We start from the raw sequence: 57487 nt of genomic DNA, 5'->3' as shown, positions 1-57487 counted from the left end.
CTGCGTGAGTCCGGCGTTGAGGTCGTTATCGGTCTGCGCGACGGCTCCAAGTCCGCAGTGAAGGCCAAGGAGGCTGGTTTCGAGGTTAAGTCCAATGCTGACGCCGCCGCCTGGGCAGACGTCATCATGATGCTGGTGCCGGACACCACTCAGGCAAAGGTTTACAAGGAGGACATCGAGCCGAACCTGAAGGACGGCGACGCACTGTTCTTCGGCCACGGCCTGAACATCCACTTCGACCTGATTGAGCCGGCTGACAACATCACCGTTGGCATGGTTGCCCCGAAGGGCCCGGGTCACCTGGTCCGTCGTCAGTTCGTCGATGGCAAGGGCGTTCCTTGCCTGATCGCCGTTGACCAGGATCCGAAGGGCGAGGGCCGCGACTTGGCTCTGTCCTACGCCGCAGCTATCGGTGGCGCTCGCGCCGGCGTTATCCCGACCACCTTCGAGGCTGAGACCGTCACCGACCTGTTCGGTGAGCAGGCAGTTCTGTGCGGTGGCACCGAGGAACTGGTCAAGACCGGCTTTGAGGTTCTGGTTGAGGCTGGCTACGAGCCGGAGATGGCATACTTTGAGTGCTTCCACGAACTCAAGCTGATTGTTGACCTGATGTTCGAGGGCGGTCTGGCCAACATGAACTACTCGGTCTCCGACACCGCTGAGTTCGGTGGTTACCTGTCGGGCCCGCGCGTCATCACTTCTGAGACCAAGCAGCACATGCGTGAGATTCTGTCCGACATTCAGGACGGTTCCTTCACCAAGCGCCTGATTGCCAACGTTGAGGGCGGTAACAAGGAGCTCGAGGAGCTGCGCGCCGCTTCTAACGACCACCAGATTGAAGAGGTCGGCTCCAAGCTGCGCGATCTGATGAGCTGGGTCAAGGTTGACGCTCGCGCTGAGACTGCCTAAGTCGATTCTGCTTTAGTTCTAAGCAATCCCAGTGAGAGGGCTTCATCACAGTGGTCGCTGTGATGAAGCCCTCTTTTGTAATTTAACGACCTTTACACCTCGTATCGTGTGAAGGTTCGATAGTCTGATTACCTAGGTCAATTCATATACGGAGGTAAATGTGCGAGTATCCGCAATGGCGCGACGCGTCACTGCCACAATCGCTCTGGTCACCAGTCTCGCGCTGGGGTCGAGCGCGCTGGTCGCGTGTGGCGGTCCCGACAATGGCGTAGCTGCGAAGTCCGTGCCCGCCGAATCGGAGGTGCTTGGCGACGATATCGCTGCGTCCGAGAAACTGCTCGACAGCTCGGAGGCCGTCATTGTCTCTTCGGCCGGTGCCACTGAGCAGCGTCGTGCAGCAGGCATTGCGGTAGCTGCAGGACTTCCGATGTTGGTGGTGGGCTCTGCCGATGAGGTAGAGGATGAGGCCGTCGCTAAGAGTCCGAAGAAGGATTCCCGCGGTCGCGATACCGGCGCTGATATCGCCGAGGTGGAAAAGGAAATTGACCGCCTGGGTGCCAAGACAGTACTCACCGTCGGCGCTGTGGACTTGACCGGGGGAGAGGACCTGCAGGTCGTATCCGATCCGGGAAATGCTGAAGGGCTGAAGAAGCTTCTCGATGTCGACTTCAAGATTCTGGACAAGCCAGAGTCGAAGCCGACCCGCGCCATCGCGGAGATGGATGCAGAAAAGCCGAGCATTGTCGATGCCAAGGTTCCGGGTGAGGGCACCGCTGACCAGGAGCGCCTGGACCGCGCCAATGATGGCCAGGATGACAAGGGACAGGAAGAGGTAACTCTGCCGAAGGGCACTCCAAAGGAGGAGTCCGATGCCTTGGCGCTGGCCGCTCCCGGCACGGGGCTGGCCTCTATCGCCACGGCACGTGCGGCTGGTCTGAAGGTCAGCTGGTTGCCGGTTGGCGATGCTCGCGCCACGTCTGAATCCATTGCAGCTGCACGCGACGGTAAGTCTCTGATTGCGCTCGGAAAGGTCTTCGGCGCCAAGGGCAAGTTCGACCAATCCATCAAACTCGCCAAGGACGACAAGGTGAAGGAGCTTCCCGGCGGCGGCACGCTGCTGTTCCCAGGTCGTCACTTGGTTGCCACCTATGGTCACCCGGGCGTTGCTCCGCTGGGTGTGATGGGTGAAGATGATCCGGAGGGCGCGGTCAAGCGCGTTCAGGACTACGTCAAGCAGTACGAAAAGCTTGCCGACGATTCGGTGCTGCCGGCATTCGAAATCATTGCTTCTGTCGCACAGGCCGATCCAGGCCCACGCGGTGACTACTCGGAGCCAGCACCGGTTGAAACGTTGAAGCCATATGTCGATGCGATGACCAAGGCCGGAGGCTACGTCATCATCGACCTGCAGCCGGGAAGTGCGGACTTCCTGGATCAGGCGCAGTTCTACGAAGAACTGCTGAAGATGCCGAATGTTGGTCTGGCACTCGACCCGGAGTGGAAGATGGAGCCGGGGCAGGTTCCGGCAACTGAGGTCGGCCACGTTCAGGCCGAGGAGGTCAACCGAGTCGCTGATTGGTTGGCCAAGCTGACCCGTGAGAACAATTTGCCGCAGAAGATGCTGATGCTGCACCAGTTCCAGCTGCAGATGATTCGTGACCGCGAAAAGCTCGATTTGTCTCACCCGGAGCTCGCTTACGTCCTGCATGCCGACGGCCATGGCACCCGCCAGGAAAAGTTTGAGACCTGGAATGTGATGCTCCAGGATCTTCAGCCGGAGATTTTCGAGGCGTGGAAGAACTTCATCGACGAGGACAACCCGATGTTTACCCCCGAGGAGACGATGAACATCGAGCCTCGTCCGTGGCTGGTGACTTACCAGTAATGCCGGCGACTCCTCGGTGACCCGGTATTTTCCGCTATTGCGATAGCGGGGGCAGCGGCGCTTACTCCCTAAACAAAGGGTGGTAAGCGCCGTTTTGTTTAGGTATGTCCCCCCGAGCCTCACCCCCAGAGTTTATGATGAGAGTTAATGCGCGTGTGCACGTTACAGAGACTGTTCCAGTGTCAGCGCAAATACTTAAAAATTACGAGACTAACCAGGAGATGCTTGTGAGCCAGAACGCTCGCCCCGTTGTCCTCATCGCCGACAAGCTGGCACAGTCCACTGTGGACGCATTGGGGGATTCCGTTGAGGTCCGTTGGGTAGATGGCCCGAACCGCCCTGAGCTCCTGGCGGCAGTTGGTGAGGCTGACGCATTGCTCGTCCGCTCTGCCACCACCGTGGACCAGGAAGTTCTTGAAGCCGCTCCGAACCTGAAGATTGTCGGTCGCGCCGGTGTCGGTCTGGATAACGTTGACATCGATACCGCTACCAAGCGCGGCGTCATGGTCGTTAACGCTCCGACCTCCAATATTCACTCTGCATGTGAGCACGCTATCGCTCTGCTGCTGGCTACTGCACGCCAGCTGCCGGCTGCTGATGCCTCGCTGCGTGAGGGGGAGTGGAAGCGCTCTTCCTTCAAGGGTGTGGAAATCTTCGGCAAGACCGTCGGCATTGTTGGCTTCGGCCACATTGGTCAGCTGTTCGCACAGCGCTTGGCCGCTTTTGAGACCAACATCATCGCATACGATCCGTACGCTAACCCGGCTCGTGCTGCTCAGCTCGGTGTCGAGCTGGTCGAGCTCGAGGACCTGATGGCCCGCGCGGACTTCGTTACCATCCACCTTCCGAAGACCAAGGAAACTGCTGGCATGTTCGATGCCGAGCTGCTGTCCAAGGCTAAGAAGGGTCAGATCATCATCAACGCCGCCCGCGGCGGTCTCGTCGACGAGCAGGCGCTTGCCGACGCGATCAAGGCTGGCAACATCCGTGGTGCTGGCTTCGACGTTTACGCTACCGAGCCGTGCACTGACTCTCCGCTGTTTGATCTTCCGCAGACCGTTTGCGCTCCGCACTTGGGTGCATCCACCGTGGAGGCCCAGGACCGCGCTGGTACCGACGTTGCTAAGTCCGTTCTACTGGCACTGGCCGGCGAGTTCGTTCCGGACGCTGTCAACGTCTCCGGTGGTGCTGTCGGTGAAGAGGTCGCTCTGTGGCTCGAGCTGGCTCGTGAGCTGGGTCTGGTTGCCGGTGGCCTGCTCGACGCTGCTCCGGCCGCTGTCGAGGTCACCGCTCGCGGTGAGCTGAGCACCGAGGACGTCGATGTCCTGGGTATGGCTGCTGTCCGCGGTCTGTTCTCCCAGATGGTTGAAGAGCCGGTTACTTTCGTCAACGCTCCGCGTATCGCTGAGGAGCGCGGCGTGACCTTCACTGTTGAGACCGAGCCGGAGTCCGTCTCCCACCGCTCCGTCCTGGAGGTTAAGGTCATCGGTGCAGATGGCTCCACCGCCACTGTCGTTGGTGCTCTCACTGGCCTTGCTCGCGTTGAGAAGATTGTCCGCATCAATGGTCGCGGCATCGACATGCGCGCTGAGGGCCGTAACCTGTTCCTGCTGTACAAGGATGTCCCAGGTGCTCTGGGGCGCGTTGCCACCACTCTGGGGCAGGCTGGCATCAACATCGAGGCCGCTGCACTGTCCCCGCAGGAAGCAGACAAGACCGCTATCCTGGTTCTGCGCGTGACCGAGGAGGTTCCGGAGGAGATCATCGAGAAGATCACCGAGGATATCTCCGCTTCCCACGCTCTGCAGCTGCAGCTGGATTAAGCCCGAAGATATTAAAAAATCCCCTCCGCCTGGAGGGGATTTTTTGTGCCTGTTAGCGGCTGAAAAGTTGCCTGAGGAAGGGACTAGCCCTTCATGGAGCCCTTTTCAATCATGTTGATGTGGAAGTCGAAGGCCGTGCGCAGGTCGTGCGGGGTGGCCATAGCCGGCGCGGTCTTCAGAGCGCGCTCGTAGTACTCCTCCAGCAGCGGCTGGTAGTCCGGGTGCGCAACGGAGATCATCTTGGCAACGCGGTCACGCGGAGCCAGGCCACGCAGGTCGGCGAAGCCGCGCTCGGTGATGATGACCATAGCGTCGTGCTCAGTGTGGTCGATGTGGGATGCGAACGGCACGATGGTCGAGATTGCGCCATCCTTAGCCAGCGACGGGGAGATGAAGGAAGAAACGAAAGCGTTACGGGTGAAGTCGCCCGAGCCACCGATGCCGTTCATCATGCGCGAGCCGTTGATGTGGGTGGAGTTGACATTGCCGTAGATGTCAGCCTCAATCATGCCGTTGGTAGCAATCAGGCCCACGCGGCGGACAACCTCTGGGTGATTCGAAATCTGCTGCGGGCGCAGGATGATGTTCTTGCGGTAACGAGCAGCCTCGTTGTTCATCTTCTCCGCAGCATCCGGGGACAGGGAGAAGGAGGTAGCCGACGCGACAGTCATTTTGCCGGCGTCAATCAGGTCGATCATGCCGTCCTGAATAACCTCGGTGTAGGCCTTGATGTTCTCGAACTTGGAATCCAGCAGACCTGCCATCACAGCATTCGGCACGTTACCGACACCGGACTGCATGATGTACTGGTCATATGCCAGGCGGCCAGCGCGAACCTCGCCCTCGAGGAAGTCGAGGAAGTGGCCGGCAATTGCCTTCGAGGTGTCATCCAGCGGCTTGAACGGGGAGTTGCGGTCAGGTGCGTTGGTCTCGACGACAGCAACGACCTTTTCCTTGTTGATGTCGATGTACGGGGTACCAATGCGGTCGCCCGGAGCGTTAATCGGCACCGGGGTGCGGTTCGGCAGATGCTGGATACGGTAGATATCGTGCATGCCCTCGAGCTCTTCGGACTGCCAGGAGTTGACCTCGAGGATGATCTTGTCGGCGTTGTCCATCCACTCGACGTTGTTGCCAACGCTTGACGACGGAACGAGGTGGCCATCTTCAGTAATACGGGTGACCTCAACAATTGCAACGTCAATAGGCAGGAAGCCCTGCTCGATGTACTGTGCCGACTGCGACAGGTGAATGTCCTGGTACTTTGCCTTACCAGCGTTGATGGACTTACGCAGAGCCGGGTCGCCCTGGTACGGCATGCGGTAGCGAATGATATCCGCTTCAGCCATCACACCGTCACAGTCCGGAGCGGTAGAAGCGCCGGTGTAGATATCGACTGCGAATTCCTCGCCCTTGGCGTGGAGCTCCTTGCCGCGGTTTGCCAGTGCGGTCGGCAGCGCCTTCGGGTAGCCAGCGCCAGTGAAGCCGGAAATGCCGATGGCATCACCGTGATTAACCAACTGAGCTGCTTCGTCGGCACTCATTACCTTGCTGCGCAGGCCTGCGTGTGCGATGCGATCAGACATGTCAACTCCTAGATAGACTGTTCGACACTTATTTTGTGGCCTAACGTAGCACGAGCTAACAGTGTGCTGCCACACACGCAGGTAGGCAAGTGATTTGGGCCACGATACAGCTCGAATAGTGTCTTTGTCGAGGGGAGTTACAGCAAAGCTCTGACTTCTTCGTCGGACAACATTGCGTCTTCAAAGGCCTGCAATGTTGCATCCGGGTCAAAGTTGACACCGATAAGTACTACTTCATTTGACGGCGGGACATCTGTCTGTGCCCACATGATTGCTGGAGTGATTTTTAGATTCGGGCCGGCCTGGCTCCAGACGTGCGCCACTTCCAGGCGGTCGGCAATCCAGCAGTGACCCTTGGAGCGGACGAGTCCCTTGGTTGCCCGCAGTGCCTTGATGAGGCGGTCGCGGTCGAACGGCCTTGAGCCACGGAATACTACAGAGGAGATGCCGTATTCCTCAGTCTCGGGCGTGTGTGGATTGGCAAGTTCTTCGGCGTAGCCGTGGAATGTGGCCGCAGTTCCTTCGTCGTAAAGCGCGGCATCGAGAATCGCGGCGGTGGCGATATCGCCGTTGGTGACCCGGACGATGCGGGCACGCGGATTCATGGCGCGGATGGTTTCTTCGGTGCCGCCAGTGAGTTTCTCGCCGGCGAGGTCAGATTTGGTGACGAGGATGAGGTCCGCGAATTCCACCTGGTCGACAAGGAGGTCGGCGACCGTGCGTTCGTCGTCAGGCAGCGCGCGTCCGTGACGGAGACTGTCGAGGAATGTGGAGGCGTCGACGAGTGTGACCATGGTGTCGATGGGAGCGATGTCGGCGAGACGGCGGCCGTCGTCGAATTCCCATTCAAAGGTGGCGGCGACGGGCATGGGCTCGGAGATGCCCGTGGATTCGATGACGATGTGCTCGAACTTGCCGCTGCGCGCGAGTTTGCCGACGTTTTCGACGAGGTCATCGCGAAGAGTACAGCAGATGCAACCGTTCGACATTTCGATGAAACGATCTTCGCCGCGTTCGAGGTAGCTGCCCTGTTCAATGAGGGCGGCATCGACGTTGACTTCGGAGAAGTCGTTGACGATGACCGCAATCTTGCGGCCCTGGGAATTGGCTAGCAGGTGGTTGAGGAGTGTGGTTTTGCCTGCGCCGAGGAATCCGGACAGAACGGTAACGGGAGTGGTTTGGGCGTGGTTGGTCTGTTGAGAAGTCACTCGACAAGAATAGCGAAATGAAAATGATTGTCAATAATATAAAGGCTTGTGGCGTGCGTTACATTGTGTTATGAAGTGTGTTCTAAAGCGCAGGTGTCGGGAGGGGTGAAAACGGTGTTGTCCTTGCCTTAAAACGGGGGAGAGAGTGGGCATCTGAATGAATGTGAATAACCACTTCGTTGATATGGTTGGGGTGTGCTTCGGTGTTCGTAGCGCCACCCCCAATAGCCGCTTTGGGGGTAAATAGAAAGGTGAATTGATGTCAGATCGTATTGCCCATGCGGGTCTCAAATCCAAGGTGATGACCGCGGAAGAAGCCGCGCAGTTCATCAATCATGGAGACATGGTGGGCTTTGCCGGTTTTACCGGTGCTGGTTACCCGAGGGTTGTGCCGCCGGCCCTGGCTGAGCGTATTGAAGCTGCTCATGAGCGTGGCGAAGAGTTCAAGATTAAGGTCTTGACCGGTGCTTCCACGGCCCCGGAGCTAGACGGCGCACTGGCTAAGGCCAATGGTGTCGAGTGGCGTATGCCGTACCAGTCTGACCCGGGTATGCGTAACCGCATTAACGCTGGCGACGCCTACTACAGCGATATTCACCTGTCGCATTCCGGCCCCATGACGGAGCAGGGCTTCTTTGGTCCGGTCAACGTTGCTGTCGTTGAGGCAGTGCGCATTAAGCCGGATGGTTCCCTGATTCTGTCTTCCTCGGTTGGCAACAGCGTCTCGTACCTGAAGGCTGCTGAGAAGATCATTATTGAGGTCAACTCCTGGCAGTCTGAGGATCTCGAAGGTATGCACGACATCTACAGCGTCGGCCTGCCGCCGAACCGCAAGGAGATTCCGATTCTGACTCCGGGTGACCGCATTGGTACCCCAAATGTTCCGATCGACGTCGACAAGGTTGTCGCTGTCGTCGAGACTAACGCCGAGGACCGTAACTCCCCGTTCAAGCCGCTGGATGATAACTCCAAGGCTATCGCTGGCTACCTGCTCGACTTCCTTGATGGTGAGGTAAAGGCCGGTCGCCTGCCGGAGAATCTGCTGCCGATGCAGTCCGGTGTCGGTAATATCCCGAACGCTGTTCTGGCTGGTCTTCTCGACTCCAAGTATGAGAACCTGATGTCGTTCACCGAGGTTATTCAGGATGGCATGATCGACCTGATGGATGCGGGCAAGCTGACCATGGCTTCCGGTACTGCATTCTCCCTGTCGCCGGAGTATGCAGCTCGCATGAATGAGAACGCTGCGGACTACCGTGAGAAGATTGTTCTGCGCCCGCAGGACATCTCCAACAACCCGGGCCTGACCCGCCGTATGGGTCTGATTACCACCAACGGCATGATTGAGGCCGACATCTACGGTAATGTCAACTCCACTCACGTGGCTGGTTCCCGCATGATGAACGGCATCGGTGGTTCGGGTGACTTCACTCGTAACGCCTACATTTCCACCTTCGTGTCTCCGTCCACCGCTAAGGGCGGCGACATCTCCGCCATCGTCCCGATGGTCTCGCATGTTGACCACACCGAGCATGATGTCATGGTCATTATCACCGAGCAGGGCCTTGCTGACCTGCGTGGTCTGGCTCCGCGTCAGCGCTCCCGCGTTGTCATTGAGAAGTGTGCTCACCCGATGTACAAGGAAGCTCTGCTTGAGTACGTCGAGCGCGCCGAAAAGGCTACCCCGTACATGCACACCCCGCATGACCTGGGTACTTCCTACGACTTCCACCGCCGTTTCCTCGAGAACGGTTCGATGAAGCCGGTCGACTAATCGTCGCGTTTTCCCGCTTTACGACGGTGCTTGCGTTGTAGGGCGGGATTTTTCTATCGCTTGGCTCGAATAAATGTTCGAATAACTGAGGGTTGATTCTCGAAATTGTATCCGGGGTTTGGCATAAGCTTTGGCTGACTTGAAAAGGCAACTGTTCGTAAGGGGACTCGTAAGGAGGAACAGTGCAATGTCAGGGACGGAACCAAACGGAGAATTTCGATTTAGTCATGAGGTGAGAGCGCATCCGCTCGCAGAGGCTGCGCGGGAGATAAACCGCTTGCATGTGGCTATTGCGCTACAGGTCGCACCGCCCGATGATGGGGATGTTGAAGCGCATCTGGCTTATTGGTCGGTGGTGTTGGGGCTTTCGCGCTCTGAAGTTAATAAGTATATGGAAATCGGTTACATGCTTGGGCGGATGCCGCAGTTGGCGGCGGAGTGTGCCGGGCGTGGTCACTTGTCTTTGCGGCATTTGGCAATGCTTGGCAGGCATACCCGGCCTGTGGCGGATGACAAGATTGACGCAGTGGAGCCGGGGCTTATGGCCGTCGTCAAGCCTCGTCGTGATGGGGAAGCGTTACGTGGTGTGCAGGCGCTGGCGGTGCGCGTGCAGCGGGTATTGGATGAGTGCGTGCCTGAGGTGCGCCCGCGTGACATCGATGTCGTCGGAGCTCAGGCCGATCAGGCCTTGGCGCAGAATGTGGATGCGACGGTGGATGCGGCTGTTGAGGTGCTGGCGGATGTGGCGGCATATGAGCTGGATGGGGCTGATGTTGCAGCTCCAATGGAGTCTCCGGAAGTCTGCGAAGTTCAGGCTGTGGCACTCGACTATTTCGGCGACCGAATGACGCCGCGGGAGTTTGTTGCTGTTGATGACCGCGATACCACGGGTGCGACAACGGTGACGGCGGTCTTGGAGCGGCACCACGCGGTGGAGGCGATGGCAATCGTCGATGCGGTGGCGGCAAAGCTGAAAGTCAATCGAGCTGAAGCTTTCATGCATGCGCTGCGTGGAACCTGTGACGTTGAGGTAAATCTTGAACTCTTTCGAGTTTTGACGCCAGGGACGGATGGTACGCCCGAAAATACTCCGGTATGGCTGTCGGGTGCGGGGTGGCTATCGCCGCTGGCTGCGGAGTCGTGGATGAATCGGGTCTCCACGTTGCGTGTGCTTGGAGATAGCGCGGTTGAGGGGTATCGGCCTTCTGAGTCGCAGCGGGCATTCGTTCGTGCTCGTGATGGCGTGTGCAGCTTTCCGGGGTGTGATGTTCCTGCGGAGAGGTGCGATATCGACCATATTGTGGAGTTCAATCACGATCTCGCTCCAGGTGAGCGTCTGCAGGAGGCCTCTACGCACACTGATAATCTGCACTGTCTTTGCCGGAGGCATCACAATCTAAAGACTGCTGGAATGTGGCGCGTGGTGCGCGGAGAAGGTGGAGTGGAGGAGTGGACTTTTCTTTCTTGTGATGAGGGACCATTTGCCAAGTCGGGTAAGGCGCACACCGGCCATGGTCGTTACACCTTCGCGTCTCAGACGGAAAAGAAAACAGCGGCGCTGGTGGAACATAATGAAAGGCGTCGCAAGTTGCACGATAAACTCCGCGAGTTGGTGGAAAAGGTGCAGCGGGAGGTGGGGAAAAACCAGAGTGCTGGAGAAAATCAATCGGATGGCTAGCGTCTGCTACACTCATGAGTGTCCATATAGTGAGAAGGGTATCTCAAAAATGACAGAGGAACGTAAGCTAAAGATTGCGGTCATCCCGGGTGATGGCATCGGCACGGAGGTGACGGCAGAGGCATTGAAGGTCCTTAAGGCCGCCATCGGTGACTTCGACACCACAGAGTACGACCTTGGATCGCGTCGCTACCTGCGCAATGGGGAGCTGCTTACTGATGCCGACTTGGATTCCCTGCGCGAGCATGATGCCATTTTGCTCGGCGCTATCGGTGACCCGGAAAACGTTCCTCCAGGAGTCCTGGAGCGTGGTCTGCTGCTGAAGATGCGCTTTGCTCTGGATCACCATGTCAATCTGCGCCCGTCGAAGCTCTTCCCAGGTGTGGAATCACCACTGAAGAACCCGGGCGAGATTGACTTTGTGGTTGTCCGTGAGGGCACGGAGGGTGCCTACACCGGTAACGGTGGTGCTATTCGTGTTGGCACTCCGCACGAGGTCGCTAACGAAACCTCCGTGAACACTCGTTTCGGTGCCGAGCGTGTCGTGCGCTATGCATTCGAGCTGGCGATGACTCGCCGCAAGAAGCTCACGCTGGTCCACAAGACCAATGTCCTGGTTCACGGCGGTGGCATGTGGCAGCGCACAGTCAACGAGGTCGCGAAGGAATACCCAGAGGTTGAGGTTGATTACTCGCACATCGACGCTGCGACGATTTACCTGGTCACCAACCCTTCGCGTTTCGACGTCATCGTTACCGACAACCTCTTCGGTGACATTCTGACTGACGAGGCCGGCGCAGTCTCCGGTGGCATTGGTCTGGCAGCATCCGGCAATATCGACGCTTCCAACACCAACCCGTCAATGTTTGAGCCGGTACACGGCTCTGCTCCAGATATTGCTGGTAAGGGCATCGCTGACCCAACCGCTGCAATCCTGTCTGGCGCTATGATGCTGCGTCACCTTGGCCGCGAGGAGGACGCTCAGCGCATCGAGGCCGCTGTGGAGGCAGACATGGCCAGCCGCGGTAATGGCCCAATCAAGACCACCGAGGTCGGCGATCGCATTGCAGCAGCGCTGAAGTAACTACTCGCCAGAACCAGCCTAAAAAACCACATTCCTGCCATCGACGGTTTCGATATGAGTCCTGCCGTCGGTGGCATGTTCAATATGGTCGGCTGAGTGACCGACCTGGCGTAGTACGTCAATCACAGTGTCAAGGGCCGAGTCTGTTGCTCCAGCTGCTCCAGATGCCGAGTCCGTACCCAGACCTGTGGCCAAGGCATCTCGAGTAATTTCGGCATGCCCAAGGTGTTGCGCAGCCTCGTGGAACACGTGGACAATAACGCCCTCGATAGACGCACACCACCAACGCTCCTTGTCAGTTGGAATCACAGCAGGAGCTTGTGAGCGATTCATACCCTGCAGTTCAGCCAGTGCAGACTCAATCGCGGCTCGGTCTCGGTGGTAAATTTCTAGTCTGTCCGCAACGCTGCAATTTGCAGAAAACTCGCCCTCGCGGTCACGAACATAATTACGGCCAAGGCATACAGCCTCGAGCCAGTACCTCGCGGATCCTGTTACATGTCGAAGTAATACTGCCAGACTATTGATGGCGGGAATGGGCAGGGTGGCATTGAACGTGCCGTCGTCAAGCGGTTCGACGAGTGCTGCGAGCTTGTCCATGCTTGCGAGGATGTGGGAGTCGAGTGGCCATTCGGGGTTGTTGGTACTAGTCATGGTTCCAAGTCTTCCAGCAAAGTGGTCGTATCAGCAGCAAAAATAGGGAACAATTGTCCTCATGACCGTCGAGCTTGCGGAGATCGCAAACTTCCTCAGCCACATTCGCCCCTTCTCGGAGCTTTCCCATGATGAGTGTGGGACCATTCCACCGCTTCTGACCATGCGTTATGTGCGTCGTGGTACCGAAATTATTCGCGCTGGCGCGGAAAATCGGAACTGTTTCATTATTCGTGCAGGGTTGGTGGACGTCTTCGACCCCGCCGGAACTTTGCTGGATAGGCGCGATGTGGGAGATCACTTCGGCTATTCGACGCTGCTTTCCGGTGACCCCTCGCTGTATACCATGACGGCGGTGGAAGACTGCGTCTTTCTGGTGATATCTCAGGAGGTATTTGACCAGCTAAACGCGCAGTTTGCGGAGGTGCGTCGCTACTATGGCGGTGAGAATGCGCGTATCCGCGCGGTTGCCTCTCAGCTGCGTAACACGGCTGCGTCGGAGTCTTTGCGCACGCGCGTGTCGGAGCTTATGGAGCCAAATCTCATTACCTGCGGCACGGAAGCAACAGTGCAGCAAGCCGCAGCCATTATGTCGGAGAAAAATGTTTCCAGCCTGCTGGTGATGGATGACTCCAGCAAGCTCGTGGGCATCATCACTGACCGCGATCTTCGTCGCCGAGTGTTGGCGCAGGCGAGACCTGCGAGTACGTCGGTAAGTGAAATAATGACGCGCAACCCCGAAACCGTGAGCCCGAGTCTTCTCGTGTTTGAGGCGATGCTGCTGATGGCTGAGCGCGGGTATCATCACCTACCAGTACACGACGGTGACCGTGTCGTGGGAATGATTGTCATCGGTGACCTGCTGCGCAGTCTGCATACTGATCCCGTCTACGCCACCGCGACACTTGCGCGTAAGCACGACATCAGCGAAATTGCAGAGATTGCAGCAAACGCGCGCAGGATTGTGGGGCGATTCGTCGAGAGGGGAGACTCCGCGGAGGAAGTCTCCAAGCTGCTCACCGCTGTCGCGGATGCCGTCACGCGTCGTATCGTGGCGCTGGCGGAGGAAAAACTAGGGGCCCCGCCGGTGTCGTACGCGTTTGCGGTTCTCGGCTCGCATGGCCGTGGCGAAATGGGGCTCGCCTCTGACCAGGACAACGCGCTGGTGCTCTCCGACGACTACGACGCGTCCGTGCACGGCGACTACTTCGCCTCGCTTAGCGACGAAATCTGCGCCAACCTTGACCGTGTTGGTTATCCGCTTTGCCCTGGCAACATGATGGCGAGTAACCCCGAGTGGCGCATGCCGCTGTCGCAGTGGCTGCACACTTTTCACAGCTGGATTACAGCGCCGGAAGCAGAGGCCCTTCTGCATGCGCAGGCTTTCTTCGATATGCGAGCCGTAGCAGGCGAGACGCAAATGGTAGATGACCTGCGTGCGTCGTTCCTACCGTTGGCGCAAAACTCGCTGCGCCTGCACGCGCATTTGGCGAAACTTGCAGCCCGGCGCGAGCCGCCATTGGGCTTCTTCCGTGGCTTTGTGCTGGAAAAGGGCGGGGAACATGCGGAGACCCTGGATATCAAGAAGGGCGGCGTGGCAGCAGTGGTACAGATGGCTCGGCTGTTTTCGGTGGCCGCGGGGCTGCCGCAGCTGTCGACGCGTGAACGGTTGGCCGCAAGCAGTGGTGCCGGCAGCGTCAGCCGCCTGGGAGCTCAAGATCTCGCGGACGCCTTTGAGTTCCTCTGTACGGTGCAATTGAGTCACCAGCAGTCGCAGGCGGATATGAAGAAGGAGCCGGATAATTACGTGTCTCCCAAGCAACTGTCGAGCCTGGAGCGAGAGCATCTGCGCGATGCTTTCGGAGTGATTCGCAAAATGCAGCAGGGGCTTGGGGCGAAGTACCCGATCAGGGCGATGTCGTGAGAGCGTTGTCATGAGGCTCTTTCTTCCCAACAGACTCAAAGCTACCGGTGCGCTCAAAGAGCTCTATGAGACGCCCGTGCGCCACGATGCCTGGCTTGCCGTCGATGTGGAAACCACCGGCCTCGACCCCGCCACAGACAAGCTGGTCTCCATTGGTTGGGTAGCGGTAGAGGGGAGCGATATCGTGCTGGCCGAGTCTGAGCATCTCATAGTCCGACCTGAGCAAAACACGGAGAGCGTGGGCGATTCAGCGACGCTCCATGGGCTTACCGACGACATCCTCGCAACCGGAGTACCGGCAGAAGTGGCCGTCGAAAAGCTGTTACACGCTCTGCGCGGGCGGACGTTGCTGGCGCATTACGCGCAGATGGAGATTGGCTTTCTAGATCCGCTGTGCCGAAAGTACTTCGGTGCGCGCTTTAAAGTGTCGGTGGCCGACACGATGCAACGCGAGTATGAAGCCATGTTGCGCGCTGGCAGACAGCCCGTGCGAGATGAGTTGCGGCTGTGGTCACTGTGCGATAAGTACGGTATCCCGCACATGAAAGCGCATCATGCGCTCAATGATGCGGTGGCGTGCGCGTTGGTGTGGCAGGCCCAGAATTCGGGGGCGATGCAAAAACCATAGAATGTGACGTGTAACCTATTTTTATGCGTATTGCTCGAATCGCCCACCCAGAGGGCATGTGCTTCGCGCTCGTTGAGGGCGAAGGCAATGAAGTTACTTTGCACGAGATCGAGGGACACCCCTTCGGTCAGATCAACAAGACCGGCCGTTCATGGCCGCTTGCCGACGTGCGTCTGCTCGCCCCGATGCTGCCGTCGAAGGTCATCGCCATCGGTCGTAACTACGCTGATCACGTCGCCGAGGTCTTCAAGAAGTCGGCCGAGAAGCTCCCGCCCACGATGTTCATCAAGCCGCCGACGGCCGTAGTTGGTCCGGAAGCGCCGATTCGTATCCCGGAGTTCGCCACGAATGTCGAGTTTGAGGGCGAGCTGGCGCTGATTATTGGCAAGCCGTGTAAGAACGTCAAGAAGGAACAGGCCCACGATGTGATCTTCGGATACACCATCGTCAACGATGTTTCTTCCCGTGACCTGCAGTTTGCCGACGGTCAGTGGGCACGCGCCAAGGGCATTGATACATTTTGCCCGCTGGGCCCGTGGATTCAGACTGAGCTGGATTACAACGAGCTGCCGATTAAGGCACACCTGACGCATGAGGGTGTCACCGAGACCAAGCAGGACTCCAACTCAAACCAGATGATTATGTCCATCCCGGAGATTATCGAGTTCATCACGGCCTCAATCACTCTGCTGCCGGGCGATGTGATCTGCACCGGTTCTCCGGCAGGTACCGCGCCGATGTTCCCGGGCGACCGCATTGAGGTTGAGATTCCGGGTATTGGCACGCTGGCCAATCCGGTGGAGCGAGCTTAAGCTTTAACTCCAAACGCGCGGAGCACGGTGCCCATCTTGGCGCTGGTCTCCGCGACTTCTTCTTCTGGGTCGGAGTGCGACACAATGCCGCCTCCGGCCCATAGTCGTGCCACGGTGCCACCGGTATCGACTTCGGCGCAGCGAATGGACACGACAAACTCGCCGTCACCATTTTCATCGCACCAGCCCACCGCGCCGGAGTAAAAACCGCGGTCGGTCTCGACGGCCTTAATCACTCCGAACGCCGACTCCATCGGCGTGCCGCAGATAGCTGGTGTGGGATGCACGACCAGCGCCAAGTCCAATGCCGACAGCGAGGCATCCTTCAGGCGTCCACGGATATGTGTCGCCAGATGCCACATCTCGGCAGTGCTCATCAGTTCAGGGCTCTCCGGCACTTCCAGCGAGCTGCACAGCGGCGCCAAATTCTCGGCGATGTCGTCCACGACAAAGGCGTGCTCATCGAGATTCTTGCGCGAATCCGCTAATCGACGGGCTGTTGCGCGGTCCACCTCTTTATTCCGCGACCTCGGCAGAGATCCAGCCAGCGGAAACGCTTCCACAATGTCGCCGGTGCGGCGCACTAGCATCTCCGGGGAGGAACCAATCAGCAGCTTGCCGTCGAATGCAGAGCCCGCGGGGGAGAGATCGACGACAAAGCCATCGCGGTTGGGGGACCCGTCGATAAGCCTGGCAGCGAGCAAAAGCGGATCAATCGGCGGATCAATTTCCAGCTCCACAGCGCGCGCGAGCACGACCTTTTCCAACCCGGAGTGGGCGATGGTGCGGATTGCGGCATCGACACGATCGCCGTGCTCTTCGGGGACGGGATCATAGGCGACAACGCGAGCCTTCGGCTGTGGTGCGTTCCAGCGGTAGTGAGCTGGTGGTTCCAGCGGTTGACTGGAGCGGATGACCTCGCGGGGAACGGTCAGCGCGGCCGGCGCGTCGAGGTCAAAGGGGAGAGCTCCGACGACCATCTTGTGCATACCGGCGTGTAGCTGCTCGGCGGCGAGCCACGGGTCGGAAATTTGCTCCTCTACACCCTTTGTGCGGATGGAACCGTGCGCGCGGGAGAGCAAAAAGTCGGGAGCGGTATCTGGGCGTGATTGGTCCCAGCGAGAGGAGCGCTGTGGCTGCTTCTTCTTCGGCGGTTCCTCGAAATTGCTGTCTCCGCCCAGCGAGGGATGATTGTTCATGGACATAGTCCCTTGGAAACCCTCCTCGCTCCAGTCGCTCCAGTCCACCGACTTCCCAATTACGCTCTAGTTTAAGGGGCGCGCTACCCCCTACCCAAAAAGGGCATACCCGCAGCGGTAATCGTCAGCTCATCAATGACGGCTTCACGTGGCAGATTCGCGGCATGCAGGAAGGTCTCCGCAGCGTGCCGCGCATCGAACATCGGCTCGCTGCCGGTAAACGTCCCCAGCAGATCAGTCTGCGCATTGCCGATATCAATGCGCGTCGCAGTGATGCCGTACTCGCGCCCGTCCAGGGCCAGCACTCGGGTCATTCCCGCAAGCGCGCTTTTCGACGTCGCGTAGGCGGCCGTATGCGCCCGCGGTACCTGCGCTGCGATGGAGCAGTTGACCAGGATTCGGCCGCCGCGATCCTTCATGCGGTTGAATGCTTCGCGCGCGCAGAGAAAGGAGCCAATCACATTGGTATCGATAACCGCGCGGAAGTCGGTGATATTGGTGTCGCCGAACTCAGCCGGAGTGCCGGGCAAACCTGCGTTCAAAACTACCGCGTCCAGTCGGCCAGTATGCGCCTGAGCCTGGGAAAACATCTCGACTACCTGAGCTTCATCGGTGATGTCGCACTGTGAGTAGGTGATGTTGTCGCTTTTAGCTGCGGTATCCGCAAGTGCGTCGACACGTCTGCCGCAGATATGCACGTGCCAGTCCGTGGCGGCAAAAGTCAGGGCAATTTCGCGACCAATCCCGCCTCCGCCGCCGGTTACTACTACCGTCTTATCCATGAGCACCATTATTAACTGCTCCACGGTCTACGCACATCTATCTGCCACAGATGCCGTGGCGGCCGCGCGTGCCGATGGCTACTCGACGGTCGAGTTCTGGTGGCCTTTTAACCGCCCCGTGCCGAGTCCCGAGGAGATTTCCGCCTTTTGCAATCTCTTCGATGACGGCGTGCAGCTCTACGCCATGAACTTGTGGGGCGGTGACATGGGCTCAGGTCAGCGGGGAGTGCTCCATGTTGAACCGCTGCCTGTGGGACACCTTGAGGTAGTTGAGCGGATTGCTGCCGAAACGGGGCTGCAGTGCTCAAATGTATTGCTCGGGCGCTCGGGTCAACTCACTGATGCCCAGGTCGAGCGGCTGGCCGAAATCACCGCGCAGCTTAAGACCGGTGGCGTGCGTGCCCTGATTGAGCCGCTGTCCGGGATGACGGACTACCCAATCACCAATCCATGGCAGGCCGATGAACTGGCCAAACGCACAGGAGCAGGAGTGCTCGCAGACTTCTACCACTTCGCGGCCAATGGAATAGACGTGGAAGAGTGGCTGGCAGATGTCAGCAGTGGAACTGTGAGCCTGCCCGAGCATGTTCAGATTGCCGACTTCCCGGGCCGCGGCGCGCCGGGCACGGGCTCCGCTCCGTTGACTGAGTGGATTAACCGACTGGCCGCCGCTGGATATTCCGGTCGCGTGGCAGGCGAGTGGACTAGTTAGCCCTATGCATGCCTGCAGGTGAGAGGGCGGGTATCGTGGGAAAGCATGTCAGATGTTCGCGTACGCTTTTGCCCGTCGCCAACCGGAACCCCGCACGTTGGCCTCATCCGCACAGCCCTGTTCAACTGGGCTTATGCCCGCCACACCGGCGGCAAGCTAATCTTCCGCATCGAAGATACCGATGCCGCTCGCGATTCCGAAGAGTCTTACCAGGCCATCATTGAGGCACTGAATTGGCTCGGAATCGACTGGGATGAGGGCATTGACGTCGGCGGTCCGCACGGCCCATACCGCCAGTCGCAGCGCAAGGACATCTACGCTGATGTGCTTCAGCGCCTGATTGATGCCGGTGAGGCCTACGAGGCGTTCTCCACCGCAGAAGAGGTCGAGGAACGCCACAAGGCCGCTGGTCGTGATCCGAAGCTGGGCTACGACAACTATGACCGCAATCTCACCGAGGAGCAGAAGGAGGCCTTCCGTGCGGAGGGCCGCAAGCCGGTGATTCGTCTGCGCATGCCGGACGAGGACATTGTGTTTGAAGACCTCGTGCGCGGCCGCGTCGAGTTCAAGGCGGGTCTGGTTCCGGACTTCGTCATTGCCCGCTCCAATGGTGAGCCACTGTACACCCTGGTCAACCCGGTTGATGACGCCCTGATGGAAATCACCCACGTCCTTCGTGGTGAGGATCTGCTGCCGTCGACCCCGCGCCAGATTGCGCTGTATGAGTCGCTGAAGCGCATTGGTGTTGCCAAGTTCACCCCGCAGTTTGGTCATCTGCCGTTCGTGATGGGGGAGGGCAACAAGAAGCTGTCCAAGCGCGACCCACAGTCCAACCTGTTCATTCACCGTGACAACGGTTTCATCCCAGAGGGCCTGCTGAACTACCTGGCTCTGCTGGGTTGGTCCCTGGATGGTGACAAGGACATCTTCACCATGGATGAGATGGTCGCTGCCTTCGACATTCACGACGTGTTGTCCAACCCGGCCCGCTTCGATCAGAAGAAGGCCGATGCCATCAACGCTGATCACATCCGCATGCTCGACCCGAAGGACTTTGAGCAGCGTCTGCGTACCTACCTCGAGAGCCACTTCGACTTCCCGGCTGATTACCCAGCCGACAAGTTCGCATTCCTGGCAACCCTGCTGCAGACTCGTGTGAAGACGCTTTCCGACGCCTGGGACCTCTCGAAGTTCTTGGTCGTGGAAGAGGATGAGTTCACCTTTGATGAGCGCTCGGCGCGCCGTAACTTCAAGGAAGAGGCCGTGGCGGTGCTCGAGGCAGCTCTGGCAGCTGTTGAGCCGCTCAGCGATGAGGAGTTTGTCACCGACAAGCTCGAGGCCGCACTTCAGAAGGCTCTCATCGAGGATCTGGAGCTGAAGCCTCGTAAGGCATTTGGCCCGGTGCGCGTGGCTGTTACCGGCGCACAGGTCTCCCCGCCGCTGTTCGAGTCCATGGAGCTGCTCGGCCGCGAGCGCTCCATCGCTCGTCTGCGCAAGGCGCTTGAGGTGACTCCTTGGCAGGGAGAAAATTAGTTTGACCAGCTGATTTGCTCAATTCGACGAGAATTGGCTATATTATTCCTCGTTGCGTTGAGCAGCGATGGCCTATGGTGTAATTGGCAACACAACGGTTTCTGGTACCGTCATTCTAGGTTCGAGTCCTGGTAGGCCAGCAGTGAAGAGATTCACTACTTGAAAAAGTTCTAAGCCCCGTTCGTCTAGCGGCCTAGGACGCCGCCCTCTCACGGCGGTAACACGGGTTCAAATCCCGTACGGGGTACAAAGACAGCGTGAAAGCGCCAGTCTTTATTGGCCTATGGTGTAATTGGCAACACAACGGTTTCTGGTACCGTCATTCTAGGTTCGAGTCCTGGTAGGCCAGCAGTGAAGAGATTCACTACTTGAAAAAGTTCTAAGCCCCGTTCGTCTAGCGGCCTAGGACGCCGCCCTCTCACGGCGGTAACACGGGTTCAAATCCCGTACGGGGTACCAATTAACTCCCCAGCCACTTATCGGCTGGGGAGTTTTCTTGTCTTAAGAATCGAGGCGACAATGACGACAGTGACCAGTGAACGATTCGCGCGACTGCGGCTCATCCTCGGTGAGGAGGGGCTGGAAAAACTCGCTGGTTCCACCGTCATGGTCGTCGGTCTGGGCGGAGTGGGTTCCAGCTGTGCGGAGGCGCTTGCACGGGGTGGTGTTGGCAATCTCATCCTGCTCGATGGCGATGTGATTGAGGAGAGCAATCTCAACCGTCAGGCGCTCGCGTTTGTCTCTACTGTGGGGCGCGTCAAGGCTGAAGTGATGGAAGCCATGGTCGCCGACATCAATCCGGACTGCGCCACTTATGCCCAAAAGGTCTACCTCACCAGGGAAAATCTTGCTGATACATTTGCGCAGTTCCCGCGCCCGGATTACGTCATCGACGCAATTGACAACGTCACCGGCAAGATTGAGATTGCGCAGTGGTGTGCGGAAAACCGCGTCCATCTCATTTCCTCCATGGGCGGTGGGAATAAATTGGATCCGTCGTATCTGACTTTCTCCAAGATCAATAAAACAAAGGTCTGCCCATTGGCAAAGATTGTTCGCCAGGTGTGCATCCGTCGCCGCATCCGCGGTTTGGAAGTGCTGTACTCCACGGAGGAAACCGTGAAGATTGCGAATAAGGGCAGCGGCACCAAGTCGGAGACTCTCGGTACCATGAGCTATATCCCGCCCATTATGGGACAAATGCTGGCTGGCAAGGTCATTCGCCGAATGCTCGGGCTGGAGGAAACTCCACTGGCGCCGCGTATCGGTCAGCCGGCCGACGAGACTCAGCCACCGACGGAAAAATAATGCGTCTTATCGATACCCACTATCACTACGACTTTCTCCCGTGCCACGCCCGTGAGAATTTTCGCACTGCCATGGCAAACGAGGGTATCGGCTTTATCGCGCAGACTGTCCTGCCGTCCGGTTTCCTACAGCTAGAGCGCGAAGAGCTCGCGATGCCCGCCGTCGGTTTCCACCCGTGGTATATCGCCGAAAACTACCCGCGCGAACTCGAAATCTTTCGAGAGGCACTGCAACGCACCCGCTTTGTCGGCGAGATCGGTCTGGACTTCGCGCCGCGCAGGCTTGACGACGTATCGGCCGCGACTCAACTCCACGTGCTGAGAAGCATCCTGGAAGCCATCCGAGACACCGCTACGCCTGAACCATGTGTCCTTTCTATTCACACGGTCCGCAGTGCTACTGCTGTTCTCGACCTGCTGGAGGAAGTCGGAGTTGGGCCGGAGCATGCGATCCCCATCTTTCATCGCTTCGGGGGCACCAGCGATGAGCTCACCAGGCTCGTCCGTAGCGGTGGCTACATCTCCGTCAATCCGCTGATGCTACAAACGAAACGCGGTAGGGCATATGTGGCACAAGTGCCCGTCGATAAGCTGCTCTTAGAGACAGACCTGCCGCGTGCAAAGGACTGCGATGCGTCGGACCCGGCGGGGCAGGTGGCTGCGGCGTTGCGTGAGACTGTTCGAGACGTTGCGAAGGCGCGGAAGATGGACGTCGATGAATTTTCCGTAGCCCTCGAAAACAATGCTCAGAATTTGGGTTTTTAGGACTTTGAACTGCGGGTTTGCAGTAAGTGGACAGTCATAGGGTATGGTTAACGAGTCCGCGGCGCAGTGCAGAACTCCGTCGGCGGAGAAAGTTCTAAGCCCCGTTCGTCTAGCGGCCTAGGACGCCGCCCTCTCACGGCGGTAACACGGGTTCAAATCCCGTACGGGGTACAAATTTTAAAGCCTCCACTCGAAACTGAGTGGGGGCTTTTTCATGTGCGTCAATTTTTCTGCACCAAGTTTTTTCAGCAGTCCTAGTATCGAGACCTAGTATCGAGACTATGAAACACTCAAAGCTTGTATGTATCGGTCTCGGTCACGTTGGTTCGTATGTGCTGACGTATGCCATGGAATCGGGACTTTTTGCTGAGATTGCCACGATTGATACCGCACCTGGTGTCGCGCATGGGGAGGCGCTTGATCAGTCGCAGTCCACCGGTGTGCCAGGTACTGACTATGTCGATGTGCATGTCGGCGACTACAGCGACTGCGCTGATGCAGACATGATCATCATCGCTGCCGGCGCGTCGATTGTGCCCGATCCGGATGACCCCAATTCACGTCCAGACCGCGCTGGATTGGCCAAGCTCAGCGGGGAAGTGGTGCGGGATGTCATGCCGGGCATCGTGAAGCACACGCGTGACGCGATTGTCCTGTTTATTACCAATCCGCTCGACGCTGTGGTCCATCTGGCGCACACAGAGTTTGATTACCCGCAGGAAAAGCTGTTCGGTACTGGCACAATGTTGGATTCAGCCCGGTTGCGCTGGGTAGTTGCCAAGCAGTTGGGCATCGACCCGAAATCGGTGACGGGGTACATGATGGGTGAACACGGTCTTACCGCCGTGCCGATTCTGTCCACGCTCAATGTCCAGGGTGTCGGCTGGTCAGACCTTGAAAAGTGGCATGGAAAGCCACTGCCCACGGCACAGGAGATTCAGGATGCGGTCGTGGGATCGGCCTATGACGTGCTCAATGCCAAGGGCTGGACAAACGCGGGTGTGGCGCGTTCTGCTTTGGAGATTGCCCGCGCCGTCATGCTGGATCAAAACAGCGTTCACCCAGTGTGCACGCGTCTGGACGGCGAATATGGGCTGCCGGATGTGTCACTGTCCATGCCTGCAGTAATCGGTCGCGAGGGTATCATTCGCCGCATGCCGCCACAGCTCAATGATTGGGAGATGGAGCAGCTACACGCTTCAGCAAAGTACATTCTGAGCACCGTTGAGAATATGTAGGGCGAGCTTTGGCATAAAATTACACGGTTAATACTTTGCTCGCTTAACATAATTGGCATGAAAGCGCCCACGTCCACCTATGTTCCGGAGCTCACCGGCATCCGTGCAATCGGTGCCTTCGGTGTTCTTCTCACCCACGCCGCATTCTGGACTGGCAACTATACCGATGACTGGACGGGGCGTCTCAACGGACGATTCGAAATCGGCGTGACCATTTTCTTCGTCCTCTCGGCATTTCTGCTTACAGGACGCTGGTTCGCATCGCCTAACGACGGCCACGCGAGCCCACCTAGTCTGCGAAAGTATTTCATCAGCCGCGCAAAAAGAGTCCTGCCGGCCTACTGGATCGTGGTGACGGCGGCGTTCCTCATTCATGCCTCGGACAATCCGCCGCCGGCTGCTGGGGGAATAAGTGGCTGGCTGCGCACGATGTCTTTTACCCAGACGGTGCAGTTCGGTTGGATTCACCCTGGTCTGTCGCAGATGTGGTCGATGGTGGTCGAGGTCGGCTTCTATGTGGTGTTGCCGCTGGTCGGCCTGGCGCTGTGGACGGTCACCAAGGACCGATTGCGTCCTGGGCCGGTACTGGCCATCATCATTGGCTTCGGCGCCATAGGCCCAATCTGGACCGTTCTTTCTCATCAGCAGGATCTTCTGCCAGTGGTGTCGCGGCTGTGGCCGATGGCGTACTTTGATTGGTTCGCTATTGGCATGCTGTTGGCCTACGGCCGCAAGGTTGGCTGGCGCGTGAATCTGGTGGGCAGCTGGCTGGTGTCACTGGCGCTGTTCTTACTCGCCACAACAACTCAGGTGGGTCCGGCCACGCTTGTGCCGGATGATGTTAATCAGGCATTGTGGAAGACCACAATCTATGGGCTGTCCGCTGGCGTGTTCGTAGCACCTATCGCTCTCGGCGCGGAAGTGAAGTGGCTTCGCCATCCGGCCATGATTTGGTTGGGCGAGATTTCCTATGAGTTTTTCCTCATCCATGTCCTGGTGATGGACTGGACGATGAAAATCATGGGCTACCAGACTTTCCAAGGTTCGATGTTCGCGGTGGCGGTAGTCACCGCTGTGGTCACCATTCCGCTGGCATGGCTGCTGCGTCGAGTTACCGATGTCATAACTCGTAGGCCGGGGCCGGATAGCCCATGGGCTGACTATTCTTCGTCGTCAAGCGGACCGAGCTCTTCGACGAGCACCTCCTGCGCGACCTTCATGGCGGACAGGGCGGCTGGTGCGCCGCAGTAGCCCGAAGAATGGACGATGGCTTCGGTGATTTCGGTGCGGGTGAGACCGTTTGCGAGTGCGCCCTTAATGTGACCGCGCAGTTCCTCAGTCGCTCGCAGTGCCACCAGCATGCCGATGTTAAGCAGAGAGCGATCGCGCTTGGCCAGGCCTTCGCGGCTCCACACTGAGCCCCAGACAGTGGCGGTGATGTGCTTTTGCAGTGTCTCCCCGTCCGAACCTGCGTTGCGGGCGAGGGCGGCATCGACGAATTCGTCCCCCATTACCTCACGCCGAATTTTGATTCCGGCATCGTAGCGTTCTGGGGAAAAGAGGTCATCATTGGGATTGCTCATAGGGAATTATTCTAGGCTCTATAACGAAAACTGGGGCGATTTGAGCACAGCCGAGCAAAAGTGAATACGGTGTACTCATGACAAAATCCACACATCGTGATGTGCTGGCGCCACCCGGTCCTGCATGGGCTGGGTCGCTGATGGGCACCTCGATTTTTGCTTCACTGGCTCACCTCCACAATTGGCCGGTGATTCCACTCATACTTTTCATTGTTGCCGCAGGCATTCTCGGCTTCATGATTGTCGGCTGGATTCGATTCAAAAATCCGCCGTTTCGTTCAAAGCTCATGGCTCCGTGGGGCATGCTGGCCATGGGTATTCTGGCCTTCGGTTCCGCCGCAGCGCCACTTTTTACCAACAGCCTGTGGCAGTTGGTGTCCTGGTGGATTGGCGCACCGCTGGCGGTCATTGTCAGCATCCGTCAGCTTCGTGGATTCGAAGGTGAGCCGACTTTTCAGTGGGGTCTCGCGCTGGTCGCACCGATGGTCGCAGCCACTAGTGGCGCGCAGTTGAGCTTCATCTACGGCAATTTCTATTACGTGTGCGCTCAGGCTTTCTTCTGGTGGACGTTGATTACCGTGCTGCCGATTTTGGTGCGCTGCTACCTGGCAATGCTGCGCGGTCGGATGCCGCTTCCTGACAGCCTCGCTGGCACCACGTGGATTCCACTCGGCGTCGTGGGACAGTCCACGGCTGCTGCACAGTTGCTGTTCAATCCGGGTTTCGCCACCGTCTATGGCGCAGTCGTGCTGATTCTGGGCGTGTTCATGGCGCTCATCGCTTTCCGACGGTTCGGTCGCGCCGTATTCCGTTGGGCTGGCTACAGCCCTGCATGGTGGGGGTCGACCTTCCCCGTGGGCACGCTCAGCCTGGGTACTTTCTTGCTGTTTATTACCACCGAAGCTACTTGGCTATTCATTGCCAGCCGCGTACTGCTGTGGCTGCTGGCAATTCACTGGGTAATCTGTGTGGCCCGTTTTGGCACGTGGGCAATGTCTGCGCACCAGGCGCAGAAGATCGCTGAGGCCGCTTAGTCCAACTCGACCCGTCCATCGCGGCTCTCGTCCTCCCGCGGTGCAATTGCCAAAGCAGCCGCGGGGAAGAGCGCGGTGACGGCAAAGAGCGCCGGGAAGCCGACCGCGCCGACGATGGCGCCGGAAAGCGGTGGGGTAGCAGCATAGATGATGTTTTGAAAGGTATTCTGCGTGCCCATCGCACGCCCAGACCAAAACGGTCCCGCGTATTCGGCCACGGCGGTAAAAGCAAGGCCGTTGGGGCTGACAACGGCGACCGCGAGCGCACAGATGATGACCGTGCCAAACGCACGCCAGTCAGCCCAGCCGACAATAATCATGGTGACTGCCAGGACAAAGGTAGTGGCGGAAACCCATCGATACGGCTTGATGCGGGAGCGCACGCGGTCAGAGATTACTCCCATCACAGCCCTCGATCCGGCGCCGAGCAACTGCGCGACCATGACAATTGTGCCCGCCGTGGCATCGGCGTAGCCCACTGATAGCAGCCATACCAAAATGTAGGCCCCCATCATCGACTGCGGCCAGGACAGTAGCGCCGAAGCAATGTGAATGCGCACCAGGTAGCGACTACCACGGTAGGGGCTAGCCGTCACAGCGGGATTCGAGGTGTCCGGGCGCGGCGGATTCTTCACGCCCACTAGCACCAACACTGCCAGCACGGTACACAGAATCGTCGGCATGGCAAGTGCGCCGCCGATTCCGTAATTCTGTGCCAGCGGGTGCAAAGTCACGGCGGACAGGGCGGCACCGAGTGGCTGCGCCATCTGTCGGATGCCCATTGCAGTGCCGCGCTGATGCGGTGGGTACCATCCCGACACCACACGCCCTGATGCTGAATTCACACTTGCCGCCGCGCAACCGGCGAGGAAGAGCGCGCCGCCGAGTAGGGCAGGGCTTTTCGACGCAGCCAGGGCCGCAAGCCCCGTCGTTACGGCAGTAGAGGACAAGCCTGCAAAAAGGGCTGCTCGTTCACCGTAGCGGTCAACGAACCAGCCCCAGGCAATGAGTGTGACAACAACACCGGCTGCCGGCATTGCGGCGATAAGACCTGCGACCGACAGACTGAGGCCGGTGTCCTGCAGAGAGGGGATAAGGAAGGGCACACCCATGTGGACTACCGACGAGCCCACCGCCGCGAACATGGACAGAAGGAGGACGAGGTGGCGGTACGCAGGCATTACAGGCGGGAACTCATATCTTTAGCTGCGGCTAGTACATCGGCACCCCAGCATTCATAGGGCGACGGCGTCATACGTTCAACCGGACCGGAGACGGACAGTACTGCAATCATGCGGTGATGCGTATCAAAAACCGGCGCGGAAACGGAAGCAAGCGCGGGATCGCGCTCACCCATAGATTCCGACCAGCCAAGCCTGCGGCAATCCTCGAGGTCCTGCTGGGAGAAGTCGGCATCGGGCAACACGCGCTGCGCCAGTTTTTCCGGGCCAAAGGCCAGCAGCACGCGTGCTGCAGAGCCTGCGGTCAGCGGCATGCGGGACCCAACCGGCACTGTATTGCGCAGGCCGGTGGCCGGTTCCATGGAGGCAATGCAGGTGCGAGTATCACCCGTTAGTCGATAAAGCTGCACCGATTCGCCGGTGACCTCAACCAGCTTCGGGAGGATGTGCGCGGCGGCGTCGGCAAGCAAGTCCGTGGTGACGGGAGTGAGCTCGGTGAGCCCGGGACCAGTCGTCCAGCGACCATCGGGAGTGCGGGTGACTAGGCGGTGTACTTCCAGCGCGGTGGCCAGACGGTGGGCGGTGGCGCGGGGAAGCCCGGTGTCCTCGCACAGTTCTGCAAGTGTGCGCGGAGTTTCTGCTACCGACCGCAAAATCAGTACTGAACGGTCGAGAACTTTAATGCCGCTTAGGGCTGGAGTCTCGGATGTGCTAATCTGTCCCATGCCATGATATTAACATCTCATACTTTGAGATAAAAGCGATATATCCGGAAGGCGGCTCACCCACTATGCGCACCACGGACACTAGCCCGAAGACACTGGCCGAGAAGGTCTGGCGTGACCATGTAGTCAAGCAGGGCGAAAACGGAGAACCCGATCTGATTTACATCGATCTCCACCTCGTCCACGAGGTTACCTCCCCGCAGGCGTTCGATGGTCTTCGTCTGGCAGGGCGCAAGGTTCGTCGTCCGGATCTGACGATCGCAACCGAGGACCACAATGTTCCAACCACCGTTTCCGGTGGCAATATCGATCTGATTAAGGAACCGACCTCACGCACTCAGATTGCAACTCTGCGTAAGAATGCCGAGGAATTCGGCATTCGCCTGCACCCGATGGGCGATACCGAGCAGGGTATCGTCCACGTCGTCGGCCCGCAGCTGGGCCTGACTCAGCCGGGCACCACGGTGGTCTGCGGTGACTCCCACACGGCAACGCACGGCGCTTTCGGCGCAATGGCCTTCGGTATCGGCACCTCTGAGGTTGAGCACGTTCTCGCAACCCAGACGCTGCCGCTGAAGCCTTTCAAGACCATGGCGGTCAACGTCACCGGAGAGCTGCAGGACGGCGTTACTGCAAAGGACCTGATTCTGGCGATTATCGCCAAGATCGGTACTGGCGGCGGTCAGGGCCACGTCATTGAATACCGCGGCGAGGCCATTGAGAAGCTGTCGATGGAAGCCCGCATGACCATCTGCAACATGTCCATCGAAGCAGGCGCTCGCGCCGGCATGATTGCTCCTGATGAGACCACCTTCGAGTACCTGAAGGGTCGTCCGCACGCTCCGAAGGGCGAGCAGTGGGACGAGGCCGTCGAGTACTGGAAGTCGCTGGTCACGGATGACGACGCCGAATTCGACAAGGTTGTCGAAATCGATGGCTCTGCACTGACTCCATTTGTCACCTGGGGCACCAACCCAGGTCAGGGTGTCCCGCTGGGCGAGGAAGTCCCAGATCCGGAATACATTGCCGAAGACTCCGAGCGCATCGCCGCCGAGCGGGCACTGGAGTACATGGATCTCAAGCCCGGCACTCCGATGCGCGATGTCAACGTCGACGTCGTCTTCGTCGGCTCTTGCACCAACGGCCGCATCGAGGACATGCGCGCAGTTGCCGACGTACTGAAGGGCCGTAAGGTTGCCGACGGAGTTCAGATGCTCATCGTCCCCGGCTCTGCCAAGGTTCGCGCGCAGGCTCAGGAAGAGGGCCTGGACAAGATCTTTGAAGCAGCGGGTGCTGAATGGCGTATGCCGGGCTGCTCCATGTGCCTGGGCATGAACCCGGACCAGCTCACCCCAGGTCAGCGCTGTGCTTCGACATCCAACCGCAACTTCGAAGGCCGCCAGGGCAAGGGGGGTCGTACCCACCTGGTCAGCCCGGCAGTCGCAGCAGCTACCGCAGTGGCAGGCCATTTCGCCGCGCCAGCCGATCTGTAAACAGCCGAACTTTTACACCTAGCCCCACACAGAACTTCTAAGGACCTCTCACCATGGAAAAGTTTGATACTCACACCGGCGTCGGCGTTCCTCTGCAGCGTTCCAACGTGGACACCGACCAAATCATCCCGGCTGTCTACTTGAAGCGTGTTACTCGCACCGGCTTTGAAGATGGCCTGTTTAGCAACTGGCGCAATAACGAGTCCGACTTCGTGCTCAACCGCCCGGAGTACGCCAAGGGCTCCATCCTCGTTGCAGGACCGGACTTCGGTACCGGTTCCTCTCGCGAGCACGCCGTCTGGGCGCTGATGGACTACGGCTTCCGCGTCGTCATTTCCTCCCGCTTTGCCGATATCTTCCGCGGCAACGCCGGCAAGTCCGGTCTGCTGGCTGCACAGATGGAACAGTCCGACGTCGAGCTGCTGTGGAAGCTGCTCGAAGCCAACCCGGGCATGGAGCTCACCGTCAACCTGGAGACCCGCACCGTTGAGGCAGGCGATCAGGTCTTCCCGTTCGAGGTTGACGATTACACTCGCTGGCGTCTGATGGAGGGGCTTGACGACGTCTCCCTGACGCTCCGCAATGAAGAGGATATTGTGGCCTACGAAAAGAATCGTCCGGCCCACAAGCCGAAAACGCTGTAGTCTTCCTGTTCGAAAAAAACGAACATTTCAATCTGCGGCGGCGTTAGACTTGCCGCATGTATCTGGCAATCACCAAACACGCTCGGCCTGATGATTCTGCACGTGATCTGGGATTTATTCTGCGAAAGCATCCCGATCGCGTGCATGAGGCCACATTAAAGTTCGGTGTCGCCAGGGTTTTCTTCCCGCAGGCCACCGATAGCGAATGCACGGCGAGCCTGTGGGTTGTTATCGATCGCGATGAGCTGCTTCGCCTCAAGCAGTACCGCGCCGATACATTCAATCTGACCGGCTACATCAATGACCGGCAGTGGGCAGCGTCATCACTTCTGACCGTGGCGCTGAAGTCCGTCTTTTCTACGGCGATGACGATGGGGAAGCCCTCGCATTACGACGAAGCCGCAAGCGAGCTCACCGCGACGGTCGCTGCGGTGCCCGGAACAGAGGAAGAAATCCGTGCCCTATTTGAGCCGCTCGGGTGGGTGGTGGCGTGTGATTTTTCCAACAATATCGCAGGTCAGAAGTTCTCACCGACGGTGACTCTCTCGGGCTCCGCAACTGTGCGCGATTTGCTCAATCACCTGTATATTTTGCTGCCTGTGCTCGATGGCGGGAAGCACTATTGGGTTGATGACCGTGAAATCGATAAGTTGGTCTCCCGAGCTCAGGACTGGCTGCCAACGCATCCGCAGCGGGAGAAAATCCTGGGACGCTACCTTGCTGATCAGCGAGGGCTGGTCAACGAAGCCGTCGTCAAGCTCGCCGGGAATGTCGACGTGCATAGAAGCGAAAAACCGCTGAATCGTCAGCGGCAAGAGCGCGTATTGCGCGAGGTAAATGCACTGCGCCCGCGCAGCGTGGTGGATATCGGATGTGGCTCTGGCGTGCTGCTCGGGCCGCTGTTGGAGAATCCGCGAATCGCGCAGGTTGTCGGCACGGATGTCTCGCCGGTGGAACTTGCCAAGGCGCACAAGGCGCTAAATGTGGACCGCATGCCGGAGCGCAAAGCTGAGCGGCTTGAGCTTTTCCAGTCATCGGTGACGTATGCCGATGAGCGCATTGCGGATATGGACGTGGCCATTTTGATGGAGGTCATTGAGCATATTGATATAGACCGCCTGCCTGCGCTGGAACGCAATATCTTTGGGCATGCGCGCCCGCAATATGTCATCGTCACCACGCCTAATAGCGAGTACAACGCGTGTTATCCAAATTTGGCGGAAGGCGAATTCCGTCACTTGGATCACCGATTTGAGTTCAGCAGAGCTGAATTTCAGCAGTGGGCGAAGACGGTGGCGGAGAAATTCAACTATCTGGTGGATTTTGACGGCATCGGTGACATAGATCAAACGCATGGTCAACCGACACAAATGGCAGTATTTTCCTACGATTTCACCGTGGCGGAGGAGAACTAATCATGAGCGTGATTTCTATTCCGAACCTCAGCCTGGTCATGCTGGTTGGTGTTTCAGGTGCCGGTAAGTCGACTTTTGCGGCGCGGCACTTCGGCCCATTTGAGGTGGTTTCTTCAGATACCTGTCGCGGGATTGTCTCCAATGACCCGAATAACCAAGCGGCGACCGCGCCTGCCTTTGAGCTGCTGGAGTCAATCGTTGGTAAGCGCCTCGACGCAGGTCTGCTCACGGTGGTCGATGCGACGAATGTGAAGCCACAGGACCGCGCTCGGCTGGTGAAGCTGGCGCGCAGCCACAATGCGTTGAGCGCGGCGATTGTTTTGAATTTGCCGTTGGCAGAAGTGAAGAAGCGGCATGCTGAGCGCACTGACCGCGATTTCGGCGCCAAAGTGTTGGAGCGCCAGCACCGTGACCTTCGCCGAGGGCTGAAGCACATCAAGCGGGAGAAGATTCACAATGTCTTCGTGCTCAATTCTGCGGCGGAAATCAATGATGTCACCATTGAACGCACACCGTTGAAGGTCGACCGCAGTAATCTCCACGGTCCCTTTGACATCATTGGCGATATCCATGGCTGTTTCGACGAGTTGACCAAACTGCTGGGCAAGCTTGGATATGAGCTGTCTGCGGACGGCAAAAATGCTCATCACTCCGATGGCCGCACGGCTATTTTCGTCGGCGATTTGGTGGACCGCGGTCCGAATAGTCCTGCGGTATTGAAGCTGGTCATGGGCATGGTTGGTGCCGGAAATGCGCTCTGTGTGCCGGGAAATCATGACTCGAAGTTGGTGCGCGCGCTCGACGGCCACAACGTCACGACGAAACACGGATTGGCCGAAACGCTGGAGCAGCTGTCAGGCGAAACCCCAGAGTTCCGCAAGCAGGTGCGCGATTTTATCGACGACTTGCCCGTGCACTTCGTGCTTGACGACGGCTCCCTGGTGGTGGCCCACGCGGGTCTGCCGGAGTACTTTCATGGTCGTGCCTCTGGAAAGGTGCGCGAGTTCGCGCTCTACGGAGCAACAACTGGAAACCTCGATGAAAACGGCCTGCCTGAACGCCTTGACTGGGCAGCTGACTATCGCGGCAGTGCCCGCGTGGTCTATGGCCACATGGAGACTACGCGGCTGCGCTGGGTCAACAACACTATGTGCATTGACACCGGTTGTGTCTTCGGCGGCAAGCTCTCTGCACTGCGCTACCCAGAACTGGACACCGTGCAGGTCGATGCCGCACAGACGTGGTGGGAAGCACCCGTGCGTAGCACGCCAGAGCGCCCAGAGTCCGAGCTGCGGATTACCGACGTACTCGGTATCGACGGTATTCAGACTTCCCGCCATGGTCGCATCCGCATTGATGATGACCGTGCCACCGCGGCACTGGAAACCATCAGTCGCTTTACGCTTGCCCCAGAAAAGATTCCCTACCTGCCACCGACGATGTCACCGGCGCCGACTGCGCGGCGGGACGGTTTCTTGGAGCACCCGGAAGAGGCGTTCCGCTACTATACCGAGCACACTGACCAGGTGATTTGCCAAGAAAAGCACATGGGGTCCCGCGCGGTACTGTGTCTCGTCCGCCCTGGAGCAACGACTCGTTTTGGCGATGCCACTTATGCATACACCCGCACGGGTCGGGCTTTCTTCAATGGGGATAATCCAGCACTGAAGAAAATGACGGAAGCCGCCGAGCACGCGGGCCTGTTTGAGCAGTTCGGCGATTGGGTACTGCTCGACGGTGAAATGCTGCCGTGGAATCTGAAGGCACAGGGGCTTATCGACGACCTCTACGCGCCCACCGCTGCCGCAGGTATTGGTGCTGCGACCGAACTCACCGCAGCCCTCCATGCGGCAACTGCGAGGGGAGTAGACGTCGATGGTCCGGCGCCTGATCAGACGCTGCGTGAACTCGAGCAGTTCCGTGCCGCCTATAACCGCTATGTCGACAGCGACAAGAACATTCAGTTCGCGCCGTTCCAAGTGTTGGCCAGTGAAGATGCCACGTGGCACCACCAGCCACATTCATGGCACCTTGACATCGCGGACAAACTGGTTGCAGCTGACAGTGAGATTTTCCGGCACACCCGTCGCTACGTGCTGAACCCCGGCGACTCCCAGGAAACGCAGGCAGCAGCGCAGTGGTGGTTGCAGCTAACGGAATCGGGTGGCGAGGGAATCGTCGTCAAGCCGATGGAAAACGCAGGAGTATCACGGCATGCACAGCCGGGCATGAAGGTGCGCGGACGGGATTATCTGCGCATGATTTACGGTCATGACTACCTGCACCCGCAACGTCTGGAGCGACTGAAGCAGCGAAACTTGCAGCATAAGCAGTCCTCGGCGCTGCGCGAGTATGCGCTGGGCATTGAGGCGCTGGAACGTCTGGCGGCTGGCGAGCCGTTGCATCGGATCCATGTCCCGGTCTTCGGCGTGTTGGCGCTGGAGTCAGAGCCAATGAATCCGAGACTCTAGGAAACTACTTCACCGGCAGGGCAGAGGCGTAGTAATCGGCGGTGGTCATCACACCGTCGTTGAAGCCGAGCACCCACGCCGAACCCTTCTTGCACAGAATCTCGTCATCGAAGGGCAGGGTGCCCTCGGCGGACCAAGCTGCCAGCAGATCGGGGATGGTGATGCCCTGTGAGCAAATTACGCTGACGCCGCCCTGGGCGACAATCTCCTCAAATGCCTTCTTGGACTCAACCTGGTTGGCAATCCAGTGGTTATCGCCGAGGCGCTCGTCGACGGTGACCTGCAGACCCAGCTCAGCGGCCAACGGCGCGACGGTGTCCTGGCAGCGAACCGGCTCAGCGGAGTAGATGCGCTCTGGGCGGAATCCCTCCAGCTCGGAGACCAACAGCTCAGCCTGGCGGCGGCCCTTCTTATCCAGCGGACGCAGCGCATCGTTGCCGCTCCAATTGGCGCGACGGTGAGCGCGGCCGTGACGCACCAGAATCAGACGAGTGTCCGGCTCATTGTTCATGCGCTTGCGGGCCTTTTGCAGCACACCGCGGTCCAGCTCGTAGGAAACTAGCTTTTCCGCCTCGTCCCAGGAAACCCAGCGCAGCTCGTTGACCTCGGAGTTCTGCTCGAAGTCACCATTGATAACCTCGGCGGTCCAGTACCAAACCAGCTTGGTGCGGCCTGCGACAGGGTAGGAGACGTTTCCGACGAGCTTGCCCAGGCGCACCTCGTAGCCGGTTTCTTCCCAAATCTCACGCACAGCGGTGGCAATCAGATTCTCACCGGCATCGAGCTTGCCCTTCGGCAGAGACCAGTCGTCATAAGAAGGGCGGTGGATGACACAAATTTCAGGGTTCTTGACATCACCGCGCCACAGAACTGCGCCTGCTGCGTAGGTCGGCTTGGTCACGTCCTGGCCTGGCTTCGTCGGAATTTGGCGCAGGCGGCCAGTCACAGATGTATCGCCCTTAAGGTCTTTGTCCTCTTCGTGCATCATCGTGAATCCCCTTTCAGTGCTGTATCGCCGACCTAGTTTAGTATCGCTGGCGGGAGCACGTCTCGCTAGACTTGTGGGAACTCGCTCACAATTTTAAGTAACGGATGAGAGGTCGCGACGATGGTACAGATTGCAGTAATGGGCGCCGGCTCATGGGGCACGACACTGGCCAAGGTTTTTGCCGATGCCGGAAATCCGGTGAAGCTGTGGTCGCGGCGCCAAGAGCAGGCACAGCGCATTCAGATTTCGCGTGAAAATCACGACTATCTGCCGGGGCTGTTCCTGCCGAACAACATCGAGGCGACCTCCGATGCTGCATACGCGCTTGCCGACGCCGACGTCGTCGTCCTTGGTGTTCCCTCCCAGACGCTGCGCGAGAACCTGGCTAAGTGGAAAGACCTCCTCGGGCCGGAAACTATTCTGCTCAGCCTGGCCAAGGGAGTGGAGAAGAAGACGCACCTGCGTATGAGTGAGGTCATTGCGGAGGTCACTGAACTGCCGTCGGAACGCATTGCTGTGCTGTCCGGTCCGAACCTGGCTCGTGAGGTGGCGCTGGAGCAGCCGGCGGCGACAGTGATTGCCTGCACGGATGAGAACAACGCGAAGATGATTCAGGCGGCGGTGGCGACCAATTACTTCCGCCCGTACACCAACACCGATGTCATCGGCTGTGAGATTGGCGGTGCCTGTAAGAACGTTATTGCGCTGGCCTGCGGTATGGCCTCTGGTCAGGGGCTGGGGGAAAATACGCTGGCGACCATCATTACCCGTGGCCTGGCCGAAATCATGCGTCTGGGCAACGCCGTCGGAGCCGAGGAAAAGACGTTCGCAGGTCTGGCGGGCCTGGGCGACCTAGTGGCGACGTGTTCCTCGCCGCTGTCGCGTAACCGCACCTTCGGTGACCGCCTCGGTCGTGGAGACACCTTGGAGCAGGCACAGCACGCCACGCGCGGACAGGTCGCCGAGGGCGTGATCTCCTCGATTTCCGTGCGCGATCTGGCTCGTCGCAATGGCGTGGAAATGCCAATTACCGAGGCCGTTTACGCCGTTTGCCACGAAGGCGAGAAGGTTGACAAGATTATTCGAGATCTGATGGGGCGCAGCCGCAAGGCGGAGTAACCAATTAAGGCGGCTCGGGGCTAAACTTAGTCACCATGACTTCGTCGAATAGCACCTCTGCCGACCGCATTTCCGTCGCCGTCATCTACGGCGGCGCGAGCCCGGAGCACAGCGTCTCCTGTGTATCGGCCGGCGCAATCATGGATCACCTGGATACAGACCGCTTCCGAGTGGTCCCCGTTGGCATTACCAAAGATGGCGTCTGGACCGTCGGCACGCACGACACCGACACTCTGCGCACACAGGGACGCACCATGCCTGAGGTTGTTCCGGGTGAGGAAATTGCGCTGAGTACCAGCCCTGCGCGCCGCGGCGAATTCCGTTATGTCACGGGTTCGCGTGCCGGCGAAGTGTTTGACACCGTCGACGTTATTTTCCCTGTCCTGCACGGTCCGAACGGTGAAGACGGCACGATTCAGGGCTTATTTGAGCTCTCCGGTATCGCGTACGTCGGCCCCGGTGTCCTCGCCTCCGCCGCCGGTATGGATAAGGAACGCACAAAGAATCTGCTGCACGCGGCGGGACTGCCGATTGGCAAGCAGGTCATTTTGCACGAGGGCGAAGCGCTTTCCGACGAAGACAAGGAGACCTTGGGGCTGCCGGTGTTTGTCAAGCCTGCCCGCGGTGGATCGTCCATCGGCATTTCTCGGGTGGCCGAGTGGGATGAACTGGATGCGGCACTGGAGCTTGCTCGTCAGCATGACTGGAAGGTCATCGTGGAGGCCGGCATTGACGGCGCTGAGGTAGAAATTGGCGTGCTGCAGCGTGCAGACGGCAGCGTGGAAGTATCCGTGCCCGCGCTGCTGCGAGGTACTGAGGACTCTGATGAGGGCTTCTACGGTTTCGAGACCAAGTACTTGGACGATGTGGTCTCCGCCCAGATTCCGGCACCGCTGCCGGAGGATGTGCTGGCGGCGCTGACAGCCGATGCGCGCCGCGCATTTCGGGCGCTCGGTTCGGATGGGCTGACTCGTGTGGACTTCTTTGTCACCGAGAACGGTCCACTGATCAATGAGGTCAACACCATGCCGGGCTTCACCCCGATTTCGATGTACCCGCAGATGTTTGCGGCTTCCGGGGTGAGCTATGAGGAGCTGCTCAGCGCCCTGATTGAGCGGGCGCTGGTAGCTCGGCGATAACTTACTTTTCCTCGCTCGGCGAGATGTTTTCCAGGTTGTCGGCGATGACCGACGACAGCACTGGCATAAGTGATGCGGTCTCCGACATCGGCAGGTGAACGGCGACGAAGCGCTCGCGGCCCATCGCGTACCAGGTGGCCGAGGTACCAGAGGACAGCGATGGTTCGTTGAACCAGACAATGTCACCAATCTGCGTCAGCTGCTGCGTGGTGGCGCTGTAGCCCGCTGGCTCGTCGACACCGCAGCGCAGAACCACAGGATCTGCCGGAGTGCCACCCCAGATCACCATGTCCTTTGGCAGGCCCTTCGGCATTTCCTTGTCACTCAGGCGATGGCGTTCACCGAGGTCGCGCGGCAGTGCAGCCTCGAGACCGCTGCAGCGATTATCGGCCTCCGGTGCGGCCAACTCCGCCAGCGGCACGCCACCGCGCTCAGGGGACTTCTTGTACTCAGAGTCCGGGCGTAGCGCCTCAGACAAATCGCGCAAGGCATCCTCGGCATCGGCATTGCCCTCTGGCGTGATGGCTACTACTGGCTCGCGGCCGACAGTAAACCACGTCGACAGTGAGTCATCAGTGCTGTCTACCACGCGGAGCCACTTAATGCCGTCGATGTCCTCGGTGGTGGCCAGCTCGTTGTATTGACTCGGCACCGGTGCACCACAGCGAAGCGTGATGCGATCCTGCTCCAGGTTGCGGTACACAGCTGCACCTTCCGGCGCCGGATCTGCGAGTTCCGCGCGGACAAGTCCGGCAGCGTGGTCAGGCAGGCGGTCGAGGAGAGCGGCGCACTCAGGCGAATCATCAGCGGGCAATTCCGGGTTGGAGATTGCCACTGGCTTTGCGGCCTGGGAATCTTGGAAAATCTTTGCGGCGAAAATGACGCCGAGGATAGCAACAATGGCGATAACGAGTGCGATAGCGGCTCGTCTCCGGCTACCCTTGGACTGAACTGTTTCTCCCGGTTGGGGTGCGTCTACCATAGGCCTGATTCTACGTGGCCGTGGGCTATCGCCAAGATTTGGGTGCAAACGGAAAAATTTCCGCTAAGACATAACGTTAATTAATAAGGATCGTGACACTTTACTGTGACTGAACCGACCATTGCCGATATTGGAGAGTTCGGCGTTATTGAAGCTATTCGCGCCATCGCTCCATCAGCGCGCAATGGTGATGATGCCGCTGTTTTGGCGCAGACAACTCCCAATGCTCGCTTCGTGGCCTCTACCGACATGTTGGTGGAAGGGCGCCATTTCCGTCTGGATTGGTCCACCCCGCAACAGGTGGGGGCCAAAGCCGCAGTGCAAAATTTTGCCGATATCGAGTCGATGGGTGCCAGGCCGACCGCCATGCTTTTTGCCATCTCAGCACCGCTGTCCACGCCGGTCAGCGTTGTCACCGGTATCGCCGAGGGGCTGTGGCAGCAGGGCAAACAATGCCCGGCAGAGCTGGTCGGCGGAGACGTAGTCAGTGGCGATTCGCTGGTGATCTCAATCAGCGCCATGGGGGAACTCGGTGGTCTGGGGCGGCCACTTTTGCGCTCCGGCGCAAAACCGGGGGACACGTTGATTGCGTCGGGGCGCATTGGTTATTCCGCAGCGGGGCTTGCGCTGTTGGAAGCCTGTGGCGGGCCGTCGAAGGTGCCTGCGGAGTTTGCGCAGCTGGTAGAGGCACACTGCACACCGGAGTTTGAGTACCGCCGAGGTTCGACGGCGCGGGCCACGGGTGCTCGGGCACTGACAGATAACTCCGATGGGCTGGTCGTCGACCTGAAGGCCATCGCGCACGCCTCGGGCGTGACAGTTGAGGTCGATGGTTCGGCAATCGCGCCTGATGAACTGCAGATTGCCGCCGGTGAGTTTCTCGGCTGTGACCCGTGGGAGTGGGTGCTTACCGGCGGCGAGGATCACACACTCATCGGCTCAACACCGGGCGAACCACCGACGGGGTTCCGCGCTATCGGTTCAGTGACAAGGGAAAAGTTCGATTCGGTGCTTATCGACGGGCACCGCCCAGCGTGTGATTCCGGTTGGGTTTCGTTCTAACAGAAAGGGTTTAAAAACATGGATCCGTTGCCGGTCGAAGAGGGTTGGCGAAAAGCGCTGGCTCCTGTCGAGGACGATATCCATCGCATGGGGCAGTTCCTGCGGGAAGAAAATGCGGCTGGCTACGGCTACCTGCCTGCTGGAACTGATGTTCTGCGGGCTTTTACGTACCCGTTTGACCAGGTCAAGGTGCTGATCATTGGGCAGGATCCATACCCGACACCAGGTCATGCGATGGGTCTGAGCTTTTCGGTCAAGCCCGATGTGCGCCCAGTGCCGCGCTCGCTGGCGAACATCTTTAAGGAATACAGCTCCGATTTGGGTTTGCCGACACCGTCTAACGGTGACCTGACTCCGTGGTGTGAGCAGGGCGTTGCACTGTTCAACCGAGTGCTGACTGTGCGTCCAGGCGCAGCCGCGTCGCACCGCGGCAAGGGCTGGGAGAAGGTAACCGAACATGCGATTAAGGCGCTGGTCGCACGTGATCAGCCACTCGTTGCCATCCTCTGGGGGCGCGATGCGCAGAGCTTGCAGAAGTGGCTGCCAGGGGTGGACTGCATTTGTTCGCCACATCCGTCGCCGTTGTCGGCATCGCGTGGTTTCTTCGGCTCCCGACCATTTAGTCGTGCCAATGAGTCTTTGGTCCGACAGGGTGCTGCACCTATTGACTGGACGCTAGGATAAGGATTCATGTCTTCGCAGATTGATTCTGCCGCCATTGTCGGTTGGGTAGCCCGCGGTATCGATGCACTTCAACGTCGCCGTGATGAAATCAATGGGCTCAATGTTTTCCCGGTGCCGGATTCCGATACCGGATCAAACATGATTGCCACTTTAACCTCGGCATATGAGGAAGCAAGCGCCGTCGATGTCACCGATGTTCGAGCCGTGACCGCAGCGCTTGCCGCAGGTGCTGTGCGCGGTGCCCGTGGCAATTCCGGAACGGTGCTCTCGCAGGTATTCCGCGCTATGGCGGAGGCTGCATCGGGTGATGGCATTGGGGTCAGTTCTGTGCAGCACACCTTAAAGTTGGCGGTTCGCCATGTCTCTCATGCCATTGCGAATCCCGTGGAGGGCACCATTTTGACAGTGTTGCGCCACGCGGCCATCGCGGCTGAGGAATACGGAGGCGAGTCGGTTGCCGAAATCGCTGACACGATTGCGGAGGCCGCGCGCGAAGCGTTAGCGAAGACCCCGTCTCAGCTGCCGGCGCTGCGGGAAGCTGGCGTGGTCGACGCCGGTGGCGCTGGCCTGGTTATCTTGCTCGACGCTCTTTCCGACGAAATCAGCGGCCGCGTAGCCGCCCCAGTCGATCTCCATGTCGATGCACCATCGATGAACACCATCGAAATGGAAGTGATGTACCTGCTGCGCATGGCCGGCAGCGAGGCAGTGGCTGAACTGCGCGGTCGGTTGGAGCCACTGGGCAATTCGCTCATTATCGCTGGCGATTCCAACAGTGATGAGGACGCTCAGCACATGGTGCATATCCACACCACTGAGCCCGGTGCCGTCATTGAGGCGGCGCTCGATTTTGGCCGCCCTGAGGGGATTCGCATTGAGGTTCTCGATGAACCCGTGGCTGCCCCCGAGCAACAGCGTGTCATTATCGTCGTGGTTCCGGCGGGCGCACTCACCGATCTGATCACCTCGGCCGGTGCAGTTGCAATCAGCCCGACACCGCGTAATCATGCCGACAATGCCGACCAAGAGTTCGCCGATGATGTGGTCACAAAGGTGCTGACCTCCATTCGCGGAGCCGATGAAGCTATTTTGCTGCCCAATGGCCTGGTCAGTGAGCAGGAGTTAGCCGACATTGAGCTCAGCGCCGGTGCCGCCACACCAGCACTGGCAGTGGTGAGCACTGATTCCATCCCAGCCGGTCTTGCAGCCCTGGCTGTGCACTCCGTCGACTTGCCATTAGCCGTTGCGGCATATGCCATGGGGGAGGCCGCCAATGGCACGAGGTCGGCTGCGGTCGCGGGGACCGTCGATAAGCCGTTGGCAGAGGCGATGATGGAGACGACCGCGCAGCTTCTCGACAGCGGTGGTGAGTTGGTGACGGTGTTGCTCGGTGACGGCGCTACGGCCACGGACGTGGAAAAACTGCGTGCGCAGCTGGGCTCTAAGGTCGAAGTCGTGGCCTATGACGCCAGCGGAATTGCCGAGCGTGCGCAGATTGGAGTCGAGTAGCGCGATGCTCGGCTGGCTTGGTTCGGATTATGCGCGAACACCCCTAAATATCGTGGTGGGGCCGAAGATTGCGAAGAAGCTGAAAACGGCGTTCGGCATGGAGACCGTTGCGGACGCGTTGACGAACTTCCCGAAGCGCTACGTCGCGCAGGGCAAAAGCCTGGACGTGTCGTTTTCCGATATCGGCGACACCATCACCACGGTGGTGGAGGTCTATAACGTCGCCCCCGCGCCGGCTGTGCCGGATCGCCGTAAGCCTCTGAAAATAATCGTCAGCGATGGCGTGCGGCTACTGCCCGCTGCAATTTTCGGCGCCGAGTGGCTGCGCAATGTTCTCTACCAAGGAGTGCGCCTGCTAATCGTCGGTACGCTCAGTGAATTTCGCGGAGAACTGCAGCTCAAAAACGTCGACTGCATGGTGCTCAAACCTGACGGCTCCGTCGGTGCGGCAACGGGCAAGTTGGCAACATTGACGAAGTCCGCAAAAGGCGTGGCGGAGATGCAGCGCCTCCTCACACGTCCGTATCTGCCCATTTACCGTGGACGCAAGGGCGTGGCAGGAATCCACTTAGCGCTATATATGCAGCGCGTCTTAGAGTGGCTACCGCTTCAGCCAGAACCACTGCCGACCACACCGGAAGGGCTCATCGACTTCGATCAGGCACTGCGGGGCGCACACTTTCCCTCCGTCGCAGGCCCTGACATCGCCATTGCACGCCTGAAATACGACGAAGCCCTGGAACTCCAGCTCGCCGTCGGAGCACGCAAACTCACCCAAGCCAGTCTCACCGCGCCGGTGTGCACAGAGGTCGCGGCAGGCGCGCGCGAGAAACTCCGCCAGGGCTTGCCGTTTTCGCTTACCGACGGCCAAAGCTCCGTCGCCGCCGACATCGCCCGGGATATGGCAGCAGATATTCCCATGAACCGTCTGTTGGCCGGTGAGGTCGGCTCCGGTAAGACCGTGGTGGCTCTGCTGGGAATGCTGCAGGCCGTCGATGCCGGCCGTCAGTGTGCCATGTTGGCTCCCACTGAAGTGCTGTCTCAGCAGCACTACCGGTCGCTATCTGCCATGTTGGAAAAAGCGGGGGTGGACGTCAATGTGCGACTGCTGACAGGCTCCATGGGTACCAAGGAGCGCAGGCAGACGCTACTGGAAGCAATAAACGGCCAGGCAGATATTGTCGTCGGCACGCATGCGTTGCTCAGTGATGGCGTGGAGTTCTTTGACCTCGGTCTTGTGGTGGTCGATGAGCAGCATCGCTTCGGTGTGCGTCAGCGCGATCAGCTGCGCAGTCGGGGACGAAATGGGCTGACACCGCATTTGCTGGTGATGTCGGCGACCCCGATTCCGCGCACCGTGGCGATGACTATTTTCGGTGACCTGGCGGTCTCACAGCTTACGGAATTGCCGCATGGGCGCCAGGAGATTCAGTCCTTTGTCGTGCCGACGTTGGAGAAGCCGCGCTGGGAGGCGCGCACGTGGGAACGCATTGCCGAAGAGGTGGCCAAGGGCAACCGCGCCTTCATTGTGTGCCCGCGCATTGAGCGTGATTCGGAGCAATTCCTCGACGAATCGGTGGAAGCCGTCTATGAGCGCGCCCAGAAGAAGTTGCCGAACCTGCGTATCGGGCAGTTGCACGGCAACTTGTCCCCGGAGACCAAGGACTCGGTCATGCAGGCGTTTGCGGCGGGGCAGTTGGACGTGCTGGTGTCCACGACGGTCATTGAGGTTGGCGTGGATGTTCCCGAGGCGACGGTGATGATGATTCGCAAGGCCGAGAGCTTCGGTATCTCGCAGATTCATCAGTTGCGCGGCCGCGTTGGTCGAGGCGACCGCGGGGGATTGTGCTTCCTGTGCACGCACACGCACGACCAGACTCCCGAGCGCACCCGACTTGAGCGCATTGCTGCTACCAATGACGGCATTCAGCTAGCAGAGCTCGACTTGGCTACGCGCAGTTTTGGTGACTTGTTGGGCGACGATCAGTCAGGTCTGGCAACTGGCCTGGGGTTGGTGGATCTCACCACCGATGGCGAGATTATTGAGCGCACCCGCGATGATGCCGCAGTCCTGCTGGAGGACAACCGTGACCTGGTCACAGCTCTAATCTCCGATATCGACGAGGAGCAGTCCAACTACTTAGATCGCTCCTAAGTAGACTGATGGGCATGGTAGATGTCTGTGCACCTTTTGCAGGAGTAGTCCGCTGGGAGGTCGCCGAAAATGAGTCGGTGACAACCGGTCAAGTGATTGCAGTTGTTGAAGCGGTCAAACTCGAGGCCCCCGTGGTGGCGCCGTGCCCAGGTACGGTTACCTCGCTGGCCACAGCGCAGTTCGCCGATGTCGAAGGCGGCCAGCTACTGGCAAAAATCAATCCGTCGCAGAATCAGACGCACGAAGGGGAGTAAATGACCCGCATTATTGCAGGTGAAGCACGCGGCCGCAGACTGGTCACGCCGAAGGGAGACCACACCCGCCCGACCAGTGACCGCGCTAAGGAGGCAATCTTTTCCTCCTGGTCCACACGCTTTGGCCTAGAGGGCACACGTGTGCTCGACCTGTTTGCCGGTTCCGGCGCACTGGGGCTCGAAGCCGCCTCCCGCGGTGCTGACTCCGTGGTGCTGGTGGAAAATGATCCAGGCGCGATTGCGGCAATTGAGAAAAACATGCGCACGGTCGGGCACCCCGATGTCACCCTGGCGCCGATGAAGGTCTCCAGTTACCTGGCCGGCGCGCCGGGCAGGCCCTTTGATCGCGTTATCGCTGACCCACCGTATGAGCTGGCAGGAGAGGCCGTCACGGAGATGCTTGAGGCCCTGCGCGCGTTCTTGGTGCCGGGTGCGGTGGTGACGGTGGAGCGTCACCGCGACGATGCGGAAACGCAGTGGCCGGAGGGCTATGAGCCGCTGGAGCAGAAGCTCAAGCGCCGCATCCACGGCCTGGCTCGCTTCGACACTGCTATCTACAACGCATAAAGTCGCTTGAACAACGCTTTACGACGTATCGAAGGTGGTTTAGCTCCCCAATGACTCACGCATGTTGCCCCGGCTCCTACGATCCGATGACATCCGGCCACCTCGATGTGGTGGAACGCGCCTCTCAGCAGTTTGAAAAGGTCACTGTGCTGGTCACGCACAACCCCAATAAGCAGGGAATGTTCGATGTCGATGAGCGCATGGACCTGATTCGCCAGTGCACCTGCCACCTGGATAATGTCGAGGTGGACTCGTGGTCGAAGTTGCTGGTGGATTACACCTCAGCCCATGACATCTCGTGCCTGGTTAAGGGGCTGCGCTCTGCTGCGGACTATGAGTACGAAGTGCCAATGGCGCAGATGAACCGTCGTATGACCGGCATTGAGACGCTGTTTATGGAGGCCGATCCTCGGTACGGTCACGTTTCCTCGACCTTGATGAAGGAAGTCGTTCGCTACGGCGGTTCGGTGGAAGGTTTGGTTCCTGAGCCTGTCTTGCGCGCCCTTCAGCGCCGACTCAAGTAGCATGAAACCATGTTTCGCGTCTTTGAATCCCTCGATGAACTAGTCCAGATCCTGGAAGAAGCTCATGGTGTGCCGCTGTCGGCCAACTGCATGGTGCCGCGTCAGCGGGTTCTAGAGCTGCTTGATGAGCTACGGGATGCTTTCCCGACAGAGCTTGATGATGCACAGGATGTGCTGGATCAGCGAGATGAGATTCTCAATGACGCGGATGCTCGCGCGAACAACACCATCACCACTGCGGATGATGAAGCCCGCCGTATTGTCGACGAGGCGGAGGCGCGCGCCAACCACACCATTGAAGATGCAAACGCACATGCCGCGGGCACTGTTGCCGCTGCTGAGGACGATGCCCGTCGCATCCGCGACAATGCTCAGCACGAGTACGAGACGGTAGTTGACCGTGCTTCTGCTGAAGCAGATCGCCTGGTCACGGCCGGTAATGAATCGTATGAGCGCTCGGTTGCCGAAGGCCGCGAAGAGCAGGCTCGCCTGGTTTCGGAATCCACCGTGGTCCGCGAGGCCAACGAGGAATCCCGTCGCTTGCTCGCTGACGCTCACGCGGATTCGTCCCGTCTGCGGGAAGAGTGTGACCGCTACGTTGACAGCAAGCTCGCTGAGTTTGAAACGACTCTGCAGGAGACTCTGCGCAACGTTGGCCGCAACCGCTCGGCACTACGCTCTGGCGCTGGTGCCGTGGGCGGTAGCTCTGTTGCAGGTAACCAGAACCAGGCCACCGGCGCTGCTGAGGGGTACGAACGCCGCCGGTACGAGCGTTAGGGCGTCTTCAGGGTAGACTGGCGTCTATCATGACTGACTCATCCCCTTTTATTCTGGACGTCTCTACGTGCTTGCAGGACGATATGCCCGAGCAGTTCCGCAAGGTAGGCGATGCCCCTGTGCGCGTTGGCGCTGAGATGATTGGTATCGCTGCTGGTACAGAGGTCGTTGTTGACGGCATTATCACGAACATCGGCACTGGTGTCATGGTTGACGCGACCGTGACGGCACAGGCCACAGGTGAGTGTGCTCGTTGCTTGGCCCCGCTTCACCCGGAACTGTCGTTCCACATCTCAGCGGTATTTTCCAACGAGGAGGACTTCATCACCGGCGATGACGCTGATGAAGACGAGGTGGACGAAGAAGTCGGCAAGATTGTCGACGATACGGTGGATATCACTCAGGCTCTCATTGACGAAGCCGGTTTGAAGCTGCCGTTTAATCCAACCTGTGAGACCTACGGTGGCACCTGCGAGCAGTCGGGCTCTGATGTGCCGGAACCGGATGGAATTTCGGGTGAAGAGGAGCGAATTGATCCGCGTTGGGCTGCCCTGGCGGAGAAGTTTGGCTCGCTCGGAGAAGATAAGAAATAAATCAAAGGAGATATGACGGATGAGCCGCAAGCGTCGGCTAACCGGTGAGGCGGCTAGGGAGGCTGCATTTGGTGCAGTCGATCACGCCCCGCTTATGGAAAATCTCGGTGTTGAGCTGCCAGATGATGCTCTCAAGCTGGCTCTGACGCACCGCAGTTTCGCAAATGAAAATGGCGGACTCACCAATAACGAGCGCCTGGAGTTCTTGGGTGACGCCGTGCTGGGCATGTGCGTTGCTGAAGAGCTCTATCGCCGCTTCCCGGACCGCGCTGAGCAGGACATTTCCAAGATGCGTGCCGGTGTGGTGAATATGTACGCCCTGGCTGATTTGGCGCGCAGCATTGGCCTTGGCCAGCACATTTTGCTCGGTCGTGGTGAAAAGGCCACGGGCGGCGAAGACAAGCATTCGATTCTCGCCGACACCACCGAGGCGCTGCTGGGTGCAATCTACCTGCAGCATGGCTTTGAGGTCGCTCGCGATACCGTGCTTCGTCTGTTCAGCAAGATGATTGATGACGCTCCGACGGAATCGCGCGGCCGTGACTGGAAGACGCTGCTGCAGGAGCGTCTGTCGGCCAAGCACCTTCCGGCACCGGAGTACACCGTGCGCACGACCGGCCCTGACCACGACTTGACGTTCTACGTCGATGTGCTGGTCAACGGCGTGGTCAAGGGCAGCGGCACTGGCGCGACAAAGAAGGAAGCCGAGATGCACGCCGCGCACCAGGCACACACTGCGCTGGCCTAATGCCCGAACTCCCTGAGGTCGAGTCCGTTCGCCGCGGGCTTGACGCGTATGTCGTCGGCGGTCGCATCGACCAGACGTTCGTCTACAATCCGCGCGCTGTGCGTCGTCAGCCCGGTGGTGCCGCCGAATTTATCGCACGCACGCAAGGCCGACGCGTTATCGCTACCGATCGGCGCGGCAAGTTTATGTGGCTCGTGCTTGACGACGACTCCGCCATCGCCATCCACTTGGGCATGAGCGGCCAACTGCGCGTTGAGCCTCCGTACACGCCAGAGACAGATCCCGGTCGCCACACCCGGGCAGCCTTTGATATGAGCTTGCCGGACGGCGCACGGCACCTGATCAACTTTAATGATCAGCGCACATTTGGGTGGGTCTGGGCCTGCGAGCTCGTGGAATCCCGCGGCCGCATGGTGCCCGAACCGGCTGCGAATATCGCGTCTGATTTGCTTGAGCCAAATCTCGATGTGGTGGCGCTTGCGCACCGCATGGTGCGCTCGCGCGCAGCTGTCAAAAGTGTGTTGCTCAACCAGAATATTGTCTCTGGTATCGGCAATATTTATGCCGATGAGATGCTGTGGGCGGCAAAGGTTGATGGTCGCGTACCGGCTAGTGACCTGTCGATTCGTCGGTTAGCGAAGCTCTTGCGTGAAGGACAGGTGGTGCTGCGGCGCGCACTCGCGGCGGGTGGGACAAGCTTCGACGCGCTATATGTGCACGTCAATGGAGAAAGTGGCTATTTTGAGCGGAGCCTCAATGTCTATGGTCGCGCGGGTGAGCCGTGCCCGCGGTGTGGGCGCGCGATTGTGCGGCTGCCATTTGCGAATAGATCGAGTTATCTGTGTCCTAGGTGCCAGCGCTAAACTTTTCCCATGAGCTTCATGGAAACGGCGACCGATTGGGTCAACGCCTGGAACGACAAGTACTGGCTGTTCATGATTCTGCTGCTCAGCGGTGCGGGCCTGTACTTCTGCTGGCGGACCATCGTGGTGCAGCTGCGCTACATTCCGGAGATGTTCAAGGCGATCACGGAAAAGCCTTCGGACATCTCGGAGGGTGTCAAGGGAATTTCGGCCTTCAAGGCCTTCACTATTTCAGCGGCATCCCGTGTGGGTACCGGTAACGTCGCAGGCGTTGCGGTGGCAATCACCACTGGCGGTCCGGGCGCGGTGTTTTGGATGTGGTTGTTGGCCGCAATCGGTGGTGCGACCAGCTTTGTGGAGTCCACGCTGGCGCAGCTGTACAAAGTGCGCGATAAGGATTCCTACCGCGGTGGTCCGGCGTACTACATCACCAAGGGGCTGGGGGAGAACTGGCGTTGGGTGGCAACGCTGTTCGTGCTGGCTATCACGGTGACGTACGGTTTTGTGTTCAATGCTGTGCAGTCGAACTCGATTACTGCGGCGGTGGCGGAGTCGACTGGCAATGACTCCACTGGCTTCAAGCTGGGTGTTGGCATTGTGCTGGCGATTCTGACCGGTGTTGTTATCTTCGGTGGCGTGCAGCGCATCTCGGCGGTCACGCAGATTGTCGTGCCAATCATGGCAGTGGCCTACATCGTTCTCGGTCTGATTGTGCTGGCGCTCAACATCACCGAGGTACCGGCCATGATCAAGCTGATTTTCGAGCACGCCTTTGGCATCCGTGAAATCGCAGGTGCAGCCGTGGGTACCGCGATGATGCAGGGTATCCGCCGTGGTCTGTTCTCCAACGAGGCCGGTATGGGCTCGACCCCGAACGCCGCTGCTACCGCATCGGTGTCGCATCCTGTCAAGCAGGGACTTATTCAGACAATGGGTGTCTACTTCGATACCTGGGTCGTCTGCACCATTACGGCCGTGATTATTCTGCTGTCCGACCCGCAATTTGGCGGCGACGCAGAGGGCACCGCGCTGACTCAGGCCGCCCTGTCCGCGCAGGTCGGTAGCTGGGCCATCCACGCTGTCACCGTCATCATCTTCTTCCTGGCGTTTTCCTCGCTGATGGGTAATTACTACTACGCCGAGGCCAATGTTCCGTTCCTGGCCAAGAGCAAGGCTGCACTGAACACTGTCCGCGTGCTGGTCGTGCTGTGCGTCGTCGGTGGTGCAATCGGTTCGGTGCCGCTGGTGTGGGCACTGGCGGATACGTTCTCGGCAATCATGGCAACGATTAATATCATCGCCATCCTGCCGCTGGGTGGCGCGGCGGTCGCGCTGCTGAGCAACTACTCCGCGCAGAAGGCCAAGGGCCTAAACCCGGTGTTCCACCGCGATGATCTGCCGAATCTCCCCGGTCACGACAAGATTGAATGCTGGGATGGTTCCGATCCAATGACGGTACGTGATGCCAATGCCGCTTAACGACGTCCGCCTCACCGCGTGGGTACACGGTCGTGTCCAAGGTGTCGGCTTTCGCTGGTACACCCGCGCTCGCGCACTGGAGTTGGGGCTGGTTGGGTATGCGCAGAACTATCCGGACGGTCGAGTACTGGTTGTTGCCGAGGGGCCACGGGATGCGTGTGAGTCCCTGCTGTCCTGGCTAGAAGGTCCGGATACTCCGGGGACTGTGACAACCGTGGTGCCGATGTTCAATGAGCCGAAGGGGACATTGAGCAGCTTCGACCGTCGTTAAGCGGGCATATGCTCCGCGTGTTTTGCCCCCGTGTTGGTGTAGCGCGTTAAAAAGTCAAAAGTTTTTCATCCCTCGCCCTGTGTGGAATTTTCTGTGCAGGTAGCGGGGGGTTTTTCTGTGCCTGAGCGTAATGCGGGCGGGTGGGACTAACGGTGTTGTGGGGTGGGAAGCTAATGTAAATACTTCATAAAGAAGAAAAAGTCTACGCAAATACGGAGGAATGTCGTTTAAATTTATTACTACCTACTGAAGAAACAGGGAGGCAGAGATGACGCCTGAAGAAGTTATTGCACAGTCGGGAAACTCAGCGTGGATGCTGATCTCGGCTTCGTTGGTTTTGCTCATGACACCGGCGCTTGCGCTGTTCTACGGCGGCATGTCGCGGCAGAAGTCGGTGCTCAACATGATGATGATGAGCTTTGGTGCCGTTGGTGTCGTCGGTGCCATCTACGTCTTGTGGGGTTGGTCGATGTCGTATGGCACGCAGTCCATCGGCGGAATTTTTGCCAACCCATTCGAGTTTTTCGGCCTGCGTAACTCGATTACAGATGCCGACGGCAACTACATCGCAGGTGCCAGCGGCTACCCGAACATCATTGATATCGGGTTCCAGCTGACCTTCTGCGCCATCTCGGTGGCGCTTATCTCCGGCGCACTGGCTGAGCGCGTGAAGTTCTCCACCTGGCTGATCTTTGTCGGCGCATGGTCGACGGTGGTCTACTTCCCGATGGCCTTCATGGTGTGGGGCGGCGGACTGCTGAGTCACTCCGCGGAGAGCTTGTCGGCAAAGCTCTTCGGCGTGGCCGACGGTGAGGCGCTGATTGCTCCAATTGACTTTGCCGGTGGCACGGTTGTTCACATCGCCGCAGGTACGGCAGCTCTGGTGCTGGCGATTATCGTCGGCAAGCGCAAGTCGGTTATCAACAGCCAGCACCGTCCTCACAACCTGCCGCTGGTCATGCTGGGTGCGGCCCTGCTGTGGTTCGGTTGGTTTGGCTTCAACGCGGGCTCCGCATTTGCCGCGGATGGCAATGCCGGTCTGGCCTGGGTAAACACCACTGTTGCTGCCTGTGTCGGCATGCTCGGCTGGATTACGCTGGAGCGTATTCGTGATGGGCACGCCACCTCGCTGGGTGCGGCCTCCGGCGTCATCGCAGGTCTTGTGACCATCACACCGGCAGCCGGTGACATGAACCCGGTGACCTCCATCATCCTGGGCTACATCGGCGGTGCGCTGGCGTGCTGGGGTGTCAGCCTGAAGTACAAGTTCAATTTCGATGACACACTCGACGTAGTCGGGGTGCACCTGGTCGCTGCACTGTGGGGTACGACTGGTGTCGGTCTGTTTGCCAATGACCGTGGTCTGCTTACCGGCGGTGGCATGGAGGGGCTCAAGCTCTTTGTTATTCAGATTCTCATCGCCGTGTTCGCTGTGATCTTCTCGGGCATTCTCACCTGGGTTATTGCGACGGCGTTGAAGTCCACCGTGGGCTGGCGCATTGATAGGGAAGACGAGTTCTCCGGCATCGATGTCAGCCAGCACGGGGAATCCGCATACGCTTCCCCGAATCAGGCCGTGGTCTAGCGGAAACATAAATGGCTAATAGATAAGGAGTAAGCCATGAAACTCATTACTGCAGTAGTCAAGCCATTTACTATCGAAGAGATCCGCGACGGCTTGGAAGAAATCAATGTCAGCGGCATGACCGTTGTCGATGCCGAGGGCTACGGCCAACAGAAGGGACACTCTGAGGTTTACCGTGGCGCGGAGTACACGGTCGAATTTGTTCAAAAGTCCCGCGTTGAAGTTGTTGTGGCCGATGAACAGCTGGAACAGGCTCTCGAGGCCATCTGTACGGCGGCGCGCACGGGCAAGATCGGTGATGGCAAAGTATGGGTGACAAATGTCGAACGCGTCGTCCGTGTCCGTACTGGAGAAAGCGGTCCAGCAGCGGTTTAGGCCTATCCCTAATCAGATAGGTAGAATTTAGCCCCATGTACTTGAAATCGCTGACTCTGAAGGGCTTTAAGTCCTTCGCTTCGGCGACGACTATGAAATTCGAGCCGGGCATTTGCGCAGTTGTCGGCCCCAATGGCTCAGGAAAATCCAACGTCGTAGACGCACTTGCCTGGGTTATGGGAGAGCACTCGGCCAAGACACTGCGCGGCGGCAAGATGGAAGATGTCATCTTCGCCGGAACCTCCGGTCGAAAGCCCCTGGGCCGCGCTGAGGTCACGCTGACCATCGACAACTCCGATGGTGCGCTGCCCATTCAGTACAAGGAAGTCTCCGTTACCCGCCGCATGTACCGCGACGGTGCGAGCGAATACGAAATTAACGGCTCCCGCGTACGACTGATGGATGTCCAGGAGTTGCTCAGTGATACCGGCATTGGCCGCGAGATGCATATCATCGTCGGCCAGGGTCGGCTTTCGCAGATTTTGGAGTCCCGTCCAGAAGAGCGTCGCGCTTTCATTGAAGAGGCGGCAGGTGTGCTCAAGCATCGCCGCCGTAAGGAAAAGGCGCAGCGCAAGTTGCAGTCCATGCAGGCCAACTTGGATCGTCTGCAGGATTTGACTGGTGAACTGTCGCGACAGCTCAAACCTTTGAAGCGGCAGGCAGAAGCCGCCTCGCGCGCACAGACAGTGCAAGCGGATCTGCGTGATGCCAAGTTGCGCCTGGCCGCTGCGGACTTTGTCGACTTGCAGTCGAGCCTCGATGACATTGCAGGTCAGGCCAAGCTTATTGAAGAGAAGGTAGAGGCAGCTACCGAACGGTCAGAAATCGCCGCTGAGCGCACTGCCGAACTCGAAGTCGAGCTCGAGGAAATCACGCCTGCAGCTGATGCCGCGCGCGACTTGTGGTTTAGGCTCTCCGCACTCGGCGAACGTGTGCAGGCCACCGCTCGTATTGCCGCTGATCGCGCTGCCGATCACTCTGTGACTCCGTGGGTTGGCCCCGATCCGGACTTCCTCGAACAGCGCGCCGATGACGCTGCTACAGAGGAGGCCACACTCGCTGAGGCGGAGACCGAGGCCCGCGAGAAGCTGGAGGAAGTCCGCGAGACTCTCTTTGATGCCGAAGAGGCTTTCCGCGAGGCCGAAGCAGAGCACCTCGCCGCTGTTCGCGCCATCGCTGACCGCCGCGAGGGCGTTGTCCGCCTCATCTCTGCCGAGGAGTCTCTGCGCACTCGACTGGAAGCTGCTGAAGCAGAAGCCGCACGGCTTACTGAGCAGACCGATGAGGCCGATGAACGCCGCGCCGATGCCACCGAGGCCGTTGAAATCGCAGCTCAGGAACTTGCAGAGGCTGAACTTGAAGGCCCCGAGCTGCAAAGTGCGTATGAGCAGGCGAACCGTGAAGCCGAGCTTGCATCCGCTCGCCTGAAGGAACTCCGTGCCGACGAGCGTGATCTGGAGCGCACTGTTTCCGGATTGTCCGCGCGCATCGAGGCGCTGGAGACCGCTCGCACCGCCGCTGCAAACGACGGCACCGCGTGGCTGCGCGAAAACCACGGACTCGGCGCGCTCTCTGAGGTCATCGATGTCGATTCCGGCTGGGAAAAGGCCCTTACCGTAGCTCTCGGTGCCGCCGCCGAAGCGCTGGTCAGCGAGGGCGGTGGGGAGTTGCTTATCGACGAACTGGTCGCGTCCGGCAAGGGCAGTGCCGTTGTTATCGATGCTGCGACTGCAGCTGACACCTGGCGGCTGGACATTACTCTGCCGGCAAAGGCCAGTTGGTTGCTCGACCATCTGACGATTCCGGAAAATCTCTCTGGGGCTTTGACTACCTTGCTGGTCGATGTCGTAGCTTGCGACGACGATCAGCAGGCCAGGGAATTGGTTGCGCAGGACACTCGATTGCGGGTTGTTGACCGTGACGGTGTCCTGCGCGGTTCTGGGTGGATTGCAGGTGGCGCTGGCGGTCGTGCCTCAGGTGTGGAAATCGCCGCCGACATTGCGAAGGCTCGGGAAGAACTCAGTGCAGCGCAGACGCGTCTAAGTGATCTCGGCGGTGTGCTCTCCGGCGCCGCTGCCGAAGAAGAGGACCGTCGCACCGATGCGGCGGCAGCTCGCGCGGCGTTGCGTGAGCATCAAAGTCGTATGAAGGTTCTCTCTGATGCGCGTACGCGTGCTACGGCACAGCTGTCCGGAGTCGTCCATGACGCGGAACGAGCCGAGCAGCGCGGAGCCGAGGCAACCGAGCGTGTGGCCAAACTCCGGAAGGAATTGGAGGAAGTCGCAGACCGCTTAGCTCGCGTAGACCGTGACCCCGAGGAGGGGGAACCGTCGACAAGCGAACGTGACCGCACGTCAGAAGCTCTGACGGCAGTGCGTGCGATGGAGACGGAGGCGCGTCTTGCCCTGCGTACGGCGGAGGAGCGGCACAACAGCGTGCGTGGTAAGGCGGAGCGGCTACGCAGGCAGGCGGCGTCGGAGCGCGTGGCGAAGAACCGCCACGAGCAGGCGCAGTTGGCGAAGGTCGCGCAGCGTGAGTTGGCGGAGGTCGTCGCGGAGCTCGCGGAGGACCTGCATGCCAAGGTCAGTGTGTCGCTCGCGCGTGCCGAGGCCGACCGCGATGATGCCGAAGCGCAGAAGCAGACGGTGTCGCAGGCACTGTCGGCAGCACGCACTGAGGCGAACAACGCGCAGCGCGACCTGGCGCTGCTCACCGATTCTGCTCATCAGGGCGATATTGCCCGTGCCCAGGCACAGGTGCGTGTCACGGAGGCGGAAGAACGCATTGTCGATCAGCTGGGACTCTCAGTCGATGATCTGCTTGCTGATTTCGCGCCGGATGAGGATTTTGACCGCGCTGCCGTGACTAAGCAGCTCAAGCAGGCTGAGAAGGACTTGCGTGTGCTGGGGCGCGTTAATCCGCTGGCGCTTGAAGAATATAAGGCGATGGAGGAGCGCTACTCCTTCCTGTCCACGCAGCTCGATGATGTCTTAAAGGCCCGCAAAGACCTCATCGACGTTGTCGAAGAGGTCGATGCGACGATTCTGCAGCTGTTCGCCGATGCGTGGAAGGACGTAGAGGCGGAGTTTCCCGCTGTCTTCGAAACGCTGTTTCCCGGCGGCGAGGGGCGATTGGTTCTCACCGAACCCGATAATCTGCTCACTACCGGCATCGAAGTCGAGGCGCGTCCGCCGGGGAAGAAAGTCAAGCGCCTGTCGCTGCTGTCCGGCGGCGAGAAGTCGCTCACCGCGTTGGCTATGCTCGTCGCCATCTTCCGCGCACGGCCAAGCCCGTTCTACGTGCTCGACGAGGTGGAAGCCGCGCTTGACGACGTCAACTTGCGGCGTCTCATCGCCCTGCTAGAGGAACTCCGCGAGACAAGTCAGCTGATTGTCATTACCCACCAGAAGCCCACGATGGATGTTGCCAACGTTCTTTACGGCGTGACCATGCGTGGCGACGGCGTGACGCGGGTAATTTCCCAGCGCATGTCCCCGGCATCGGCATCCGCGAAGGAACAAGCAGGCGATATCAGGCAGTCGGAGTAGTTAATACTGCATAATAAGAGGTATGACTCCTACTCAGTGGATTATCCTCGTTGTCGCGATCATCGTTATTATCGCGCTGATTTTTGTCGTCGGGTACCGCCGTCGGCAGAATCAGCGCATTTCTTTTTCCAAGGAAGAGACGAAGGAGCTAACTCAGCAGGAAAAGTCTGGTAATTACCAGGCAACCAGCGGTTTCAACTTCGCTCCTGCTGGTGGCGGCACTGATACCCGTGAAAAGCAGCCGGTGGAAAAACCGATTGCGAAGCCTACCGAGAAACCTGTTGAAAAGCAGGTTATTCCGCCGGTTGAGAAGCCAACGGAGCAGCCGAAGGATAAGGCGGACGGTAAGGCTACGGACGGCTCATTGCTGTTGCCGGAAGGCCGGCTGGAAATCCCGGATAATCCCACTGCGCTGCAGACTCCAATTGATCAGGAGATGCCGGAAATTCCGGTTGAGCTGCCTGATTTGCCGGAGCCCAAGGCGGAGCCGGATGTAGAGCCAGAGCCGGAACCAAAGCCGCAGCCGACTCCGAAGGCGGAACCTGCGCCTGAAGCAGCGCCAGCACCAGAGCAGGAGCCGGAGCAGACACCAGAGCCGGAGCCGGAAAAGCCAGCCCATCAGCTGGACACAATTGACCCTGCAGAGGGCCGTCTGAATCGTCTGCGCGGTCGCTTGTCACGTTCGCAGAATGCAATTGGCCAGTCTGTCCTCGGCATTCTGGGTGCCGGTGACTTGGACGAGGATGCCTGGGAGGAAGTCGAAGACACCCTTGTCATGGCGGACCTCGGTGCTGCCGCAACGCAGCGAGTTGTCGATAAGCTGCGTGAACGGATTGCCAGCCAAAAGGTTAACTCTGAAGAGCAGGCTCGTGCCTTGCTGCGAGAAGTACTGATTGAAGAGTGCCAGCCGCAGATGGATCGTTCCATTCGTGCATTGCCGCATGAGGGCAAGCCCGCTGTGATCCTGGTCGTTGGTGTCAACGGCACGGGTAAGACGACGACTACCGGTAAGCTTGCGCGAGTCCTCGTTGCCGGAGGTCATCGAGTTGTTCTGGGTGCTGCGGATACCTTCCGTGCCGCCGCGGCCGACCAGCTGGAGACCTGGGGGCGCCGCGTCGGTGCCGAGACCGTTCGCGGTGCTGAGGGCGCAGACCCAGCCTCGATCGCTTTTGAGGCCGTCTCTTACGGCATTGAATCCGGTGCAGATGTCGTACTGATTGACACCGCTGGTCGTCTGCACACCAAGGTTGGCCTGATGGATCAGCTGGACAAGATTAAGCGCGTTGTGGAAAAGAAGGCACAGGTTGACGAGGTCATTCTGGTACTTGACGCGACCGTCGGCCAAAATGGTCTGCTGCAGGCTCGTACCTTCCGCGATGTTGTGGATATTACCGGTGTTGCGCTGACCAAGCTGGACGGTACCGCCAAGGGTGGCATTGTCTTCCAGGTTCAAAATGAGCTGGGCGTGCCCGTCAAACTGGTTGGTCTTGGTGAGGGCGCTGACCACCTTGCGCCGTTTGAGCCCGACAGTTTTGTCGATGCGCTGCTCGGCGGCCGCTAAGCTCTCATAATTTAGATTTCCCGCAGTTTGGGGGCCTTATCGAGGCGTCCGCTGCGGGTTTTCTATTGGCTCACATTTCGCAGGGCGTATGGAGCATTACATGATATCTTTCACGCCCGAGCGACCTGTGTTGTGCGTCGAAAAGCGTTAAGCGCTATCTGGGCAGACCGCCAAAGAACGTGGAGTAGGGGGCAGGGGAGAAGACTGTAGGCGCACGCAAAGTTGTTGTTGCTGCTGATTTTGCTTGACGACGTCGTGTGCTGCCCCAGGAGCACGTGTTTTTTAGGCAGAAATTAAAACCCCTGACAGCACTTCCTTGTGAGGAAGGTGTCAGGGGTTCAATCGTTGAGGAACGAACCTTAGCTCGTCAGGATCTTACAGAACCTTCAGAGCCTGGTGAGCAGCGTTTGCGCCACCGACCAGCACAGAGACAGTGTTGTCGCTGATGTGGAAGGAGTCAACGTTAATCATAGCCAGTGGGCACTTCGGAGCGGCTGGCTGCTGAACGGTGTTGTTCTGAGCTGGCTGCGGAGTGCGCGGGGAAATGTGGATCCACGGCTCGACATTGGTCTTCGGCTGCGGAACAACGTTGGTACCATTCTTGCCCGGCTTACCGTCCTTACCTGGCTTACCGTCCTGGCCTGGCTTGCCCTCCTG

50 protein-coding genes and 5 tRNA genes (1 of these 55 only partly in view) are annotated in these 57487 nt (G+C 59.1%); 44 read left to right on the top strand and 11 right to left on the bottom strand.

Translation table 11 applies throughout. The features are described from left to right. From ilvC to serA, 3 genes are all read left to right on the top strand, one after another. On the top strand, window positions 1-909 hold the 3' portion of the coding sequence (gene ilvC, locus Q4E11_RS02095; RefSeq protein ID WP_303163210.1) for a ketol-acid reductoisomerase. Its footprint begins 108 nt before the window's first position; 909 of the gene's 1017 nt are visible here — the last part of the coding sequence; the start codon falls outside the window, past its left edge; it ends in the stop codon at window positions 907-909. Between the two features lie 160 nt (window positions 910-1069). Further along, window positions 1070-2794, top strand: coding sequence for a hypothetical protein (locus Q4E11_RS02090; RefSeq protein ID WP_303163209.1), 1725 nt, complete (start codon window positions 1070-1072; stop codon window positions 2792-2794). Between the two features lie 227 nt (window positions 2795-3021). After that, window positions 3022-4617, top strand: a complete 1596-nt coding sequence (gene serA / locus Q4E11_RS02085; protein ID WP_303163208.1) for a phosphoglycerate dehydrogenase — start codon at window positions 3022-3024, stop codon at window positions 4615-4617. A gap of 83 nt (window positions 4618-4700) precedes the next feature. Here the strand turns inward: serA and Q4E11_RS02080 are convergent, their stop codons facing one another. Together Q4E11_RS02080 and Q4E11_RS02075 are read right to left on the bottom strand one after the other, a co-directional pair. Then, on the bottom strand, window positions 4701-6203 hold the full coding sequence (locus tag Q4E11_RS02080; protein ID WP_303163207.1) for an acetyl-CoA hydrolase/transferase family protein: 1503 nt from the start codon (window positions 6201-6203) through the stop codon (window positions 4701-4703). 137 nt (window positions 6204-6340) lie between these two features. Then, window positions 6341-7411 carry a GTP-binding protein gene (locus tag Q4E11_RS02075; RefSeq protein WP_303163205.1) on the bottom strand — a complete coding sequence of 357 codons (1071 nt, stop codon included), beginning with the start codon at window positions 7409-7411 and terminating at the stop codon, window positions 6341-6343. A 259-nt stretch (window positions 7412-7670) separates the two neighbouring features. Here Q4E11_RS02075 and Q4E11_RS02070 point away from each other — a divergent pair, with 259 nt between their 5' ends. From Q4E11_RS02070 to Q4E11_RS02060, 3 genes are all read left to right on the top strand, one after another. After that, the gene (locus tag Q4E11_RS02070) at window positions 7671-9185 is read left to right on the top strand and encodes an acetyl-CoA hydrolase/transferase family protein (protein ID WP_303163202.1); all 1515 of its coding nucleotides are present in this window, start codon (window positions 7671-7673) and stop codon (window positions 9183-9185) included. 283 nt (window positions 9186-9468) lie between these two features. Then, complete coding sequence (locus tag Q4E11_RS02065; RefSeq protein ID WP_303163201.1) at window positions 9469-10863, top strand: HNH endonuclease signature motif containing protein; 1395 nt, start codon at window positions 9469-9471, stop codon at window positions 10861-10863. 49 nt (window positions 10864-10912) lie between these two features. Next, window positions 10913-11947: a 3-isopropylmalate dehydrogenase gene (locus Q4E11_RS02060; protein WP_303163200.1), complete on the top strand. Its 1035-nt coding sequence runs from the start codon at window positions 10913-10915 to the stop codon at window positions 11945-11947. Window positions 11948-11965: 18 nt separating this feature from the next. Here Q4E11_RS02060 and Q4E11_RS02055 read toward each other — a convergent pair whose 3' ends face one another. Beyond that, window positions 11966-12601, bottom strand: a complete 636-nt coding sequence (locus Q4E11_RS02055; RefSeq protein WP_303163199.1) for a DUF664 domain-containing protein — start codon at window positions 12599-12601, stop codon at window positions 11966-11968. Window positions 12602-12662: 61 nt separating this feature from the next. Here Q4E11_RS02055 and Q4E11_RS02050 point away from each other — a divergent pair, with 61 nt between their 5' ends. Genes Q4E11_RS02050 through Q4E11_RS02040 form a run of 3 tightly spaced genes read left to right on the top strand, consistent with a single transcriptional unit; the run spans window position 12663 to window position 15965 of the window. Beyond that, window positions 12663-14525, top strand: a complete 1863-nt coding sequence (locus tag Q4E11_RS02050) for a DUF294 nucleotidyltransferase-like domain-containing protein (RefSeq protein ID WP_303163198.1) — start codon at window positions 12663-12665, stop codon at window positions 14523-14525. A gap of 10 nt (window positions 14526-14535) precedes the next feature. After that, window positions 14536-15153, top strand: a complete 618-nt coding sequence (locus Q4E11_RS02045; protein ID WP_303163197.1) for a 3'-5' exonuclease — start codon at window positions 14536-14538, stop codon at window positions 15151-15153. Window positions 15154-15176: 23 nt separating this feature from the next. Beyond that, the gene (locus Q4E11_RS02040) at window positions 15177-15965 is read left to right on the top strand and encodes a fumarylacetoacetate hydrolase family protein (RefSeq protein ID WP_303163195.1); all 789 of its coding nucleotides are present in this window, start codon (window positions 15177-15179) and stop codon (window positions 15963-15965) included. Here the strand turns inward: Q4E11_RS02040 and Q4E11_RS02035 are convergent. Together Q4E11_RS02035 and Q4E11_RS02030 are read right to left on the bottom strand one after the other, a co-directional pair. Continuing rightward, window positions 15962-17170: an isochorismate synthase MenF gene (locus tag Q4E11_RS02035; RefSeq protein ID WP_303163192.1), complete on the bottom strand. Its 1209-nt coding sequence runs from the start codon at window positions 17168-17170 to the stop codon at window positions 15962-15964. The two genes, Q4E11_RS02040 and Q4E11_RS02035, sit on opposite strands and share 4 nt — an antisense overlap. Window positions 17171-17247: 77 nt before the next feature. Then, window positions 17248-17946: an SDR family oxidoreductase gene (locus Q4E11_RS02030; RefSeq protein WP_303163189.1), complete on the bottom strand. Its 699-nt coding sequence runs from the start codon at window positions 17944-17946 to the stop codon at window positions 17248-17250. Here Q4E11_RS02030 and Q4E11_RS02025 point away from each other — a divergent pair. The 11 genes from Q4E11_RS02025 (at window position 17945) to Q4E11_RS01975 (ending at window position 24752) form a co-directional block, all read left to right on the top strand. Then, on the top strand, window positions 17945-18658 hold the full coding sequence (locus Q4E11_RS02025; RefSeq protein ID WP_303163188.1) for a TIM barrel protein: 714 nt from the start codon (window positions 17945-17947) through the stop codon (window positions 18656-18658). The genes Q4E11_RS02030 and Q4E11_RS02025 overlap by 2 nt on opposite strands. Window positions 18659-18703: 45 nt before the next feature. Further along, window positions 18704-20191, top strand: a complete 1488-nt coding sequence (gltX, locus tag Q4E11_RS02020; RefSeq protein WP_303163186.1) for a glutamate--tRNA ligase — start codon at window positions 18704-18706, stop codon at window positions 20189-20191. 68 nt (window positions 20192-20259) lie between these two features. Then, window positions 20260-20331: transfer RNA gene (locus Q4E11_RS02015), tRNA-Gln, on the top strand. A 34-nt stretch (window positions 20332-20365) separates the two neighbouring features. Then, window positions 20366-20438, top strand: a tRNA-Glu gene (locus Q4E11_RS02010). A 30-nt stretch (window positions 20439-20468) separates the two neighbouring features. Next, window positions 20469-20540, top strand: a tRNA-Gln gene (locus Q4E11_RS02005). A gap of 34 nt (window positions 20541-20574) precedes the next feature. Next, window positions 20575-20650 (top strand) — tRNA-Glu (locus Q4E11_RS02000). Window positions 20651-20719: 69 nt separating this feature from the next. Then, window positions 20720-21499, top strand: coding sequence for a ThiF family adenylyltransferase (locus tag Q4E11_RS01995; RefSeq protein ID WP_303163185.1), 780 nt, complete (start codon window positions 20720-20722; stop codon window positions 21497-21499). Then, window positions 21499-22263 (top strand): TatD family hydrolase, encoded by a 765-nt coding sequence (locus Q4E11_RS01990; protein WP_303163184.1) that lies wholly within the window; start codon window positions 21499-21501, stop codon window positions 22261-22263. Before Q4E11_RS01995 ends, Q4E11_RS01990 begins: the two co-directional genes overlap by 1 nt. A gap of 98 nt (window positions 22264-22361) precedes the next feature. After that, a tRNA-Glu gene (locus Q4E11_RS01985) sits at window positions 22362-22434 on the top strand. A gap of 110 nt (window positions 22435-22544) precedes the next feature. Next, window positions 22545-23501 (top strand): L-lactate dehydrogenase, encoded by a 957-nt coding sequence (locus Q4E11_RS01980; RefSeq protein WP_303163182.1) that lies wholly within the window; start codon window positions 22545-22547, stop codon window positions 23499-23501. Between the two features lie 57 nt (window positions 23502-23558). Continuing rightward, the gene (locus tag Q4E11_RS01975) at window positions 23559-24752 is read left to right on the top strand and encodes an acyltransferase (protein WP_303163181.1); all 1194 of its coding nucleotides are present in this window, start codon (window positions 23559-23561) and stop codon (window positions 24750-24752) included. On the opposite strand, the gene Q4E11_RS01970 is transcribed toward Q4E11_RS01975, so the two are convergent. Then, complete coding sequence (locus Q4E11_RS01970) at window positions 24662-25084, bottom strand: carboxymuconolactone decarboxylase family protein (protein ID WP_303163177.1); 423 nt, start codon at window positions 25082-25084, stop codon at window positions 24662-24664. The two genes, Q4E11_RS01975 and Q4E11_RS01970, sit on opposite strands and share 91 nt — an antisense overlap. 77 nt (window positions 25085-25161) lie before the next feature. On the opposite strand from Q4E11_RS01970, the gene Q4E11_RS01965 reads away from it, so the two are divergent. After that, a complete protein-coding gene (locus Q4E11_RS01965) occupies window positions 25162-26118 on the top strand; it encodes a hypothetical protein (protein ID WP_303163175.1) in 957 nt (318 codons plus the stop codon). Here Q4E11_RS01965 and Q4E11_RS01960 read toward each other — a convergent pair. Next, entirely contained in the window at window positions 26115-27299 is a 1185-nt protein-coding gene (locus Q4E11_RS01960; RefSeq protein WP_303163173.1) for an MFS transporter, read from the bottom strand. The genes Q4E11_RS01965 and Q4E11_RS01960 overlap by 4 nt on opposite strands. Then, window positions 27299-28024: an IclR family transcriptional regulator gene (locus tag Q4E11_RS01955; RefSeq protein ID WP_303163171.1), complete on the bottom strand. Its 726-nt coding sequence runs from the start codon at window positions 28022-28024 to the stop codon at window positions 27299-27301. The genes Q4E11_RS01960 and Q4E11_RS01955 overlap by 1 nt, the downstream gene beginning before the upstream one ends. A gap of 65 nt (window positions 28025-28089) precedes the next feature. Between Q4E11_RS01955 and leuC the strand changes: the two genes are divergently transcribed. From leuC to Q4E11_RS01935, 4 genes are read left to right on the top strand one after another with little or no spacing between them, the layout of a single operon-like run. Continuing rightward, on the top strand, window positions 28090-29517 hold the full coding sequence (gene leuC / locus Q4E11_RS01950; RefSeq protein WP_303163169.1) for a 3-isopropylmalate dehydratase large subunit: 1428 nt from the start codon (window positions 28090-28092) through the stop codon (window positions 29515-29517). Between the two features lie 53 nt (window positions 29518-29570). After that, window positions 29571-30161, top strand: coding sequence for a 3-isopropylmalate dehydratase small subunit (gene leuD / locus Q4E11_RS01945; protein WP_303163168.1), 591 nt, complete (start codon window positions 29571-29573; stop codon window positions 30159-30161). A 56-nt stretch (window positions 30162-30217) separates the two neighbouring features. Continuing rightward, on the top strand, window positions 30218-31576 hold the full coding sequence (locus Q4E11_RS01940) for a 3' terminal RNA ribose 2'-O-methyltransferase Hen1 (RefSeq protein ID WP_303163167.1): 1359 nt from the start codon (window positions 30218-30220) through the stop codon (window positions 31574-31576). A gap of 2 nt (window positions 31577-31578) precedes the next feature. Continuing rightward, a complete protein-coding gene (locus Q4E11_RS01935) occupies window positions 31579-34047 on the top strand; it encodes a polynucleotide kinase-phosphatase (protein ID WP_303163165.1) in 2469 nt (822 codons plus the stop codon). A gap of 4 nt (window positions 34048-34051) precedes the next feature. Here Q4E11_RS01935 and Q4E11_RS01930 read toward each other — a convergent pair whose 3' ends face one another. After that, window positions 34052-35032 carry an NUDIX hydrolase gene (locus tag Q4E11_RS01930; RefSeq protein ID WP_303163483.1) on the bottom strand — a complete coding sequence of 327 codons (981 nt, stop codon included), beginning with the start codon at window positions 35030-35032 and terminating at the stop codon, window positions 34052-34054. Between the two features lie 123 nt (window positions 35033-35155). On the opposite strand from Q4E11_RS01930, the gene Q4E11_RS01925 reads away from it, so the two are divergent. Both Q4E11_RS01925 and Q4E11_RS01920 read left to right on the top strand, forming a co-directional pair. Then, window positions 35156-36154 (top strand): NAD(P)H-dependent glycerol-3-phosphate dehydrogenase, encoded by a 999-nt coding sequence (locus tag Q4E11_RS01925; protein WP_303163164.1) that lies wholly within the window; start codon window positions 35156-35158, stop codon window positions 36152-36154. 35 nt (window positions 36155-36189) lie between these two features. Continuing rightward, window positions 36190-37293, top strand: a complete 1104-nt coding sequence (locus Q4E11_RS01920) for a D-alanine--D-alanine ligase family protein (protein ID WP_303163163.1) — start codon at window positions 36190-36192, stop codon at window positions 37291-37293. A 1-nt stretch (window position 37294) separates the two neighbouring features. Here the strand turns inward: Q4E11_RS01920 and Q4E11_RS01915 are convergent, their stop codons facing one another. Continuing rightward, window positions 37295-38275 (bottom strand): DUF3515 domain-containing protein, encoded by a 981-nt coding sequence (locus tag Q4E11_RS01915; protein WP_303163161.1) that lies wholly within the window; start codon window positions 38273-38275, stop codon window positions 37295-37297. Between the two features lie 105 nt (window positions 38276-38380). On the opposite strand from Q4E11_RS01915, the gene Q4E11_RS01910 reads away from it, so the two are divergent. From Q4E11_RS01910 to ftsY, 17 genes are all read left to right on the top strand, one after another. After that, the gene (locus tag Q4E11_RS01910; protein WP_303163160.1) at window positions 38381-39337 is read left to right on the top strand and encodes a thiamine-phosphate kinase; all 957 of its coding nucleotides are present in this window, start codon (window positions 38381-38383) and stop codon (window positions 39335-39337) included. Window positions 39338-39355: 18 nt separating this feature from the next. After that, window positions 39356-40021: a uracil-DNA glycosylase gene (locus Q4E11_RS01905; RefSeq protein WP_303163158.1), complete on the top strand. Its 666-nt coding sequence runs from the start codon at window positions 39356-39358 to the stop codon at window positions 40019-40021. A gap of 6 nt (window positions 40022-40027) precedes the next feature. After that, window positions 40028-41530: a DAK2 domain-containing protein gene (locus Q4E11_RS01900; RefSeq protein WP_303163157.1), complete on the top strand. Its 1503-nt coding sequence runs from the start codon at window positions 40028-40030 to the stop codon at window positions 41528-41530. Next, a complete protein-coding gene (locus tag Q4E11_RS01895; protein WP_303163156.1) occupies window positions 41484-43685 on the top strand; it encodes an ATP-dependent DNA helicase RecG in 2202 nt (733 codons plus the stop codon). Before Q4E11_RS01900 ends, Q4E11_RS01895 begins: the two co-directional genes overlap by 47 nt. Before the next feature lie 14 nt (window positions 43686-43699). Beyond that, window positions 43700-43939: an acetyl-CoA carboxylase biotin carboxyl carrier protein subunit gene (locus Q4E11_RS01890; protein WP_368410392.1), complete on the top strand. Its 240-nt coding sequence runs from the start codon at window positions 43700-43702 to the stop codon at window positions 43937-43939. Then, window positions 43940-44506: a 16S rRNA (guanine(966)-N(2))-methyltransferase RsmD gene (gene rsmD / locus Q4E11_RS01885; protein WP_303163151.1), complete on the top strand. Its 567-nt coding sequence runs from the start codon at window positions 43940-43942 to the stop codon at window positions 44504-44506. Window positions 44507-44556: 50 nt separating this feature from the next. Next, window positions 44557-45030, top strand: coding sequence for a pantetheine-phosphate adenylyltransferase (gene coaD, locus Q4E11_RS01880; protein WP_303163150.1), 474 nt, complete (start codon window positions 44557-44559; stop codon window positions 45028-45030). Between the two features lie 9 nt (window positions 45031-45039). Further along, entirely contained in the window at window positions 45040-45807 is a 768-nt protein-coding gene (locus Q4E11_RS01875) for a DivIVA domain-containing protein (protein ID WP_303163149.1), read from the top strand. Between the two features lie 29 nt (window positions 45808-45836). Further along, a complete protein-coding gene (locus tag Q4E11_RS01870) occupies window positions 45837-46400 on the top strand; it encodes a DUF177 domain-containing protein (protein WP_303163147.1) in 564 nt (187 codons plus the stop codon). 19 nt (window positions 46401-46419) lie between these two features. Continuing rightward, a complete protein-coding gene (gene rnc / locus Q4E11_RS01865) occupies window positions 46420-47148 on the top strand; it encodes a ribonuclease III (protein WP_303163145.1) in 729 nt (242 codons plus the stop codon). Further along, on the top strand, window positions 47148-48011 hold the full coding sequence (mutM, locus tag Q4E11_RS01860) for a bifunctional DNA-formamidopyrimidine glycosylase/DNA-(apurinic or apyrimidinic site) lyase (RefSeq protein WP_303163143.1): 864 nt from the start codon (window positions 47148-47150) through the stop codon (window positions 48009-48011). The genes rnc and mutM overlap by 1 nt, the downstream gene beginning before the upstream one ends. Window positions 48012-48029: 18 nt before the next feature. Beyond that, window positions 48030-49490, top strand: coding sequence for a sodium:alanine symporter family protein (locus Q4E11_RS01855; protein ID WP_303163480.1), 1461 nt, complete (start codon window positions 48030-48032; stop codon window positions 49488-49490). Continuing rightward, a complete protein-coding gene (locus Q4E11_RS01850; RefSeq protein ID WP_303163479.1) occupies window positions 49480-49761 on the top strand; it encodes an acylphosphatase in 282 nt (93 codons plus the stop codon). The genes Q4E11_RS01855 and Q4E11_RS01850 overlap by 11 nt, the downstream gene beginning before the upstream one ends. 268 nt (window positions 49762-50029) lie before the next feature. After that, window positions 50030-51346, top strand: coding sequence for an ammonium transporter (locus Q4E11_RS01845; protein WP_303163141.1), 1317 nt, complete (start codon window positions 50030-50032; stop codon window positions 51344-51346). Window positions 51347-51382: 36 nt separating this feature from the next. Continuing rightward, the gene (locus Q4E11_RS01840) at window positions 51383-51721 is read left to right on the top strand and encodes a P-II family nitrogen regulator (RefSeq protein ID WP_303163140.1); all 339 of its coding nucleotides are present in this window, start codon (window positions 51383-51385) and stop codon (window positions 51719-51721) included. 35 nt (window positions 51722-51756) lie between these two features. Next, window positions 51757-55269 carry a chromosome segregation protein SMC gene (gene smc / locus Q4E11_RS01835; RefSeq protein ID WP_303163139.1) on the top strand — a complete coding sequence of 1171 codons (3513 nt, stop codon included), beginning with the start codon at window positions 51757-51759 and terminating at the stop codon, window positions 55267-55269. 22 nt (window positions 55270-55291) lie between these two features. Continuing rightward, on the top strand, window positions 55292-56830 hold the full coding sequence (gene ftsY / locus Q4E11_RS01830) for a signal recognition particle-docking protein FtsY (protein ID WP_303163137.1): 1539 nt from the start codon (window positions 55292-55294) through the stop codon (window positions 56828-56830). Between the two features lie 375 nt (window positions 56831-57205). Here ftsY and Q4E11_RS01825 read toward each other — a convergent pair. Beyond that, a partial coding sequence (locus Q4E11_RS01825) for a hypothetical protein (RefSeq protein WP_303163136.1) occupies window positions 57206-57487 on the bottom strand: 282 nt, incomplete at its 5' end.

The sequence above is a fragment of the Corynebacterium sp. genome (assembly GCF_030532195.1).
Taxonomy (GTDB): Bacteria; Actinomycetota; Actinomycetes; order Mycobacteriales; family Mycobacteriaceae; genus Corynebacterium.
Note: the sequence above shows the minus strand (reverse complement) of the source record. Positions and strands in the feature narration are given on the sequence as shown.

Bases quoted from the DNA above. Each gene is read 5' to 3' on its own strand.
- Q4E11_RS02080 (WP_303163207.1), bottom strand. From the start codon at position 6,203: ATGTCTGATCGCATCGCACACGCAGGCCTGCGCAGCAAGGTAATGAGT.
- Q4E11_RS02070 (WP_303163202.1), top strand. From the start codon at position 7,671: ATGTCAGATCGTATTGCCCATGCGGGTCTCAAATCCAAGGTGATGACC.
- Q4E11_RS02060 (WP_303163200.1), top strand. From the start codon at position 10,913: ATGACAGAGGAACGTAAGCTAAAGATTGCGGTCATCCCGGGTGATGGC.
- Q4E11_RS02055 (WP_303163199.1), bottom strand. From the start codon at position 12,601: ATGACTAGTACCAACAACCCCGAATGGCCACTCGACTCCCACATCCTC.
- Q4E11_RS02050 (WP_303163198.1), top strand. From the start codon at position 12,663: ATGACCGTCGAGCTTGCGGAGATCGCAAACTTCCTCAGCCACATTCGC.
- Q4E11_RS02045 (WP_303163197.1), top strand. From the start codon at position 14,536: ATGAGGCTCTTTCTTCCCAACAGACTCAAAGCTACCGGTGCGCTCAAA.
- Q4E11_RS02040 (WP_303163195.1), top strand. From the start codon at position 15,177: ATGCGTATTGCTCGAATCGCCCACCCAGAGGGCATGTGCTTCGCGCTC.
- Q4E11_RS02035 (WP_303163192.1), bottom strand. From the start codon at position 17,170: ATGTCCATGAACAATCATCCCTCGCTGGGCGGAGACAGCAATTTCGAG.
- Q4E11_RS02025 (WP_303163188.1), top strand. From the start codon at position 17,945: ATGAGCACCATTATTAACTGCTCCACGGTCTACGCACATCTATCTGCC.
- Q4E11_RS02030 (WP_303163189.1), bottom strand. From the start codon at position 17,946: ATGGATAAGACGGTAGTAGTAACCGGCGGCGGAGGCGGGATTGGTCGC.
- gltX (WP_303163186.1), top strand. From the start codon at position 18,704: ATGTCAGATGTTCGCGTACGCTTTTGCCCGTCGCCAACCGGAACCCCG.
- Q4E11_RS01990 (WP_303163184.1), top strand. From the start codon at position 21,499: ATGCGTCTTATCGATACCCACTATCACTACGACTTTCTCCCGTGCCAC.
- Q4E11_RS01980 (WP_303163182.1), top strand. From the start codon at position 22,545: ATGAAACACTCAAAGCTTGTATGTATCGGTCTCGGTCACGTTGGTTCG.
- Q4E11_RS01975 (WP_303163181.1), top strand. From the start codon at position 23,559: ATGAAAGCGCCCACGTCCACCTATGTTCCGGAGCTCACCGGCATCCGT.
- Q4E11_RS01970 (WP_303163177.1), bottom strand. From the start codon at position 25,084: ATGAGCAATCCCAATGATGACCTCTTTTCCCCAGAACGCTACGATGCC.
- Q4E11_RS01965 (WP_303163175.1), top strand. From the start codon at position 25,162: ATGACAAAATCCACACATCGTGATGTGCTGGCGCCACCCGGTCCTGCA.
- Q4E11_RS01960 (WP_303163173.1), bottom strand. From the start codon at position 27,299: ATGCCTGCGTACCGCCACCTCGTCCTCCTTCTGTCCATGTTCGCGGCG.
- Q4E11_RS01955 (WP_303163171.1), bottom strand. From the start codon at position 28,024: ATGGGACAGATTAGCACATCCGAGACTCCAGCCCTAAGCGGCATTAAA.
- leuC (WP_303163169.1), top strand. From the start codon at position 28,090: ATGCGCACCACGGACACTAGCCCGAAGACACTGGCCGAGAAGGTCTGG.
- leuD (WP_303163168.1), top strand. From the start codon at position 29,571: ATGGAAAAGTTTGATACTCACACCGGCGTCGGCGTTCCTCTGCAGCGT.
- Q4E11_RS01940 (WP_303163167.1), top strand. From the start codon at position 30,218: ATGTATCTGGCAATCACCAAACACGCTCGGCCTGATGATTCTGCACGT.
- Q4E11_RS01935 (WP_303163165.1), top strand. From the start codon at position 31,579: ATGAGCGTGATTTCTATTCCGAACCTCAGCCTGGTCATGCTGGTTGGT.
- Q4E11_RS01930 (WP_303163483.1), bottom strand. From the start codon at position 35,032: ATGCACGAAGAGGACAAAGACCTTAAGGGCGATACATCTGTGACTGGC.
- Q4E11_RS01925 (WP_303163164.1), top strand. From the start codon at position 35,156: ATGGTACAGATTGCAGTAATGGGCGCCGGCTCATGGGGCACGACACTG.
- Q4E11_RS01920 (WP_303163163.1), top strand. From the start codon at position 36,190: ATGACTTCGTCGAATAGCACCTCTGCCGACCGCATTTCCGTCGCCGTC.
- Q4E11_RS01915 (WP_303163161.1), bottom strand. From the start codon at position 38,275: ATGGTAGACGCACCCCAACCGGGAGAAACAGTTCAGTCCAAGGGTAGC.
- Q4E11_RS01905 (WP_303163158.1), top strand. From the start codon at position 39,356: ATGGATCCGTTGCCGGTCGAAGAGGGTTGGCGAAAAGCGCTGGCTCCT.
- Q4E11_RS01900 (WP_303163157.1), top strand. From the start codon at position 40,028: ATGTCTTCGCAGATTGATTCTGCCGCCATTGTCGGTTGGGTAGCCCGC.
- Q4E11_RS01895 (WP_303163156.1), top strand. From the start codon at position 41,484: ATGACGCCAGCGGAATTGCCGAGCGTGCGCAGATTGGAGTCGAGTAGC.
- Q4E11_RS01890 (WP_368410392.1), top strand. From the start codon at position 43,700: ATGGTAGATGTCTGTGCACCTTTTGCAGGAGTAGTCCGCTGGGAGGTC.
- rsmD (WP_303163151.1), top strand. From the start codon at position 43,940: ATGACCCGCATTATTGCAGGTGAAGCACGCGGCCGCAGACTGGTCACG.
- coaD (WP_303163150.1), top strand. From the start codon at position 44,557: ATGACTCACGCATGTTGCCCCGGCTCCTACGATCCGATGACATCCGGC.
- Q4E11_RS01875 (WP_303163149.1), top strand. From the start codon at position 45,040: ATGTTTCGCGTCTTTGAATCCCTCGATGAACTAGTCCAGATCCTGGAA.
- Q4E11_RS01870 (WP_303163147.1), top strand. From the start codon at position 45,837: ATGACTGACTCATCCCCTTTTATTCTGGACGTCTCTACGTGCTTGCAG.
- rnc (WP_303163145.1), top strand. From the start codon at position 46,420: ATGAGCCGCAAGCGTCGGCTAACCGGTGAGGCGGCTAGGGAGGCTGCA.
- mutM (WP_303163143.1), top strand. From the start codon at position 47,148: ATGCCCGAACTCCCTGAGGTCGAGTCCGTTCGCCGCGGGCTTGACGCG.
- Q4E11_RS01855 (WP_303163480.1), top strand. From the start codon at position 48,030: ATGGAAACGGCGACCGATTGGGTCAACGCCTGGAACGACAAGTACTGG.
- Q4E11_RS01850 (WP_303163479.1), top strand. From the start codon at position 49,480: ATGCCGCTTAACGACGTCCGCCTCACCGCGTGGGTACACGGTCGTGTC.
- Q4E11_RS01845 (WP_303163141.1), top strand. From the start codon at position 50,030: ATGACGCCTGAAGAAGTTATTGCACAGTCGGGAAACTCAGCGTGGATG.
- Q4E11_RS01840 (WP_303163140.1), top strand. From the start codon at position 51,383: ATGAAACTCATTACTGCAGTAGTCAAGCCATTTACTATCGAAGAGATC.
- smc (WP_303163139.1), top strand. From the start codon at position 51,757: ATGTACTTGAAATCGCTGACTCTGAAGGGCTTTAAGTCCTTCGCTTCG.
- ftsY (WP_303163137.1), top strand. From the start codon at position 55,292: ATGACTCCTACTCAGTGGATTATCCTCGTTGTCGCGATCATCGTTATT.